The following is a 57,671-nucleotide window of genomic DNA, read 5'->3' on the forward strand; positions in this document are numbered from 1 at the left end:
CTGCCGGGCAGGTCCGTGCCAGCACGCGGGTTCACAACCCCCGCCCCACCGGGCAAGTCAGCACCTGTACCCGAGACTTCAGTCTTCGCCAAGCCGGATGAATCCACACCCGCACGCCGGTCCGCACCCCCCGCCAAGCCAGGCCAGCCAGCGCTCGCGCGCCGGTTCGCAGCCTCGGCCCCACCAGGCAAGTCCGCACCGGTACGCAGGACTTCGGGCGACGCCAAGCCGGGCGCGCCCGCGCTCGTACGTCGATTCGGGCTCTCCGCGCTGCCGGGCAAGTCCGCATCGGCGCGCAAGGCTTCGGTCTCCGACAAGCCGGATGGATTCGTATCCGTACGTTCGTTCGCACTCCCCGCCAAGTCAGGCGAGCCCGCGTCCGTACGTCGGTTCGTGTTCTCCTCCCGGGCCCGTATGTCCGAGTCCGAGTGGAGGACCGTCGTCTCCGTCGCGTCCGCGGTGTCCGCGGTCGTGCGTGGGATTTCCGTTCTCCCGACCTCCGCGAAGACCTGGGTGTTCACCGCGACTTCGCAGGTCGCGGATGCGGTTGAAGGCCACTTAGGTTGAGCGTCTTCACGCCGAATTTTCACGTGCGCACATCCCCCCACGGGACAGTACTGGGTGCGCTGACGACCCCGAGCACCTCGTCGCCGGACCAGGCCCCCACCCGGTCCGAGCGCCCCTTACCACCGTGCTCGGGCCACGAATGTAGCGCATCCGGGTGACCCGTGACCCCGTGTCCCAGATGACGGTCTCCTCACGAAGTCCGCGTCCCGGCCGCCATGACGTCCGCGTCGCTGGCCGGAATCCATCCCCCCTCGGGCCGCCGCAACCAGCCGTTCGCGGAGGCGACTTCGGCCGCCGCCCGGCGAAGGGCCTCGATGGCGGGGTGCGTCAGCCCCTTCCGCCACACCAGGGACACGGGAGACAGCGGAATGGGATCGACCAGCGGACGCACCACCATCCCGGGCAGGGCGGGGAAGTCCACCACCGCGAGGATCGGGTTGCGTGTCCTGGCCATGATTCGCTGGAACTCCTCCTCCCCGACGGCGAGCGGCGCGGGCGGCGCCACCTGGATGCCGCGGCCCTCGAAGAGGCGACGGGCAAGGTCAGTCCACTCCGGGGTCCGCGGATTCCCGGCGCCGGCGTACACGGTCTCCCCCGTGAGCGCGGCCAGCGGTATCGCCGCGAGCGACGCCAGCCCGTGCCCCTCGGGCAGGACGACCGCCATCGGCTCGTAGCGCACGGGCTGGTGGTCGAGGCCCGCCCGCAGCGCCGGGGCGAGGCCCGCGAACCGTCCGAACGACGCGTCGAGGCGGCCCGCGAGCAACTCCCCCGCGGCGCCGGTCAGTCCGCTCTCGTAGCGGGCCATCAGCTCCTGCTCCGGGGCCAGTTCACGGGCCCGCAGCAGGACTCGGCGTCCGGTCGCCAGCCCCGGGGAGTTCAGATCCACCAGCAGCGGACGCCCCTGTCCGAACGCGGCGAGCAGCTCGTCCTGCGCGTCAAGGACCCGGCGCGCGTACGGCAGCAGCCGCTCGCCGTCCGGCGCCAACGTCACCTGCCGGGTGGTGCGTACGAACAGTTCGGCGCCCAACTCCCGCTCCAGCCTGCGGATATCACGACTGAGCGCCTGCTGGGCCACGTAGAGGCGGGCGGCGGCGCGCGTGAAGTGCAGCTCCTCGGCGACGGCGAGGAAGGCGCGCAGCAGACGCGGGTCTACGGTACGGGGCTGGGTGGACATCCGCCCGAACTTACAACCCGGGCGCGTGAATCGCCACGGATCAGGTGTTGGACCGCGGCTCGGCGTGCGGGCGACGGTGGACGCATGCCACAGCCGTCCCCCGACAGGGCCCCCGCGCCCCTGCCCGCGGTCACTCAGGACACCCTGGTCGTCGCCGACCTCGCCCCGCGCCGCCCGCCCGTCGCCAAGTCCCCGAGCCCGTACCGCCGCCTGTTCGCCCTCCCCGGCACGCGCGCCTTCACCATCGGCAACCTCATCGCCCGGCTGCCCATCGGCATGTTCGGCGTGAGCACGATCATCATGATCGCCGCGTCCCGGGGCTCGTACGCGCTCGCCGGTTCCGTCACCGGCACCGGCCTCGTGGCGACGGCCGTGGTCGCCCCCTGGATCGCACGGCTCGTCGACCGCCACGGGCAGGCCAGGATCGCCGTCCCCGCGACGGCGTTCGCGGTGCTCGGCCAGGTGACCCTGCTGCTGTGCCTGCACTACGACGCCCCGGACTGGACCCTGTTCGCCGCCTACGCCGCCACCGCCACGACCCCCAACATCGGCGGTATGTCCCGCGCCCGCTGGGCCCATCTGCTCAAGAAGGACGCGGACGCCCTGCACACCGCCAACGCCTTCGAGCAGGCCGCGGACGAGCTGTGCTACATGGTGGGCCCGGTGCTCGCGGCCTTCCTGTGCGGCTCGCTGTTCCCCGAGGCGGGCATGCTGACCGCCGGGATCCTGCTGATGACGGGCATGCTCGTGTTCACCGCCCAGCGCGCGACGGAGCCGCCGCCGAGCCGGGACACGCGAAGCGCGCCCCCGCTGCGCGCCCGCGGTATGCCTCCGCTGCTGCTCGGCCTCATGGCCACGGGCGCGATCTTCGGCGCGATGGAGGTCATCACCGTGGCGTTCGCGGACGCCCAGGGGAGCCGGTCGGCGGCGGGCCCCGTGCTCGCGCTCCAGGCGGCCGGGTCGTGCGCCGCCGGTCTGGCGTTCGGCGCGCTGAAGCCGTCCGGCCCCGCGGAACGCCGCTATCTGTGGTGCCTCGCGGCCATGGCGGCCCTGATGACCCTGCCCCTGCTCGCGGCCCGGACCACCGGCTCCCTCCTCGCCCTGGCCCCGGCCCTGCTCCTCGCGGGCATGGCCACCGCCCCCACGATGGTCACCGCCATGACCCTGGTCCAGCGCCGCACCCCCGAGGGCCGCCTCAACGAGGGCATGACCCTCGCCGTCACCGCCCTGCTGGGCGGCATCGCCTGCGGCAGCGCCACGGGCGGCTGGACAGCGGAACACCTCTCCCCCACCACCGGCTTCCTCCTCCCCCCGACCGCGGCGACCCTCGCCCTCCTGATCGCCCTGACCCACAGCTTCACCACGCGCCGCGCGCTCCGCCGAGCGTCGGACGGCTGACGCCCTTGCCTCAAGAAGGGCAACGAGAACAGCAACGGCCCCGCTGCTCGAAAGCAGCGGGGCCGTTGCCCACATGGGTTGGGAGGCTCGGGAGCCTCCTGATCGTGGAGATGGCGGGAATCGAACCCGCGTCCAACGGTGCGGAACCAGGGCTTCTCCGTGTGCAGTCCGCTTCGATTTTCTCAGCCCCGGAGATCACGCGGACAAGTCTCCGACGGGCTCAGTCACTGTTAGATGTCCCTCTTCACCCCGTGACCGGGATCAAGGTTTAGTCCCCTAGCTGATGCCAGGATCCGGGTCGGGAACACCCCCGGGCTGACACTCCCTTTAGTAGGAGGCTCGCTCGCGCTGCCTATCAGGCAGCGAGGGCGAAGGCCTGCTGGGAGGAATCGCGCTTGGTGTTGGCGATTATTGGTTTCGGCCTGTGGTTTACGAGATCATGGCCGCTTCCTCGACACGCTTCCCCTGCTTCGACAGCCGCTGTCGAAACCGATCATCCCCATGTTGTGTTGTCAAACAGCCCCTCCGAGGAGGGACCCGCACCCTCACCGAGGTGCGAGGCCATCGTACGTGACCAACGCACGCGGGTGCCAGCGCATTCCCTCCGGTCAGGCGCGCTGCTTGCGGCGGGCCGCCGAGATCGCCCGGTCCGCCTCGCGACGGTCCTGCTTCTCGCGGAGCGTCTGCCGCTTGTCGAACTCCTTCTTGCCCTTCGCCAGCGCGATCTCGACCTTGGCCCGGCCGTCCTTGAAGTACAGGGCGAGGGGCACGATCGTGTGACCCGTCTCCTGCGACTTGGCCTCCAGCTTGTCGATCTCCTCGCGGTGCATCAGCAGCTTCCGCTTGCGGCGGGCGCTGTGGTTGGTCCAGGTGCCCTGGCTGTACTCGGGCACGTGCACGTTGTGCAGCCACGCTTCGTGACCGTCCAGTTGCACGAACCCGTCGACCAGCGAGGCCCGCCCCTGACGCAGCGACTTCACCTCGGTCCCCATGAGGACCAGACCGGCCTCGTAGGTGTCGAGGATGTGGTAGTCGTGCCGCGCCTTCTTGTTCTGCGCGATCAGCTTGCGCCCTTTTTCCTTAGCCATAGTGCCGCCCATTTTCGCACCAGGGAGGGGGTGTGCGGGAAGTCGATTATCGCGCGTCACCCAGGCCGCTGAGCACGGTCCCGGCCCGCCCGAGGACGTCGTGGTCGACCTGGAGGTCCGGGGTGATGCCATGGCCGTCGACGCCGCGGCCGGAGGGGGTGCGGTAGTGCCCGACGGTCAGCTCGGCGACGGAGCCGTCGGGCAGCCGGCTCGGCATCTGGACCGAGCCCTTGCCGAAGGTGCGGGTGCCGAGGACGACGGCCCGGCCCCGGTCCTGGAGGGCGCCGGTGAGCAGCTCGGCCGCGCTCATCGTGCCGCCGTCGACGAGTACGACCAGGGGTCTGCCGGTGTCCCCGCCGGGCGCGGCGTGCAGCGCGCGCTGTCTGCCGTCCACGTCGTACGTCGCCACCAGCCCCCCGTCGAGGAAGGCGGACGCCGCGGTGACTGCTTCGGTGACCAGGCCGCCGGAGTTGCCGCGCAGATCCAGCACGACCCCGGCGCGCCTCGGCACGGTGGCGACCGCCGCGCGCACCCGGTCGCCGGAGCCCTTGGTGAAGGCGGCGACCCTGATCACGGTGACGTCGTCGGTGCGGCGGTGCGCGGTGACCGGGTCGGTGGACAGCCGGGCCCGGCGCAGTACCTCGCTCCAGAGACGGGGGCCGCGTTGCAGCCCGACGCGGACCGGGGTACCGGCGGTGGCGTCCGCGGCGTCGCCGCGCAGCAGGGAGACGACCTCGGGGACGGGTCTGCCGTCCACACTCTCGCCGTCGACACTGCGCAGTCGGTCGCCCTTGCGGATACCGGCGGCGGACGCGGGCGAGCCGGACTGCACCTCGGTCACCTCGATCCGGCCGTCCCGCTCACGCCGGGCCGACAGCCCCACCCCGGTGTACTCGCCGTCGAGGGCCTCCTCGAACTCCCGGTACTCGCCTTGGGAGTAGACCGCTCCCCACCGGTCGCCGCTGCGGCTGACCGCGCGCTCCGCGGCCTCCATGGGGGACATGCCGTCGTCCATCGCCCGCGTCGCCGCGTCGATGACGTCGTGGTCGGCGGGCGCGGCCGACTTGGCGGACGGGTTCTTCCGGCCGGGCGCGTCGAACGAGCCGGTCGCGGCGCCGGTGACGAGAACGCTCGCGAGGACCAGCGTCAGCGCCGCTCCATGACGGGTACGGCGGGGCTGACAGAACAGGTCTTGGCCGGACATGGCGGTGAGTCTAGGACAACGGCAAGGGCGGGACGGGCTGTTGCCCGTCCCGCCCTGTTGGCGTGCGTCACACCATCGGTGTGAGTGCTTCAGACCTTCGATGCCCGCGCGTCAGACCTTCAGGTACTTGCGCAGCGCGAAGAACGCGGCCAGCGCCGGCATCAACAGGCTTGTCGCGAGGATCAGCGGCAGCTTGGTCAGAACGGCGTCCCAGCCAATGAAGTTGATCAAGTTCAGCTTCTGGGACAGGGCCAGGCCGTGGTCGATGATGAAGTACCGCGTGAGCAGCAGGAATCCACAGGCGACGGTGCCGCCGATGAGTCCGGCGACCGCGGCCTCCATGATGAACGGCGCCTGGATGTAGAAGCCGGACGCGCCGACGAGGCGCATGATGCCGGTCTCACGACGACGGCTGAACGCCGAGACACGCACCGTGTTGACGATCAGCATCAGTGCCACGACGAGCATCATCGCCATGACCGCGCGGGCAGCCCAGTTCATGCCGTTGAGGAGCCCGAAGAGGTTGTCGAGGATGCCCTTCTGGTCCTGCACGGACTGCACACCGCCACGGCCGTTGAAGGCGGTCGCGATCACCTGGTACTTCTGCGGGTCCTTCAGCTTGATGCGGTACGACTCCTGCATCTGGTCCGGAGTGAGCGAACTGGCCAGCGGGGAGTCGCCGAACTGCTCCTTGTAGTGCTTGTAGGCCTGGTCCTGGGACTCGTAACTGACCTTCTGGACGACGGACGTCATCTTGTTCAGATCGCCGAGGATCTGCTTCTTCTGCTCCTCGGTGACCGCGCCCTTGGAGCAGTTGGGGTCGGACTCCGCGTCGCTCTTGTTGCAGAGGAAGACCGAGACGTTGACCTTGTCGTACCAGTAGCCCTTCATCTGGTTCACCTGGTCGCTCATGAGAAGCGAACCACCGAACAGGGCCAAGGAGAGGGCCACCGAGACGACGACCGCGAAGGTCATCGTCAGATTGCGGCGGAGACCGACACCGATCTCCGACAGAACGAACTGCGCGCGCATGGCGTCTGTTCAAGCCTTTCCGTGGAATTCAGTGCTGGTAGCCGTAGACGCCGCGCGCCTGGTCGCGGACGAGGCGGCCCTTCTCCAGCTCGATGACGCGCTTGCGCATCTGGTCCACGATGTTCTGGTCGTGGGTCGCCATCACCACAGTCGTACCCGTCCGGTTGATCCGGTCGAGCAACTTCATGATGCCGACCGAGGTCTGCGGGTCGAGGTTGCCGGTGGGCTCGTCGGCGATCAGCAGCTTGGGCCGGTTGACGAAGGCCCGCGCGATGGCGACGCGCTGCTGTTCACCACCGGACAGTTCGCCGGGTCTGCGGTCCTCCTTGCCGCCGAGGCCGACGAGTTCGAGCACCTGGGGCACGGACTTGCGGATCTCTCCGCGTGACTTGCCGATGACCTCCTGAGCGAAGGCCACGTTCTCGGCGACCGTCTTGTTCGGCAGCAGCCGGAAGTCCTGGAACACCGTCCCCAACTGGCGGCGCATGTGCGGCACCTTCCAGTTGGAGATACGGGCGAGGTCCTTGCCCAAGACGTGCACCTGACCGTGGCTGGCGCGCTCTTCGCGAAGGATCAGCCGCAGGAAGGTGGACTTTCCGGAGCCGGAGGACCCCACGAGGAAGACGAACTCGCCCTTCTCCACTTCGAGGGAGACGTCCCTGAGAGCAGGGCGGCTCTGCTTGGGGTAGACCTTGGAGACATTGTCGAATCGGATCACGGATGCACCACGGGCCGTTGGGGGTAGGTGTGCGTGACCATACGCGAAGCGGGCATGCGAGCGCAGTCGACGGTCGGGGTTGCGCATCAGTTGTGGGTTTTTGTACCCGCGAGGGTCGTCCCCCCGACGCGGGTACGCGGCGGTGACGTCACCGCGCCCGCGCAGTGGCTCGCGGAACCTGGCACAGTGGAGGGGGAACGGTGGCGTTCCCGGAAGCGTTCTGTGGATGGAAGCCGCACGAGGAGGGCGAGGCGCATGACGTACGACCGATTGGTGTGCGCGAACTGCGCGGCGCCCGTCAGCGAGGGCCGCTGCCCCGTCTGCCGCGCCAGCCGGGAGCGGCTTCAGCAGGAAAGCCCCTGGTCAGGGCTGAATCCGATGACGTTGATCGTGCTGCTGGCGGTGCTGATCGCGGCGGTGGCGCTGCTGGCGCACCAGACCGCGTAGGAGACAGCGGGAGACATACGGGAAGGGCCCGGGGCTGATGCCCCGGGCCCTTCTCATGCGCTACGGGTCTGTGACCCTGGCCACGCGCCGTGGATCAGGCAGCGGCCCCGCCGCGGCCGTTCACCAGGCGCGGCAGCATCCGGAAGCCGATACCACCGGCGATCATCGTGGCGGCGCCGACCAGCAGGAACGTGGTCTCCGCGGCACCCGTCTCGGCCAGCTCCTTGCCACCGCCCTGGGCGGAGGTGTCGGAGTTGCCCTTGCCCGCGCCGGTGTCGGTCAGGCCGGAGGAACCCTTGCCCTGCTGGACCGGGTTGTTGCCACCGTCCGGGTTGGTGTTGTCGCCGCCACCGTTCCCGTGACCGTTGCCGTTGCCGTTCCCATTGCCGTTGCCGTTGCCGTTGCCGCCACCGTGGGTCGGGTTCTCGGACGGCTGCTCGGTGGCCGGGGGCTCCGTGGTCGGCGGCTGCTCGGTGGTCGGAGGCTGCTCCGTGACCGGGGGCTCCGTGGTCGGAGGCTCCTCCGTGGCCGGGGGCTCCGTGGTCGGAGGCTCCTCCGTCGCGGGAGGCGTGGTCTCCGGGATACCGGTCTCACCGGGGTCGGGGTCCTCGCCCTGACCGTTCTCGTTCTCGTTCACCTGCGCGCCGATACCCGCGTCGTTCCCGTCGGCGGACGTCATACCGAGCGCCGAAGCGGCGCCCGCGGCGGTCAGCGACGCACCGGCGGCGATCACCGCACCGGCAGCGATCCGCGCCACACGGATCCGCATCTTCTTGGTCATCTGCCTGCTACCCCCAGTAGCTGATCGTCAATGGAGCAGCGCCCGGGGCCACGGCGTCGGGGGCGGCTGTGCTCGGACCCCCCGGTTCACATGCACCCCAGAGATACGCATGCCACGCTTCACCCTTCCGAGTTTTGACAGCAACGTCAAGGGCGTTGCGGGCGCGATGTCCCGTACGTGATCATTTACGGCAGAAGCGGTGACACAAGTGTGATGTACACCCCAGACGTTCGCCAACGAGCAAGGCAACTACCCTCGTACGAGAGGCAGTTGCCTTGTCGACAAAGCGCCCGCGGGGTGGCGGTGGTGTCGTCGTCCGCGGTCGGTGTTACTTCTCCTGCTGCTTGCGCCAGCGAATGCCGGCCTCGACGAAGCCGTCGATCTCGCCGTTGAACACGGCCTCGGGGTTGCCGACTTCGTACTCGGTCCGCAGGTCCTTGACCAACTGGTAGGGGTGCAGGACGTACGAACGCATCTGGTTGCCCCAGGAGTTGCCGCCGTCGCCCTTGAGGGCGTTCATCTTGGCCTGCTCCTCCTGGCGGCGCCGCTCCAGGAGCTTGGCCTGGAGGACGTTCATCGCGGAGGCCCGGTTCTGGATCTGGGACCGCTCGTTCTGGCAGGTGACGACGATGCCCGTGGGGAAGTGGGTGATCCGCACCGCGGAGTCGGTCGTGTTGACGCCCTGGCCGCCGGGGCCGGAGGAGCGGAACACGTCGACCCGGATGTCGGACTCGTCGATGTCGACGTGGTCGGACTGCTCGACGACGGGCAGGACCTCGACACCGGCGAAGGACGTCTGGCGGCGCCCCTGGTTGTCGTAGGGGGAGATACGGACCAGTCGGTGCGTCCCCTGCTCGACGGAGAGGGTGCCGTAGGCGTAGGGCGCCTGGACCGCGAAGGTGGTGGACTTGATGCCCGCCTCTTCCGCGTACGACGTCTCGTAGACCTCGGTCTTGTAGCCGTGCTGCTCGGCCCAGCGCAGATACATGCGCTGGAGCTTCTCGGCGAAGTCGGCGGCGTCGACGCCACCGGCCTCGGCACGGATGTTGACGAGCGCCTCACGGGCGTCGTACTCGCCGGACAGGAGCGTGCGGACCTCCATCTCGTCCAGCATCTTGCGCACCTCGACCAGCTCGGCCTCGGCCTCGGCGCGGGTGTCCGGGTCGTCCTCGGCCTCGGCGAGCTCGAAGAGCACCCCGAGGTCGTCGATCCGGCCGCGCAGGGCCTCGGCCTTGCGCACCTCGGCCTGGAGGTGGGAGAGCTTGCTGGTGATCTTCTGCGCCTCGTCCGGGTTATCCCAGAGGGACGGCGCGGCCGCCTGCTCCTCGAGCACGGCGATGTCTGCCCTCATCTTGTCGAGGTCCAGAACGGCCTCGATCGACTCCATGGTCGAGGAGAGGGACTTGAGCTCTTCGGATACATCGACGACTGCCACGCATCCAGCGTAACGGCTCCATCGGGGAGCCCATGCCCGGTCACCGCCGGTTACGGAGCGTGCTCCCGGCGGAGCGCGGCCTCGGTGCGGGCGGGCTCAGGGCGCGGCGGGGGCAGAGTTCCGGGTGGCGGGGGGCTGCGCGTCGTCGTCGCCCGACGCCACCAGCCAGGCGCCGAGGCCGAGCGCCGCCAGCAGCGTCGCCGCCGCGCCGAGCGCGATCCTGCGGCGGCGGGTCTGCATCCGGTGGCGGGCCGAGCCGGGGCGCGGGGCGCCCGCGGCGCGGGGCGCGCGGGCCGTGCCGCGGGCGCCGCCGGCCAGCTCGTCGGGTGCGGGCACCCGCATCGAGGTGTGCGTGTCCCGGCTGGAGTCCGTCTTCGCGCCGGGCACCAGGGGCACCGCGCCCCGGCGCTCCCGCGCCGCCTCCGGCTCGCCCGGCGCGGACGCCTCGTACGGCTCCTCCTCCGGCGCCGTGTCCGGCTCGTCGACCTCCAGCGGCGGCATGCCCGCCAGCAGCGGGAGCTGCTCCCGCAGCCGCGCCGCCAGCTCCGAGGCGCGCAGCCGGGACGCGGGCGCCTTCGCCAGGCACTGCACGAGCAACTGCCACAGCTCGTCCGGGATGCCGGGCAGCGGCACCACGGTCTCGGTGACATGGCGGCGCAGCACCGCGCCCGGATGCCCGCCGCCGAACGGGGTGAAGCCCGCCAGCAGTTCGTACAGGACCGTCGCCAGCGCGTAGATGTCCACCGAGGCTCTCGGCGGCAGGCCCTCCACGATCTCCGGGGCCAGATAGTCCGGGGTGCCGATGATCTTCGTCGCCGTGGTCCGGCGCGGCGAGTCGATCAGCTTCGCCACCCCGAAGTCCGTCAGCAGCGCCGGGTGCGCGCCGCCGGGGCCGAGGGGCCCCTGCATGTCCAGCAGCACGTTCTCCGGCTTCACGTCGCGGTGCACGACCCCGGCCGCGTGCGCCGCGGCCAGTGCGTCGGCGATGTCCGCGACGATCGCCACCGCGGCCTCGGGCGCGAGCCGCCGCTCCCGCTCCAGGCGCGTACGCAGATCCGTGCCCCGGACCAGGTCCATGACCAGGGCCAGATCGTTCCCGTCGACCACGAGGTCCCGGACCGACACCACGTTCGGGTGGTCGAGCCCCAGCAGGGCCGTGCGCTCCTGGACGAAGCGGGCCACCAGCTCCTGGTCGGAGGCGAGGTCCTCGCGCAGCAGCTTGATGGCGACGGGCCCGTCCGGACCCTCGCCCAGCCACACCGTTCCGGCGCTTCCCCGGCCCAGGATCTGGTTCGCTGTGTACCGGCTGCCGATCTTCCGTGCCAAGACTGCTCCTACTGAGGACGCGTGGTGCCGACGCTGCGCCGTGCGGGGCCGTTCGCGGGGCCGTGCCAGGGGCCATGGCAGTGGCGGCCGACGCCGCGGGCCTTGGCCCCCGGTCGACAAAACTACGCGGCCGGAGGGCCAACCTTCACCGCCGAGGCGGAAATCACCCGTCGGATGTCGACAAATCCCCAAGCTCAGCGGGGTCTTGGGGCACGTGCGGGGTACGGCTCAGCCGCCGATCGCGTCGCCGATCTCGCCGAACCAGCCACTGACGGCGGAGAACCAGTCGGAGAGCTGGTCCCAGTACGACTTCGTCGTGCCGATCCAGTCCTGCAGCGGGCTGAACTCCCAGACCAGCCAGCCGGCGACGAACAGGATGACGATCGTGAACAGGCAGCCCTTCAGACAGCCGAGTCCCGGGATCCTCATCGGGTTGGCGCTGCGCTGCCGCGGCGGGCGGGGCTCACGTGGCGGACGGGGCTCACGTGGCGGACGCGGCGCCGGCTGCTGGGGCTGGGGCCGCTGCTGCGGGGCAGGGGCGTACTGCTGCCGCTGGGGCGCGTACTGCTGCTGCCCGTAGCCGGGGGGCGGCTGCTGGCCGTAGCCCTGCGGGGGCTGCTGGCCGTAGCCGGGGGCGGGCTGCTGCCGGGGCTGCGGCCGCTGCTGCGGGTGCTGGGGGCGGGCGACCTGGCGCTGCGGGCGGCGGCGCAGCGGGTCCTCGCCGGGGTCGAGGTACTGGACCTGGGTCTGGTCGTTGCGGTCGCGGGCCGCGCGCAGTTGGTTCTGCCAGGGGTGCGGGTCCTCCGGCCGGGGCTGCCCGTCGGGCTGCTGCGGCGGCACCGGCGGCAGGACGGCCGTGGGGTCGGCCGCGCCGGTGCTGGGCAGGACCGCCGTGGGGTCGGCCGCGCCCGTGCTCGGCAGGACGGCGGTGGGGTCCGCGGCGCCCGCGGGGCCCCCCGAGGTGTGCGGCAGGACGCTGGTCGCGCCGTTCGGGTCGTACGAGGCCGCGCCCTGCGGCAGGACCTGCGTGGGCTCGGCGTCGGCGGAGCCGGGGACGGTGGCCGGGGCGAGGTCCGGCCCGAGCAGCGCGGCCACGTTCTCGGCGGCGGTGATCTGCGCCGGGGTCGCGTGCACGCCGACGCCCTCGGCAACCACCCGCAGCCCGCGCGCGAGGTTCTCGGCGCTGGGCCGTTCGTCGGGGCTCTTGCGCAGACAGCGCTCTATGACCGTCCACAGCGGTTCGGGGACCGTCGACGGGCGGTGCGGCTCGGCGCTCAGATGCTGGTGGAGCACTTCGAGGGCGGACTCGCCGGAGAACGGCGGACGCCCGGTGACCAGCTCGTACAGCAGGATGCCCGCGCCGTAGACGTCGACGGCGGAGGTCTGCGGACGGCCCTCGGCGGACTCCGGGGCGACATACGCGGGCGTGCCCACGAACTCGTGGGTGCGCGTGAGGCCCGGCGAGTCGGCCAGTCGGGCGATGCCGAAGTCGGTCAGCATCGGGTGCATCTCGCCGTCGTTCTGCTTGAGCAGGACGTTGGCGGGCTTCAGGTCGCGGTGGACGACGCCGTCGCTGTGGCTCGCCTGCAGCGCGTCGGCGATCTGCGCGGTGAGCAGGGCCGCCGCGACGGGTGTGAAGGGGCCGTTCTCGCGGAGGTAGCGGTGCAGGTCGGGGCCGTCGACGAGGTCCATGACCAGGGCCAGCAGATCGCCCTCGACCACCAGGTCCCGGACCCGCACGATGTTGGGATGGGTCAGGCGGAGCAGCACGGACCGCTCCCGCAGGAACCGCATCACGACATCGGCGTCGTTGGCCAGCTCCTCCTTGAGGACCTTGATCGCCACGGTCTCGCCGGGCTCACCGGCGACCGCCGCCTCGGCCCCCGCGGTCTCCCGCTGGCGGGCTCGCCAGACGGTGCCCGTGGCGCCGCGTCCGAGCGGCTCCTCGAGCAGGTACTTGCTGCCTACCGGCCGCACGTCATGCGCTCCCTGCTGCTTGCCCGACTGATCCGTCCACCCGGCGTCGGGTGTTCCGGCCCAACTGTAGTGCCGGAGAACCCGGCGCACCGCCTGCGGTTCACGCGTGCATGTTCGAGGGGAAGACGTTCAGGTCCGGGCACTTGGTTGCCCTGGTTCGGGGCGTGAGTGATCTCAAGGAGCCGCCCGCCGGGTATCGGTCACGCACTTTTGCGGGCAGAGCCGACCAATCAAGATCATTTGACGTCGGGCGGCGGGCGCGTTGTCGGCGGCAGGTGCAAGGATGCATCCCGTACTGGCCTATGTGCTCGTGTGCGGTGGGGGGAAGCCCGCGGTGGGGGACCGTGGGCGCGGCCCCGGATTCCCCGCGCGCAGGCGCCCGCGCAGAAGGGACCGCTGACGGCGATGCAGATCCGGCTGACCGTCGTAGACCCGCAGGGCTCGTCCCCGGAGTCTCGAGCGCGCGCCGCAAGCTGCGACGTGCTGGTCACCGCGCCCGCCGGGACCGCGCTGGCCGCGGTGGCCTCGGGCCTGGCCTCGGCGGTCGGCGGGAGCGCGGGTGCCCCGCCCGAGCGCGGCCGGGAGCCGGGCGCGGGCCCGGTGGTGCTGTTCGCGGGCGCGGAGCGGCTGGACACGCAGCGCTGCACGCTGGGCGAGCCGCCGCTGCTGGACGGCGCGGTGCTGACCCTGGGCGCCCCCGCCGAGCCGGGCCCCGAGCCGGACGAGGACACGGCCCAGCTCCATGTGGTCGCGGGCCCGGACGCGGGCGGCGTCCATCTGCTGCACGGCGGCGTGATCCGGATAGGCCGCTCCGCCGACGCGGAGGTCCCGCTCGACGACCCGGACGTCTCCCGGTTGCACTGCGCGGTCACGGTCGGGGGCGACGGCCGCGTCTCCGTCGCCGACCTGGGCTCCACGAACGGTACGGAGCTGGACGGCGTACGGGTGACCGACCGCCCGGTGCGCTTCTCCCCCGGGACGCTGCTGCGCCTCGGCGAGTCCGCCCTGCGACTGGCCCCGCCGGGCGCCGCGCGGGCGGTACGGACGACGCCGGACGGCGAGGGGCATGTACGGGTGCTCGGGGAGGAGACCCCGGCGGCCTCCGGCATGACCGCACCGCCGACGACGGCCCCGGCCGCCCTCCGGACGCGACGGGACGACGCCGCGGACGCCCGGACACGGCGGGACGGCATCCCGGACGCCCGCATGCGGCAGGACGACGCCCCGCACAGTCCCGCGACGGCCGACAGGCCCTCCGGGGACACCCAGCACGGCTTCGGCGTCAGCGCCTGGGGCGCCGGTGACTCCGAGGCGCGGGAGCACGCGTCCGTGGACCTCGGCGAGGGCGCCCGCAAGGGCACCCCGCCGCGCGGGACGGACGTGCCGCCGGGGCTGCGCAGGCGCGGCGGCCTCGCCGCCTGGGCCCGGCGGCTGACCGGGGGCCGCGGCGACCAGGGCCGTCCGGGGCTCGACGGGTACGGCGAGGACGGGGGCGTGTCGCAGCCCGCGTCCGCCGCCGCGCGGACGCCCGAGAAGTGGCCGGATCCCGCCGCGCTGCTGCTGACCGTGCTCGGTCCGGGGCCCCGGCTGTGGGAGCGCGGCCCCGGGCACCCGGAGGCGCTCACGCTGCGGCTGGGCACGGCCGACCGGACGGCGCCGGACGGCGCGGGGCTGCTGCATGCCGTCCCGGTGACCGCCGGGCTGCGCGAGGTGGGCGCGCTCGGCCTGGCCGGGCCCCGCGCGCGGCTGACGGGGCTGGCCCGCGCGGTGGTCGCCCAGCTCGCCGCGCTGCACTCCCCCGACCTGCTGGAACTGGTCCTGATCAGCGCCGATCGCGCGCGCCCGCGCGAGGAGCGCACCGCCGACTGGTCCTGGCTCGGCTGGCTGCCGCATCTGCGCCCGGCCCACGGTCAGGACTGCCGCCTCCTGCTGGCGTACGACCGCGACCAGGCGGCGGCCCGCGCGGACGAGCTGCTGCGCCGCCTGGCGGACTCCCACCCGGAACCGTCCGGCCCGGCCGGGCCGGGTGACGATCCGAAGGCCGCCGCCTTCCCGGGCCCGTACACCGTCGTCGTCGTGGACGGGGACCCCGGCGGGGCCGAGGTGCGCGAGGCCGTGGTGCGGCTGGCCCGCGAGGGCGCGCGGGCCGGGATCCATGTCGTCTGCCTGGCCGAGACGCCGTCCGCCTCGCCCGCGTCCCCGGTGACGGAGACCTACGAGGCGGCGTGCGCGGCCTCGCCCGCGTTCCGCGAGTGCGGCGCCGTCGCGCTGCTGAGCGGTGACGTGGCGACGGCCCTGCGGCTGCTGCGGGTCGCGACCGCGTCCGGCGCGGACGCCGCGCACGGACGGCGCCCCGGTCCCGTGGGGCACGGGGTGCTCGCCGCCGTGGACGCGGTGTCCCCGGCGTGGGCGCAGCGGTTCGCGCGGGCGCTCGCCCCGCTGCGGACCGACGGCAGCGGGGACCGGCAGGCGCGCGTGTCGGCACCGCTGCCGCAAGCGGCCCGGCTGCTGGACGAGTTGGGTCTGGCACGGGCCACCCCGGCGTCCCTGATGGCGCGTTGGGCGGACGCGGCGGACGACACCGAGGCGCTCGGCGGGCGGGCGGTGGCGGTGCTCGGCGCCGGGCCGCGCGGCCCGGTGGGGGTCGATCTGGCCGCCGAGGGACCGCATCTGCTGATACAGGGCCCGCCCGGCAGCGGGCGTACGGAGTTGCTGCGTTCGATCGCCGCGTCCCTCGCGGCGGCCGAGCGCCCGGACCGGCTGGCGCTCGTGCTGGTCGACGGCCTCGACCGCGGGGCGCACGGCAACAGCGGCGGCGACGGGCTGCACGTCGGCACGGACCTGCCGCATGTCACCACGCATCTCGCGGCCAACGACCCGGTCCGCATGCGGGAGTTCGCGCAGTCACTCAGCGCCGAGCTGAAGCGGCGGGCCGAACTGCTGGGACGGGTCGGGTTCGCCGAGTGGCACGCCCAGCGGAAGACGCCGGGCCGGATCGCGCTCCAGCGCCCGGGGAGCGCGGCCTCGGGCGACCTCGACACCCCGCCGAGCACGACCCTGCGGCTGCGCCCCCTGGCGACACGGCGGCCGACCGAGGAGGCGCCGCCGCCGCTGCCCCGACTGATCGTCGTGGTCGACGACCTGGACGCGCTGCTGTCCCCGGCGCTCGGGTCGCCGGGCCGTCCGGCGGCCGGTTCGGTGGTCCGAGCGCTGGAGGCGGTGGCCCGCGACGGGGACCGGCTCGGTGTGCATCTGATCGCCGCCACGGGCCTCGGCGGGCGGTCGGCGGAGTGGGAGCCGGTCCGTGCGACCTCGCTGCGGATCACGCTGGAGGAGGTGTCCTCCGGGGCGGAGGAACCGGCGCCCGGACGCGGGCGGTTGAGGCGTCCGGACGGCCGGACGACGCCGTTCCAGGGTGGCCGGATCACGGGGCGCATCCCCCGTACGGCGACGCTGCGCCCGACGGTCGTCCCGCTGGAGTGGCACCGCATGGGCGACCCCCCGGACCGGCGTCCGGTACGCGAGCTGGGCAACGGGCCGACGGACCTCGCCCTGTTGGCGAGCGCGCTGGAGCGGGCGGCCCGGTCGGTGTCGGCGGCCGAGGTGCCGTCGCTGCTGTAGCGCCCCGCACCCAGCACCTCGGGGCCATATGTGGGGGCCGTATGTCCGGCCTGCGCCGAGCGTCCCTGACAGCACGTCACGACGTGGTCACGATCGGCCGGTTGATGCCGCAGGCGCTCTTGCCGCCCCGTACGGCCACGCGTAGACCAGTGCGCACGGAACAGGGCTCGACGTTCGCCGAGGAACGAAGAACGGGGCAGTCATGCGCAGCACTCTTCGTACACGCAGGTCGCCGAAGCACCCCACGCACCGCCCGCGCCGCACCCGCAGGGCCGCTCAGGCCGCGGCGGCGGCCGTGATCGTCGGCGCGCTCGCGCTCACCGGCTGCGGCGGCGGCAACGACAAGAACGACAGCGACAAGGCAAGCGGCGGTGGCGGCAAGGAGAGCGCCGGCGCGGTCGCGCTGCCGAAGCTGGACGGCCAGAGCCTGGAGATCGCCGCCGTGTGGACCGGCGGCGAGCAGGCCAACTTCAAGAAGGTGCTCGCCGAGTTCGAGAAGCGTACGGGCGCCAAGGTCACGTACGTACCCGCCCAGGACCCGATCATCAACTTCCTCGGTTCGAAGATCGCCGGTGGGCAGCCGCCGGACATCGCGATGCTCCCGCAGCCCGGCGCCATCAAGCAGGCCGTCGAGCGCGGGTGGGCCAAGCCCCTCGGCGCCGAGGCGAAGGCCGAGTTGGCCAAGAACTACTCCCAGGGCTGGCAGGACATCGGCTCGGTCGACGGCAAGCCGTACGGCGTCTACTACAAGGCCGCGAACAAGTCCCTCATCTGGTACAACGCGAAGGTCTTCGAGAACGCGGGCGCCAAGGAGGCCAAGACCTGGCCGGAGTTGATGACGAGCGCCCAGGCCGTCTACGACTCCGGGGTCACCCCGTTCTCGGTCGGCGGCGCCGACGGCTGGACCCTCACCGACTGGTTCGAGAACGTCTATCTCTCCCAGGCGGGCCCGGAGAAGTACGACCAGCTCGCCCAGCACAAGATCAAGTGGACGGACCCCTCGGTGAAGGCGGCGCTCACCACGCTCGCCCAGCTCTGGGGCAAGCAGGACTATCTCGCGGGCGGCGCCAGGGGCGCCCTCCAGACCGAGTTCCCGGTCTCGGTCACCCAGACCTTCACCGGGGGCGAGCAGCCGAAGGCCGGCATGGTCTACGAGGGCGACTTCGCCCAGGTGAACATCGGTGAGACCAAGGCGAAGGTCGGCACGGACGCGAAGGTGTTCCCCTTCCCGGCCGTGGGCGACCGGGCCCCGGTCGTCACCGGCGGCGACGCGGCCGTCGTCCTCAAGGACTCCAAGGCGGCCCAGGCACTGGCCACCTTCCTCGCCTCGCCGGACGCGGCGGCCGTCCAGGCGAAGCTCGGCGGCTATCTCTCGCCCAACAAGTCGGTCCCGCTGTCGGCGTACCCGAACGAGGTCCAGCGGACCATGGCCCAGGCGCTGATCGCGGCCGGTGACGGCTTCCGCTTCGACATGTCCGACCAGGCCCCGCAGGCATTCGGCGGCACCCCCGGCAAGGGCGAGTGGAAGGACCTCCAGGACTTCCTGCGCGACCCGAAGGACGTCGCGGGCACCCAGGCGAAACTGGAGGCCGACGCGGCGAAGGCGTACGGGAACTGAGCGGGGCATGACCGTACGAGAGGTGAGCCGACGATGACGTCGGTCACGGCCTCGGGCTCCGCTTCCGCGCCCGAGGCCCGTACGCGCAAGAGCGTGACCGGCACCCGTAAGGCCGTGGCAGCCCTCTTCCTGCTGCCCGCCCTGGTGCTGCTCGGCGCGCTCGTGGTCTACCCGATCGGGTACTCGCTGGTCCGCAGCTTCCTCGACCGCAGCGGCGACGCCTTCGCCGGATTCGACAACTACCGGGCCCTGTTCACGGACGACAGCGTCCGTACCGCCCTGAAGAACACCGTCATCTGGGTCGTGCTCGCGCCGACCGTCTCGACGGCGCTCGGCCTGATCTTCGCGGTGCTCACCGAACGCGTGCGCTGGGGAACGGCGTTCAAGCTGGTCGTCTTCATGCCGATGGCGATCTCGATGCTCGCCGCGGGGATCATCTTCCGGCTGGTGTACGACGCCGACCCGGACAAGGGGGCCCTCAACGCGGTGTGGGTGGGCGTCCACGACACGTTCGCCGAGTCGTCGGCGTTCCCGAACGCGCACCCCGGCCGCCGCTCTCCCCTCACACCCGAGCAGGGCGGCTTCGTCACCACCTCGCCCGTGCACACCGGCCAGTCGGTCGCGCTGCCGCTCGTGGGGGTCGCGCCCGACACCATGCCCAAGAGCAGCGAGCGGGCCGTGCGGGCGAAGCCCGAGCCCGGGAAGATCACCGGCACGGCCTGGCAGGACTTCACGCGCGGCAAGGGTGTCGGGACGCTGGGCGCGGTGGACGCCTCCGAGCAGGGCTACGCGGGCATGCGGATCGAGGCGGTGAAGGGCGGCGAGGTGGTCGCCTCCACCACGGCCGCGGCCGACGGCACGTTCACGCTCCCGGCCGCCGCGGACGGGGCCCGACTGCGGCTTCCGGCAAGCAACTTCAAGGAGCCGTACAACGGCGTCGAGTGGCTCGGCCCGAGCCTTGTGACCCCGGCCGTCATCGGCGCGTACGTCTGGATGTGGGCCGGGTTCGCGATGGTGCTGATCGGGGCCGGACTCGCCGCCGTGCCACGGGAGTTGCTGGAGGCCGCGCGGGTGGACGGCGCGAACGAGTGGCAGGTGTTCCGCCGGGTCACCGTGCCCCTGCTGGCCCCCGTGCTCGCGGTCGTCACCGTCACGCTGATGATCAACGTGCTCAAGATCTTCGACCTGGTCTTCATCATCCCGCCGGGCTCCTCCGAACACGACGCGAACGTGCTGGCCCTGGAGCTGTACCGCAAGGGCTTCTCGGAGGACCAGCCGGGCGTCGCGAGCGCGATCGCGGTGTTCCTGCTGCTGCTCGTCATCCCCGTGATGCTCTTCAACATGCGCCGGTTGCGGCGGGAGGTGCGGCGATGAGGTCGCGTCCGGGTCTCGGCCGGGGGTCCGGGGGTTGTCCCCCGGGACAATGCAGCAACGTGCGCCGGTTGCGGCGGGAGGTGCGGCGATGACCACGGACACACGCGTTCCTGCGCCCGTCACCGCCGTCAAGGCACGGCGGTCCTACGGCGCGCGGCTCGCGCAAGGTGTCAGCGGCGGGCTGCTGCGCGTCGTCCTCGTCCTGGTCGGTCTGTTCTGGCTGGTGCCGACGATCGGTCTGCTGCTGGGCTCGCTGCGCAAGCCGTCCGACATGAGCGCGTCCGGCTGGTGGACGGTCTTCAGCAAGCCCTCCCAACTCACCTTCCAGAGCTACGAGAAGCTGCTGGAGAACAGCGACATCACCCACTCCCTGGTGAACACGCTCCTGATCACCGTGCCCGCGACCCTCCTGGTGGTGGTCGTCGGCGCGCTCGCGGGCTACGCCTTCGCCTGGATGGAGTTCCCGGGCCGCGACTGGTGGTTCCTCGCGGTGGTCGGCCTGCTGGTCGTCCCCGTCCAGGTCGCGCTCATCCCGATCGCCGAACTGTTCGGCAAGATCGGGCTGTTCGGCTCGGTCTTCGGGGTGATCCTCTTCCACACGGGCTTCGGCCTGCCCTTCGCGGTGTTCCTGCTGCGGAACTTCTTCGCGGAGATCCCCCGGGAGCTGCTGGAGGCGGCCCGGCTCGACGGCGCGGGCGAACTGCGGCTGTTCACCCGGGTCGTGCTGCCGCTCGGCGGTCCCGCGATCGCGAGCCTCGGCATCTTCCAGTTCCTGTGGGTGTGGAACGACATGCTGGTCGCCCTGGTGTTCACCAAGTCCGACAGCCAGCCGATCACGGTGGCGTTGCAGACCCAGGTACGGCAGTTCGGCAACAACATCGACGTCCTGGCGCCGGGCGCGTTCCTGTCGATGGTCATCCCGCTGGCCGTGTTCTTCGCCTTCCAGCGCCAGTTCGTCTCGGGCGTCATGGCGGGTGCCGTCAAGTAGCGGTTCTCGCACGGCAGTTCTGGGGTGGGTCGCGGCGCGGCCCACCCCTCGTCATCCACCTGGGGGTTTGCGGCGGGGTTCCCCCACATGCCGCGTCCGGCGTAACCAAACCACTCCATCGGCCGTTTCCGGGGCAGTATGCCCCGTGCCGATCCCATGGATGCCCCTTGCCCAGGTTCAGTGTCATCGTTCCCGCGTACAAGGTCCAGGCGTACCTCGGGGAATGCCTCACATCCGTGCTGGAGCAGTCGTACGCGGACCTCGAGGTGATCGCGGTCGACGACCACTCCCCCGACGCCTGCGGCGCGATCATCGACGAGCTGGCCGCCCGCGACCCCCGCGTCCGCCCGCTGCATCTGCCGGAGAACGTGGGGCTCGGCCGCGCCCGCAACGCGGGCCTCGAACTGGCGAGCGGGGAGTATCTCCTCTTCCTGGACGGCGACGACACCCTGACGCCGGGCGCGCTCCAGGGCATCGCCGACCGTCTCGCGGCCACCGCCGACCCCGATGTCCTGGTCTTCGACTACGCCCGCACCTACTGGACGGGCCGGACGGCCCGCAATCAACTCGCGGGCCTGCTCACCGAGGACGGCCCCGCGCCCTTCCGCCTGGACGACCGCCCCGCGCTCCTGTCGCTGCTGATGGTGGTCTGGAACAAGGCCTACCGCCGTGACTTCGTCGAGCGCCGGGGCTTCACCTTCCCGCCGGGCTACTACGAGGACACGCCCTGGACGTTCCCGGCGCTGCTGAGCGCCGACACCGTCGCCACCCTGGACCGGGTCTGCGTCCACTACCGCCAGCGCCGCCAGGGCAGCATCCTCGGCTCGACCAGCGTCAAGCACTTCGACGTCTTCGACCAGTACGACCGGGTCTTCGCGTATCTCGACGCGCACCCCGAACTCGCCCACTGGCGACGGGTGTTGTTCGAGCGCATGGTCGACCATCTGGCCACGGTCTTCGTCCGGCGCGGCCGGCTTCCCCGCGGCAGCCACGCCGCGTTCCTGCGCCGGGCCCGCGCGCACTACCGCCGCCACCGGGTGCCGGGCGCCCGTACGCGACCGCGCCATCTGCTGGTCCGTCTCGGCGCCCACCGCGCCTACCGCCTGCTGTCCCTGGCGTCCCGCTGCGCGCGGGGGGCGGTCCGCCGGGGCAGGGCGGCGCGGCGCGCGCTGGCCGCCGCGGCGCTGCGCCTGCACTACCGCGTCCAGCTCCGTCTGCCCCTGCGCGCGGACCGGGCCGTGTTCACGCGGGACGCGGGGGGCGCGTACGGCTGCAACCCGGCCGCTCTGGAGGCCGCGTTCCGCGCCCTGGCCCCGCAGATCCGCACCGTGTGGATCGCGCGCCCCGAGCACCGCGCCACGCTCCCGGCCGCCACCCGCGCTCTGCGGCCCGGTTCGGCGGCGTACTGGACGGCGCTCGCCCGTTCCACGTACCTCGTCCACAACGCCGACCTCGACGAGCGCATGGTCAAGCGCCCCGGCCAGACCGTGATCCAGACCGGGCAGGGCACCCCGCTCAAGCGCATGGGCCTGGACCTCAGGGACCGCCCGGCCGTCTCGCGCGGCACGGACTTCGAGCGGATGCTGCGCGCGGCCGACACCTGGGACTACGTCGTGTCCGCGAACCGCCACTCCACCCTCGTCTGGGAGCGCGCCTTCCCCGCCGGGTACACGACGCTGGAGTACGGGCTCCCCCGCGACGACATCCTGCTCACGGCGACCTCGGCGGACGTGGCCGGGCTGCGCCGGTCGCTCGGCGTCCCGGACGGTGCCGTCGCGATCCTGTACGCGCCGACGTACCGCGACTACTGCCACGGCCAGCGCCGCGCCCTCGACCTGGAGCGGTTCCTCGACCGGCTCGGCCCGCGCTTCGTCCTGCTGACCCGCGCCCACCCCTCGTACGGCGAGCCGCTGATCCGGGCGGCCGGGGAGCGGCTGACGGACGGGGAGCGGCTGATCGACGTCAGCGACCACCCGAGCGCCGAGGAACTCTGCTTGGCCGCGGACGTCCTGATCACCGACTACTCCGCTCTGATGTTCGACTACGCCCACCTCGACCGCCCGATCGTGGTGTACGCCGACGACCAGGATGTGTACGAGGCGACCCGCGGCACCTGCCTCGATCTGCGGGAGACCCCGCCGGGCGCGATCGCGCGGGACGAGGACGAGCTGATCGACATCTTCGAGACGGGGCACTGGTGCGGCTCGCGGTCGGCGCATCTGCGGTCCCGGTTCCGCGAGCGCTTCTGTCCGCATGACGACGGGCGCGCCGCCGAGCGGATCGTGCGCCGGGTCCTGCACGGGCCGAACGCCTGGCAGCCCGCGCTCGTGCCCCTGGCCGACCGCCGCCCGGCCCCCTCCGACCTGGCGGGCCGAACGGACGCCCCGTTCCCGGCCGTTCCGCGGGCGGGCGGCCCCGTACCGCTCGTCGAACGCCTCTGACCCCGCCCGCCTGCCCTGCCCGCCTCTCCTTCCCGAAAGACCAGCATGCCGCGCTTCAGCATCATCGTCCCCGCCTTCGGTGTCGCCGGCCGTCTGTCCCAGGCGCTGGACTCGGTTCTCGCCCAGTCCTGCGGCGACTTCGAGCTGATCCTGGTCTGTGACGCGCTCGACTCCCCGGCGGGCACGGTCGCCGCCGCGTACGCCGAGCGGCACAGCCGGGTCGTCCCGCTCACCTCGCCGCCCTCCGGCGGCACGGGTGTGGCCCGCACCACCGGGACGGGGGCGGCGCGGGGCTCGTATCTGCTGTTCCTCGACGGCGACGACACCCTCGCGCCGGGCGCCCTGGCCGCGATCGACGCGCGCCTGGCGGCGATCGGCGAGGTGGACGTCCTCTACGTCGACCATGAGCGGGTCCACTGGTGGGACGCCGAGACGACCACGCCCCCGCTGGGCAGAGCGCCCGACGGGGCCTTCGCGCCGGGTCTCGCCCCGGACGTGACCGGTGTGTCGGTCCCGGTGTGGAGCGCCGTGTACCGGCGGACGTTCATCGCCGAGCATCAACTGGCCTTCTCCTCGGGCCACTTCACCGACGTCGGCTGGGGCGGTCTGGTCACCCTCGCCGCGGAGAGCGTGGCGCTGCTGCGCTCGGTCTGCGTGCGGCATCTGCTGCGTCGGCAGGGCAGCGAGCTGCACAGCCCCGGTGAGCATCAGCTCGATCTCCTCGACCAGGTGGAGCTGGTCCTCACGCGAGCCGCCGAACTCGCGCTGCCCGCCCACCGGTCGGGCCCGCTCTTCGAGCAGCTCTTCTCCGTCGTCCTGCGCACCGCGACCCGTCCCGAGCGGCTGCCGGTGCGGCTGCGCCGGGCCTTCTTCCGCCGGGCGGGCCTCCTCTACCGCCGCCACCGCCCGGCCGGATACCGGCCGCCCGCGGGCAGCATCGGCGTACAGCACCGGCTGCTCGCGTCCGGCGCCTACACCGCGTTCCACGCGCTGCGCTCCCTCAACCAGGGCGCGGCGAAGGCCGCGAAGCGCGCCCCGGTGCCGCGCATGGTGCGCACCCGCGCCCGGTACGCGGTCCAACTGCGCCGCCCGCTGGACGAGAACCTCGCCGTGTACTGCGCGTACTGGGGCCGCGGCTACACCTGCAACCCCGCCGCGATCCACGCCAAGGCGCGTGAACTGGCCCCGCACATCCGCTCGGTGTTCCTGGTCGAGCGGGACGCGGTGGACAGCGTGCCGAAGGACGTCGAGTACGCGGTGCTCGGCAGCCATGCCGCCTGGGACCTGCTCGCCCGCGCCAAGTACCTGGTCAACAACGCCAACTTCGCGGACACCGTGGTCAAACGGCCCGGCAGCGTCCATCTGCAGACCCAGCACGGCACACCGCTGAAGAAGATGGGCGTCGACCAGTCGACGTATCCGGTGGTCGCGTCCGTGTCCGGCAGCTTCACCAAGTTGCTGGCCCGCGTGGACCGTTGGGACTTCAACCTCTCCTCCAACCGGCACTCCACCCATATGTGGGAGCGGGCCTTCCCGGGCACCTACGAGACCCTCGAGTACGGGTATCCGCGCAACGACGTCCTCTACACGGCGACCGCGGAGGACGTCACCCGGATCCGCCACGACCTGGGCATCCCCGACGACAAGAAGGCGCTCCTGTTCGCGCCCACGCACCGCGACTACAGCACCGGCTTCGACGCGCGCCTGGATCTGGCGGCGTTCTGCGAGGCGATCGGCGACGACTACGTCGTCCTGCTGCGCGCCCACTACTTCTACGACCAGGGCACCGCGCGCGGCAGCGGCCGGATCATCGACGTCACCGGGCATCGCAGCGCCGAGGAGATCTGCCTGGCCGCCGACGCGCTGATCACGGACTACTCGTCGATCATGTTCGACTACGCCAACCTGGACCGGCCGATCGTCGTGTACGCCGACGACTGGGAGGTCTACCGGGAGACCCGGGGCGTCTACTTCGATCTGCCGGCGTCCCCTCCCGGTCATGTCGCCCGCACCTTCGAGGAGTTGGCGTCCGTGTTCCGCGACGGCGGCTGGGCGGACGACTCCGCCGCCGCGCTGCGCGCCGCCTTCCGGGAGCGCTTCTGCTCCTTCGACGACGGCCGCGCCGCCGAACGCGTCGTACGCCGGGTGCTGCTCGGTGAGCCGCCCGAGTCGATCCCGCCCGTGATCCCGCTCGCCGAGCGCATCCCGGCCCCGGCCCACGCCTTCGTGAGGAGCTGACCGCAGTGCCCCGCTTCAGCATCATCGTCCCCGTCTTCAAGGTGCAGGGCTTCCTGGCCGAGTGCCTCGACTCGGTGCTCGGGCAGTCGTACGCCGACTTCGAGGTGATCGCGGTCGACGACTGCTCGCCCGACGGCTGTGGCGCGATCCTCGACGCGTACGCGGAGCGCGACGAGCGGGTGCGGGTGCTGCACCTGCCGGAGAACGTCGGCCTCGGCCGGGCCCGCAACGCCGGAATGCCGTACGCCACCGGGGACTTCCTGTTCTTCCTCGACAGCGACGACACGCTCACCCCGGGCGCGCTCCGCGCGGTCGCGGACCGGCTGGACGAGGCCGGTGACCCCGAGGTGCTCGTCTTCGACTACGCCCGCACCTACTGGTGGGGCGGCACCCGGCGCAATGTCCTGGCCGAGGTGCTCGCCAAGGCGGGCGCGGGGACCTTCACCGCGGACGGGTACCCGGAGATCCTCGAACTGCTGATGGTGGTGTGGAACAAGGTCTACCGCCGCGACTACGTCACCGCGCACGGCTTCCGCTTCCCGCCCGGCTACTACGAGGACACGCCCTGGACGTTCCCCACCCTGCTGAGCGCCCGGCGGATCGCGACGCTCGACCGGATCTGTGTGAACTACCGGCAGCGCCGCCAGGGCAACATCCTGTCCACCACCAGCCGTAAGCACTTCGACGTCCACGACCAGTACGAGCGGGTCTTCGCGTATGTCGACGCGCATCCCGAACTGGCCGACTGGCGCCCGTACTTGCACCGCAAGATGGGCGAGCACTGTCTGGACATCCTGGCCAAGCCGGACCGGCTGCCCGCCCGCGACAAGGAGGAGTTCTTCCGGCGCACGGCCGACCTGTTCCGCAAGCACCGCACCCGGGAGCCGGTGCCCGCCGAACTGCGGGTCCTGGAAGGGAGTTACGTCCGTTACCGGACCCGGCAGCGGGCCGCCGACGTCGGCGGCGCGCTCGGCAAGCGCGCCCGGCAGGCCCGCACGGCGGCGGGCGGGCGGCTCAAGCGGGGCTGGTCCTGGGCGCACGAACACCGGTCCCTGGACCCGAACCTGGCGGTCTACTCGGCGTTCTCGCACCGGGGCGTGCTCGGCGATCCGGCCGCCGTCCACCGCGCGGCACGCGATCTCGCCCCGCACATCCGAGGCGTCTGGGTGGTCCGCGAGGACCACGTGGCCGATCTGCCCTCGGACATCGAGTACGTCACCCCCGACTCCCTGGCCTTCCGCGAGATCACGGCACGGGCCACCTACTTCGTGAACAACGTCAACTGGCCCTGGCACGTGGCCAAACGGCCGGGCAGCGTCCATGTCCACACCCATCAGGGCACCCCGCTGAAGTACATGGGCGCCGACCTGCTGGGCAAGCCGGGCGCCCGGCAGGGGTTCGACGTGCCGCAGATGCTGCGCCGCGCCGACCGCTGGGACCACAGCCTGGTCGCCAACCGCCACTCCGAGCTGGTCTGGAACCGCGCCTACCCCTGCCATTTCGCCTCGGCCCGCACGGGCAGCCCCCGCAACGACGTCCTGGTGAACGCGAAGCCGGGCGACGGGGCGGCCTTCCGGGCGCGGCACGGCATCCCCGAGGACCACACGGTCGTGCTGTACGCGCCGACCCGCCGCGACTACGTCCGGGGCGGCCATGTGGACCGCTTCGACCCGGCCCGGTTCGCCGCGGACCTCGGCGAGGGCCACACCCTCGTCGTACGGCTGCATCCCTCGCTCGCGGACGGCCCGGCCCGCGGGATGGGCCTGGCGGAGCTGCACCGGCGGGGCATCGTGGTCGACGCCACCGACGAGCCGCGGGTGGAGGAGGTGATGCTCGCCTCGGACGCCCTGGTCACGGACTACTCGGCCCTCATGTTCGACTACGCCAACCTGGACCGGCCGATCGTCGTGCACGCGGACGACTGGGGCGCGTTCGCGGCGAGCCGGGGCGCCTACCTCGACATCACCGCGTCGGCGCCGGGCCATGTCTCGCGCTCGTACCGGGAACTGGCGTGGCTGTTCACGTCCGGGAGCTGGCGGGATGAGGAGGCGGCGCGGCTGCGGGCCGGATTCCGGGCGGTGTTCTGCGAGTTCGACGACGGGCGGGCGGCTCAGCGGGTGGTGCGCACGTTGATGCTCGGCGAGCCGGACACCCCGGAAGCGGTCTCGGTACCGGCGCCGGGTGGCCGCGATGTGCTGACCGGCACACGCTGAGCGCGGCGTACATAGAGTCGAAGGGTGACACCGCGGCTCACGTACTCCTCACGGAGGACGAACTCCTCGTTCAGCACCGCGAGTTTGGCACCCTCGGTGCGGCTCCACGGGGTCCAGGAGGGCTGGAGCGCGGACGGTTCGCAGACCACCCACACCGACGCCAACCGGCCGAGCCGCCGCCGCAGTTCACCGGCTCGGACCTCCCGGCCGTACAGGCTTCCGTCGGCGGCGGCCGGTGTCCGGAGCGCCACGTCCCGGGTGCCCCGGAAGTCCGCCGGATAGGCAAGCGCCGCCCGCCGTTCCAGGGAGGGCAGGAAGAGCACGGGGTCCCCGGACCGCACCCTGCGCGCCACGACGGCGGCGTCGGCGGCGAGGTCGTCGGGCCGGTTGGCGGCGCTGCGGTCGGCCTGGAGCAGGGGCAACTGCACGGCGAGGACACCCCCGACGGCGAGCACCCCGAGCAGGACACCCGCGCGACGGGGGACGGCGCGCGGGGCTCGCGCGACGGGTGCCCGCAGACGGCCGAGGGCACCGGAAGCCCGCAGGCCACCGAGCGCTTCAGGCGTCCGCAGGCGACCGAAGGCCCCGTCGTCCCGCAGGCGGCCGAGGGCGCGGGCCAGCCGCTCGGCCCCCGCCGCGGCCAGCAGCGGCGCCCCCGCCAGCGCGTACAGCACATACCGGTCGTCGTAGAGCGGCTGGAGCTGCGATACCCCCATCAGCAGCGCGGGCGGAACCACCAGCAGCGGCAGCGCCACCGCCGCCAGGGACACCTCGCTCTGTGGCCCCGGTGCGCGCAGCCCCAGCACCATCAGCGCCACATACGGGCCCACCACCAGCCGGTCGGGCCCGGTGAACTGCCGCAGCAGGTCTTCCACGCTCCGGCCGTCCGGTGTCGTCAGCCACGCCACCTGGGCCGACTGTCCCCGCGAGACCAGCACCAGCGGCAGCAGTACCACCACCGCGCCGACGGCGGCGCACAGCCATCCCCGCCGCACGCGGCCGGGCACCCGCGCGAGCACCAGCGTGCAGGCGTGGGCCGGCAGGACCAGCACCGCGAACTCGTGCAGCACGCAGGTGAGGGCGAGGACCATGCCGTAGGGCCACCAACTCCCGCCCCGGATCGCCCGTACGAGCAGCAGCGTCGCCCCGGCGACCCCGGCCGCGACCAGCGCGTAGGAGCGGCCCTCCTGCGCGTAGTGCCCGACCATCGGCGTGATCGCGTACAGCAGCCCCGCCCACAGGCCCACGCGCGGGCGGGCGAGCCGGGTGCCCAGCGCGGCGACCAGGCCCGCCGCCACCGCCGCGCCGCAGACCGACGGCAGGCGCAGCACCACCTCGTCGGCGTGGACCGCCAGGACCAGATGCATCAGCAGGTAGTACAGACCGTGCACCGCGTCCACGCTGCCCAGCAGATGCCAGATCTGAGTCATCGAACGGCGCGCGACCTGGAACGTGACCGCCTCGTCGCGCCACATGCCGCCGCGGTCCAGCCCCCACAGCCCGAGCGTGAACATGAGGACCGCGGGCACGAGGACGGCGATGCGCTCGGCGCGCTTCTCCGAATCCCGATTCATACCCTCATTCAACATGCAAAGCTGCATTGCCCGACTCGAACTGGTATTTGACGAGATATCACCAGACATCGGCCGTCCGTCCGGCCTACGATCCGGGGTTGATGAGTGCCTCGAAGACTGCCACGCCACTCCCATCGCTTTCGCCGGTTTCGCTGCTTTCGCCGCTTTCGAAGAGGCTTCGCACGCCTCCTCGGTTGCCTCTCCTCGCCATCGGCTGGCTCGCCACCCGCGCGCTGATGCTGTGGCTGCTCACCCACGACACGTACGCGCTGCTGGGCCGGGGCCGGGTCACCCACGAGGTGTCGTCGCTCTACGCCCACTGGTACGGCGCTCTCGCGCACGGCGCGTTCCCGGCGGACGACCACCTGTGGCAGTACCCGCCGGGCGCGGGCGCGGTGCTGCTCGCGCCGGGGCTGCTGCCGTCGCTGACGTATCTCCAGGCCTTCGTGGTCCTCACGCTGCTCACGGACGCCGTGATCACGCTCGCTCTCGCCCGCGCGGGCACCCGACCGGGCCGTTCGCTGCGCGGGGCCGCGCTGTGGACGGCGGGCCTGCCGCTGCTGCTGCACCTCCCGCTCGCGCGCTACGACGTCGAGGTCACCGCCTTCGCCGTGCTCGCCCTGCTGGTGTGGCCGCGCTCGCCGCGCGCGTACGGCGTGTTCGCGGCGCTGGGCGCCCTGGTGAAGGTCTGGCCCGCGCTGACCCTCATCGGCGCCCCGCGCGGGCGCACCACCCGCGAGGCATGGGCAGCGGCCGTACTCGCCGCCGCCGCGCTCCTGGCCCTGTTCGCCGCCCTGTTCCGTGACCCGTTCGACTTCCTGCGCCAACAGGGCGGCCGGGGCGTGCAGATCGAGTCACTGGGCGGCACGGTGCTGATGTTCGCGCACCGCGCGGGCTGGCCGGGCCGGGCGCGCTACCGGTACGGGGCCGAGGAGTTCGTCGGCCCACACGTACAGACCGTCGCCACCTGCTCGCTGGCGCTGACCGGGGCGGCCTTCGGACTCCTGCTGCTCTGGCGCCTGCGGGCCCGGCGCTGGACCCCGGCGACCTCGTACGACGCGGCGCTCGCGGCCGTCCTGCTGTTCACGGTGACGAGCCGGGTGATCAGCCCCCAGTACATGGTGTGGCTGATCGGCCTGACCGCCGTATGCCTGACCTCCCGCCACACCACACAGCGCCCGGTCGCCCCCCTCGTCCTGACGGCGAGCGCGGTGAGCGCGGTGGTGTACCCCGCGTTCTACGGCCAGGTCGTCCACAGCACGTGGGCGGGGTGCCTGCTCATGCTCGTCCGCAATGGGCTGCTGGCGTCCGCGGCGGTGCTGTCCTTCGTCCGCCTGTGGCGTTCGGGACGGATTCCGGAGCGCGCTGTCACAGCGCCCTGAGCGCCCCCGCCGTGGACCGCGCCAGCCCCTCCAGATAGCCCTTCGGGAGCTTCGGGCCGCGGACCACGACCGCGCGCCAGTACAGCGGGCCCGAGATCAGGTCCAGGGCCAGGTCCTTGTCGATGTCCTCGCGGATCTCGCCGCGCGCGACCGCCGACGCCACGATGCCGTTCGCCACGCTCTGCTGGCCCTCGCGCAGCGCCTTCTGCATGGCCTCGGCGATATCGGGGTTGCGGGCCGCCTCCGCCTGGAGGTCCGGGATGATCTGGCCCGCCACCGGATGGCGCAGTGCGCGGGACGTCACCTCGTACAGCAGGCGCAGGTCGCCCTCCAGCGAGCCGGTGTCGGGGGCCGGCAGGCCCTGTACCGCGACCGCCGAGACCAGGTCGAGGACCAGGTGCAGCTTGGACCGCCACCGGCGGTACACCGCTGTCTTGCCGACGCCCGCCCGGCGCGCGATGCCCTCGATGGACATACGGGCGTAGCCGACGGCCGCCAGTTCCTCGAAGACGGCCGCGCGGATGGCCTCCGTCACTTCCTCGCGGAGCACGGCCGCGCCCGCGGGTGTGCGGCGCCGTCGCACCTGGGGGGTGTCCGCGTTCGTCGTCATGCGGACCAGCATAGGGCGTCACGACGAGACGGTTGCGTTGCGACGTCGGATCGGCTTACGCTCCCGTTGCGACGATACGGTCCCGTCCCGACGTAAGAGCAGGGCAAGACCTTGGCAAGAGATCCGGACCGAGGCCGCCGCGTACCCGACCCCGAGCGAAAGCAGCGGATGTGAGCCAGGTACTCGACACACCGCCCCCCACGGCCAGCGCGGCAACCGAGACCCCGGCGCAGCTCGCCGCCCGGTACGGTCTCTCGGTCAGCGGCGCACGCCCCTCCCTGCCCGCGTACGTCCGCCAGTTGTGGGCCCGCCGCCACTTCATCACGGCCTTCGCCACCGCCAAGCTGACCGCCCAGTACAGCCAGGCGAAGCTCGGCCAGCTCTGGCAGGTCATGACGCCGCTGCTGAACGCGGCGGTCTACTACTTCATCTTCGGCGTGCTGATCGGCACCAAGCACGGCGTGCCCGACTTCGTACCGTTCCTGGTCACGGGCGTGTTCATCTGGACGTTCACGCAGAGCTCGGTCATGGCGGGCACCCGCGCGATCTCCGGCAACCTGGGGCTGGTGCGCGCCCTGCACTTCCCGCGCGCCGCGCTGCCCGTCTCCTTCGCGATCCAGCAGCTCCAGCAGTTGCTGTTCTCGATGGCCGCCCTGTTCGTGATCCTGCTCGGCTTCGGGGTGCCGATCCGCCTCTCCTGGCTGCTCGCGATCCCGGTGCTGGTCCTCCAGTTCACCTTCAACGCGGGCGTCTCGATGATCGTGGCCCGGATGGGCGCGAAGACCCCGGACATCGCGCAGTTGATGCCCTTCATCCTGCGCACCTGGATGTATGTCTCGGGTGTCATGTGGAGCCTCGACAAGACGCTCTCCGGCCGCGATCTGCCGCGCGTCGTCACGGTGTTGCTGGAGTCCAACCCGGCCGCCGTCTACATCGACCTGATGCGCTTCGCGCTGATCGACAGCTTCCACGCCCATCAACTCCCGCACCACGTCTGGGCGTTCGCGGTGGGCTGGGCCCTGCTCGCCGGCGTCGGCGGCTTCATCTACTTCTGGAAGGCTGAGGAGACGTACGGCCGTGGCTGATCTCATGAGCGACCACCCGACCACCGGCGCGCCGGACGAGCGCGTCCCCACCGTCGTCTGCGACAGCGTCGACATCGTCTACCGCGTCAACGGCACGGGCGCGGGCCGCGGTTCGGCCACCGCCGCGCTCAACCGCATCCTGCGCCGCAAGCAGTCGGAGAAGGCCGCGGGCGTACGCCGGGTGCACGCGGTCAAGAGCGTCTCGTTCACCGCGTACAAGGGCGAGGCCATCGGCCTGATCGGGACGAACGGATCGGGCAAGTCGACGCTGCTCAAGGCGGTCGCCGGGCTGCTGCCCGTCGAGCGCGGCAGGATCTACACGAACGGCCAGCCCTCGCTGCTCGGGGTGAACGCGGCGATGATGAACGACCTGACGGGCGAACGCAACGTCCATCTCGGCGGCCTCGCCATGGGGATGTCCCGGGAACAGGTCAAGGAGCGCTACCAGGAGATCGTCGACTTCTCCGGCATCAACGAGAAGGGCGACTTCATCACGCTCCCCATGCGGACGTACTCCTCGGGCATGGCCGCCCGGCTGCGCTTCTCCATCGCCGCCGCCAAGGACCACGACGTCCTGCTCATCGACGAGGCCCTCGCCACCGGCGACCGCTCCTTCCAGCGGCGCTCCGAGGCCCGTATCCGCGAACTGCGCCGCCACGCGGGCACGGTGTTCCTCGTCAGCCACAACAACAAGTCCATCCGCGACACGTGTGACCGCGTGCTGTGGCTGGAGCGCGGCGAGCTGCGCATGGACGGTCCGACCGATGAAGTCCTCGCGGAGTACGAGGCGTTCACCGGCGGGAACGACAAGCCGAAGGCCGCGAAGGCCGCCAAGCCGTCGAAGCCCGCCCCTGCCGGTGCCGCCGTGAGCGCCTGACGCCGACGGCCGGGCGAGCGGACGACACCCGGATACGACGACGGCGGGGCGCCCCAGAAGCTCTGGGGCGCCCCGCCGTCGTATCCGCTCCTAGCCGTGCGACCGCAGCAGCGTCCGCATCGTGCGCATCGCGACCGACAGGTTCGCGAGGTCGAAGGAGTCCGAGCCGGAGATCTCGTCCAGGGTGGCACGCGCCCGGGTCAGGATCGCCGCGTTCTTCTCCTCCCAGCCGTCGAAGCGCTGCTCGGGGCTGGAGGCGCCGTTGCCCACGGACAGGATCTCGGCCGTCAGGCCCGCGTGCGCCGCGTACAGGTCCTCGCGGATGGCCGCGCGGGCCATCGACTGCCAGCGGTCGTTACGCGGCAGCTCGATGATGCGGTCCATGAGCTGGGTGATCCGCAGCCGGTCGCCGAGGTCGTAGTACAGCTCGGCGACGGCCATCGGGTCCTTGCCCATGCGGTCGGCCACCGACACGATGTCGAGCGCGGGGAAGGCGGAGGAGAACCCGGCCACGCGCGTGGCCAGCTCGTCCGGCACACCGGCGCCCGTCATCTCGTCGTAGACCTGCTGCCACCACTCCAGGTCCACACCGCGCACCAGCTTGGGCAGCTCGCTCCAGACCTGCTCGACGCGCTCCTTGAAGAACTCGATCGTCGAGGACAGCTCCAGCGGCTGCGGCCGGTTGTTGAGCAGCCAGCGCGTGCCGCGCTCCACCAGACGGCGGGAGTGCAGCCGGATCCGGGTCTGGACGGCGGCGTCGACCTCGTTGTCGAGGGCCTCGACCGCGTCCCACACCTCGCCCGCGTGGAAGATCGCGCGGGACGCCGTCTGCGCCCTCACGATCTCCTCCAGCGACGCGCCCGTCTCCTCGCGCATCCGGTGCAGGAAGCTCGTACCGCCCGTGTTGACCGTGTCGTTGACCAGGAGGGTCGTCACGATCTCCCGGCGCAGCGCGTGGTGGTCGATCTGCTCGGGGAACCGCTTGCGCAGCGCCGTCGGGAAGTACTCGTGCAGCAGCGTGCGCAGATACGGGTCGTCGGGCAGCCCGGTCTCCAGCAGCTCCCGGGACACCGTGATCTTGGTGTACGCCAGCAGGACGGCCGTCTCCGGGCCGGTCAGGCCCTGCCCGGTGTTCAGCCGCTCACGGATCTGCCGGTCGGTGGGCATGAACTCCAGCGCCCGGTCGAGGTGGCCCTGGCGCACCAGGTGGCGCAGGAAGCGCTGCTGCGCGTGCAGCATGTCCTTGGACTGGGCCAGGGCGTTGGCGATCGCCGTGTTCTGCGCGTAGTTGTTGCGCAGCACCAGCGAGCCGACCTCGTCGGTCATCTCGGCGAGCAGCTTGTTGCGCTGCTTGACGGTGAGATCACCGTTGGCCACGACCGAGTTGAGCAGGATCTTGATGTTCACCTCGTGGTCGGAGGTGTCCACACCGGCGCTGTTGTCGATCGCGTCGGTGTTGATCTTGCCGCCGTGCTGGGCGCACTCGATCCGGCCGAGCTGGGTCAGGCCGAGGTTGCCGCCCTCGCCGACGACCTTGACCCGCAGGTCCTTGCCGTCCACGCGGATGGCGTCGTTGGCCTTGTCGCCGACGTCCGCGTTCGACTCCGCCGAGGACTTGACGTAGGTGCCGATACCGCCGTTCCACAGCAGGTCGACCGGCGCCTTGAGGATCGCCTTCATCAGGTCGGCCGGGGTCATCTTGGTGACGCCCTGGTCGAGGCCGAGGGCGTCCCGGATGTGCGCGTTGACCTGGATCGACTTGGCGCTGCGCGGGAAGACGCCGCCGCCCGCGGAGAGCAGCTCGGCGTTGTAGTCGGCCCACGAGGAGCGCGGCAGTTCGAACAGGCGCCGCCGCTCGGCGTACGCGGTCGCCGCGTCCGGGGTCGGGTCGATGAAGATGTGCCGGTGGTCGAAGGCCGCGACCAGGCGGATGTGCTCGGACAGCAGCATGCCGTTGCCGAACACGTCACCGGACATGTCACCGATGCCGACCACGGTGAAGTCCTCGGTCTGGGTGTCCACGCCCAGCTCCCGGAAGTGCCGCTTGACGGACTCCCAGGCACCGCGGGCGGTGATGCCCATGCCCTTGTGGTCGTAGCCCGCCGAGCCGCCGGAGGCGAACGCGTCGCCCAGCCAGAAGCCGTAGTCCCCGGCGACCTCGTTGGCGATGTCCGAGAACCGCGCGGTGCCCTTGTCGGCCGCGACCACGAGGTAGGTGTCGTCCGAGTCGTGGCGGACCACGTCCGCGGGCGGCACGACCTCGCCGGCCACCAGGTTGTCGGTGATGTCGAGCAGCGCCGAGATGAACGTCCGGTAGCTGCGCACGCCCTCCGCGAGCCAGGCGTCGCGGTCGACGGACGGGTCCGGGAGCTGCTTGGCGACGAAGCCGCCCTTGGCGCCGACCGGCACGATGACGGTGTTCTTCACCATCTGCGCCTTGACCAGGCCGAGGATCTCCGTACGGAAGTCCTCACGCCGGTCGGACCAGCGCAGACCACCGCGCGCGACCTTGCCGAAGCGCAGGTGCACGCCCTCGACGCGCGGCGAGTACACCCAGATCTCGTACGCCGGGCGCGGCGCCGGGAGATCCGGGATGGCCTGCGGGTCGAACTTCATCGACACGTAGTCGTGCGGCTTGCCCTGCTTCTCCTGGAAGAAGTTGGTGCGCAGGGTCGCCTTGATGACGGTGAGGAAGGAGCGCAGGATGCGGTCCTCGTCGAGCGAGGCGACCTGGTCGAGCGCGGCGTCCAGCTCCTCCAGCAGGGCGTCGGTCAGCTCCACCCCGGCCCGCTGCCGCTCCGGCGCCATCCGCGCCTCGAAGAGCGAGACCAGCAGCCGCGTGGTGTGGACGTTCGTACGGAGGGTGGCCTCCATGTAGTCCTGGCTGAACGTCGAACCGGCCTGACGCAGGTACTTGGCGTACGCGCGCAGCACCATCGCCTGCCGCCAGGTGAGCCCGGCGCCCAGCACGAGGGCGTTGAAGCCGTCGTTCTCGGCCTGGCCGGTCCAGGTGGCGGCGAAGGCGTCCTGGAACCGCTCGCGGGCGTCGTCCCCGAGGTCGCCGTTGCCGCTCAGCGACTTGGGCAGGCGCAGACCGAAGTCGTAGATCCACGCGCTCGTCCGGTCCGCGCGGCGCAGCTCGTACGGGCGCTCGTCGACGACCTCGACACCGAGCCGGTTGAGCACGGGCAGGACGGCGGAGAGCGAGACGGCCTCGCCCTTGCGGTAGATCTTGAAGCGGCGCTCGCCGGGGCCCGCGCCCACGGGCTCGTACAGGCTGAGGGCGAAGTCCTTGCCCTCCTCCGCGCCGGTGAGCTGCTCCAGGTGGACGAGGTCGGCGACCGCGGCGCGCGGGCTGTGGTCGGCCTTGTAGCCCTCGGTGAAGGCACCGGCGTAGCGGCGCAGCAGCTCGGCGGCGCGCTCCTCGCCCAGTTCGGCGTTCAGCGCCTCGGAGAAGGAGTCGGCCCAGGAGCGGGCGGCCTCCACGAGACGCGCCTCGATGCGCTCCCGGTCGCCGTCGGAGAGCTGCGGCAGCTCGGTGCCCTGCGGGACACGGACGACGAAGTGCAGCCTGGAGAGGATCGACTCGGTGTTCCAGGCCGTGAAGTCGACGCTGGTGCCGCCGAGCTCCTCCTTGAGGATGTCGATGATCCGCAGCCGGACGCCGGTGGTGTAGCGGTCGCGCGGCAGGTAGACGAGCGCCGAGTAGTAGCGCCCGTACTCGTCCTGGCGCAGGTAGAGCCGCAGGCGGCGGCGCTCCTGGAGGTAGAGCACGGAGGTGGCGATGGTGCGCAGCTCGTCGGCCGGCGTCTGGAACAGCTCGTCGCGCGGGTAGGTCTCCAGGATCTGGAGCAGGTCGCGGCCGTCGTGGCTGTTGGGCGAGAACCCGGCGCCCTTGAGGACCTCGGCGACCTTGCGCCGCACGACCGGCACGCGGCGCACGGACTCGGTGTAGGCCGCGGACGAGAACAGGCCGAGGAAGCGGCGCTCGCCGACGACGTTGCCGTCCTTGTCGAACTTCTTCACGCCGACGTAGTCAAGGTACGACGGACGGTGCACGGTCGCGCGGCTGTTGGCCTTGGTGAGGATCAGCAGCTTGTGCTCGCGCGCCTTGGCGCGGGCGTCGGCCGGCAGCCGCTCGAAGGAGGGGCTCACCGGGTGGTTGTCCTCACCGGCGTGCTGCGGGTCCGCACGCAGTATCCCCAGCCCGGTGCCGGGCACGGCGGCCAGCGAGTCGTCGTCGCGCAGCTCGTACTCGCGGTAGCCGAGGAAGGTGAAGTGGTCGGCGGCCAGCCAGCGCAGCAGCTCGCGGGCCTCCTCGACCTCCGGCCGGGGCAGGTCGCCGGCCACGGGCTCCTCGCGGAGACCCTCGGCCAGGCGCAGCGACGCGTCGCGCATCTTCTCCCAGTCCTCGACGGCCTCACGGACGTCGGACAGGATGCGCAGCAGGTCGGCGGTGATCTGCTTGAGGTCGGCGCGGTCGGTCTCGCGGTCGATCTCGACGTGGATCCACGACTCGATGTGCGCGTCGTGCGGCAGGTCGCCGCCGGGCACGGCGGGCAGCACCTCGAGGAGCTTGCCGGTCAGATCGCGGCGGACCACGAACTGCGGGTGGACGACGACGTGGATGCCGCGGCCCTGCCGGGACAGCTCGTTGGTCACGGAGTCGACCAGGAACGGCATGTCGTCGGTGACGACCTCGACGACGGAGTGGCTGCACGTCCAGCCGTTCTCCTCGACCGTCGGGGTGTGCACCCGCACGTTGGCCGTGCCCTGCGGGCGGGTCTCGGCCAGCCGGTAGTGCGACAGCGCGGCGCCGAGCACGTCCACGGGGTCGCGGTCGGCGAGGTCTTCGGGGGCGGTGTGCAGGTAGTAGCGCTGGAGGAACGCGAGCACAGCGTCCCGGTCCGAGGCGCCCTCGCTCATCGTCCCGGTCGGTAGGTGCCCCCCGACCGGGCTGTTCTCAGCTACCCGGGCAGCCCTTTCGAGCAGCTCGGCCTTGGCTTCGTCCAGCTTGGTCTGCATTGTCCTCTGGCTCCTGTCGCGCGCCGTTGCGTGACGTAGAACGAAATACGGGTTCTTCTCCGACGTGACGCCGCGACGCGAGGTGTCCGGTGTGTCCGGTCTGATGCGACGCTATGCCGCGCGGAGAGGTGGATGAGGGGTTATCGGCCATCTGCGGCGTCCTCGGCGACTGTGACGCTGTCCACGGCGCGTGCTGCGCCTCTCGCGTCCTCGGCGCCCCGGCTGCCGCACAGGGCGCTTGCGGCGCCCTTCCCGACCGGCCCCGTCTGCGAAGACCAGCGACCGCCGCCCGGTCACGGTTGTCATCCGTGCTCGCCGGGCGCAGGGCAGGGACGGCAGCGTCCCTGCGACGTATCGCGCTGATCACGCCACAAGGCTATCGCTCTCCACGGGGTGAACGTCATGAGCCGTATGTGTACAAAACAGGGGGTCGAAATTTGACGTTCTGCACAGGGGTGCGGGAGGCGAAGCCGTGCAGTGCCGTGTGTACGCGTCCGCGGGGCGGCAGGATGGCCATCGGAAGGTGTCCGCACGACCGAGGGAGCCCAGGCGCATGACGCAGAAGATCCTGATCGTCACCGGCGACGCGGCGGAGTCACTGGAGGTGCTCTACCCCTACCAGCGCCTGCGCGAGGAGGGCTACGAGGTCCATATCGCGGCCCCCACGCGCAAGACGCTCCGCTTCGTCGTCCACGACTTCGAACCCGGCTTCGACACCTACACCGAGAAGCCCGGCTACACCTGGCCCGCCGACCTCGCCTTCTCGGAGGTCGACCCCGGCGACTACGTGGCCCTCGTGATCCCGGGCGGGCGCGCCCCGGAGTATCTGCGCAACGATCCCGAGCTGCGCAAGATCCTCAAGTCGTTCTTCGACACGGACAAGCCCGTCGCCCAGATCTGCCACGGCCCCCTGCTCACCGCCGCGGTCGACGCCCTGCGCGGGCGCCATGTGACCGCCTATCCGGCCCTGGAGCTGGACATGCAGGCGGCCGGGGCCACCTTCCAGGACGCCGAGGCCGTGGTCGACGGCACGCTCGTCTCGTCCCGCGCCTGGCCGGACCACTCCCGCTGGATGCGGGAGTTCCTGACGGTCCTGCGGACGAAGGCGCCCGTGACCTGAGCCACGCGTCCGCGCGGTGCCGCGCCGTGCACGCCAGCGGTGCCGCGCCGTGCGCGCCAGCAGTGTGGCGCTTCGCACAGCGACGGTGTTGCGCCGTGCGCGGTCAGCCCGCCGCCAGTCGCTCGGCTTCCTCGACCGCTTCCTCCAGCGAGTCGACCACCGGGACGCCGACCTCCTCGAGGCTGGCGCGGCTGTGGGAGCCGCCGGTGTAAAGAACGGCGCGCGCTCCGACATGCCGGGCGGCGACCGCGTCGTCGGCGGCGTCCCCGATCACCACCGTGCGCGTCGGGTCGACGCCGCCCAGCTCCCGTATGTGCCGGACCATGTGCTCGGCCTTGCTGCCGCCGGAGGGGCCCATCCGGCCCTCCACCCGCAGGAAGTGCGCCTCGATCCCGAAGCCCCGCACCAGCGGGACGAGTTCGTCGTGCCCGTACATGCTCAGCAGGGACTGGCTGCGGCCCGCCGACCGCCACCCCGCGAGCAGCTCGGCCGCGCCCTGGGTGAGCCCGCAGCCGAGCCGGTGCTGGTCGTAGTACCGGTGGAAGGTCTCGTCCATGACCAGCCACTCGGCGTTCGTGGGCATCCGCCCCAGCAGCCGCTCGTAGAACTTCGGCACCGGGACGCAGTACAGCGCCCGATAACGCTCCAGCGTGATCGGTTCCATGCCCAGCTCGGCGAACGCCGCGTTCGTCGCCCCGATGATCGCGTCGACGTCGTGGAACAGGGTGCCGTTCCAGTCCCAGACGATGTGCGCGCTTCCGTACGTCCCCATGCGCACAACGTACCCGGCCCCACTGACACCGCGGAATGCCAGGTCAGCCGCCGAGGCCGAGCAGGTTCGGGATCTCCTGCGTGGCGAACCACAGCAACTCGTGGTCCTCGGCACCGTCCACGACGAACTGCGCGTCGTCGTCCCCGCCGTCCGCGGCCGCAAGCGCCTGGACCGCCGCGGCCACATCGGCCTCCGCGTCATCAGCGTCGACATGCACCGCCGCCGCCTTGGCCAAGGACACCACCCCGGCGACGCGCACCTCGCCGAGGGCCGCCGGGTCGAGGCCCCGGTCGGGATCGAAGGCCGCCGCTCCGTCCGGTACGTCGACCGCGACGACGACCCGGCGTCGCGGCGCGCCCTCGTCCTCCGCCAGCAGCCGCAGGGAGGCCTGCGCGGCCCGGCTCAGCGCCGCGTACTCCAACTCCTCGATGTCGTCGGAGAGGTACCACTCGCGCAGTGCGGGGGTGACGGCGTACGCGGTGAACGGGCCCGCCCCCAGCTCTCCCGTCTTGTGCGCCTCGGCGAGACCGGAGAGGGTCAGAGGGACGTAGACGCGCATCACGAGCCGCTTTCGTTGTGGATGAGGGCGGCCGGACCGCCCGTGACAGACCCCGCGGAGATCGTTCTCGCGCCTCCGGCGAGTCACCCCAGGATACGTGGGGGTGTCCCCTTTCGAGTCCCGATGACCCCCGCCTCCGGCGTCAACCGGGGCGCTCCCGAATCACCCGGCCCAGCCCGGCTCGCCCTGCCGCCGCAGGGGTCCCCGGCGGGCCCATCACCCTGACAGGTGAAATCTCGCGCCCCTCCGCCACGCACCAGGGTTGCTTGCGAGCCGGGTCCCCGCCCCGTACAAGGTCCCCAGCAGAAGTTACCGACCGGTATCACCCGGAATCAGCCGGTGGAGCCCGGTATCGCGAACGGGGATTCCCATGCACAAGGTGATGACGAGGAACGAGGCCACGGCGAGGAGCGCGGCCCTGCCGAGGAGCACACGTCCGGCCGGGCGCCCTCCGGTCCGCCAGGACACCCGCCGCCCCGGCGGCGGCACCCCCCGCCGGACGGCACCGGGCCAGGGCGCCTCGCGGGCTACGGCGGGCCCTCGGAGCGCGCCCCGGGTGCCGCCCGGCCGGCATCCCTCCGCGACGGCGGTGGTGGCCGTCAGCGCGCCGCTCAGGCCCGCTCCGCCCGTCCGCCCCACCGATCTCTTCGCCGACCGTCTGCTGTCCGTCCTGAGCGGGCAGCGGCCGGTGCACAGCATGCTCCGCCACACGGTCGGCCGGGCCTACGACGAACTGGCCTGGCTCGCGCGGCGCGGCGCGCTGCGCACCCGCGGCACCCGTCCGGTCGTCCGCGACATCGGCTACTACGTCCCGCGCCCCGGCGCCATCGAGGCCTTCGCCCGCATCGGCGCGGGCGACCAGGTACGCGCGATGGCGTTCCGCCTGGAGTGCGGTCCGGATCACCGCTGGCGCTGCGCGGCGGTGGAACTCGGCGGCCCCCGCATGCCCCACACGGACGACGACTGACCGGCACAACTACCGCGCAGACAACGACACTCGCGCAGGCCACAAGCCGCGAACACACGAGGGGCCGGGCACCCTGGGGATGCCCGGCTCCCATAGCTGACAGGCCGTCACCCTCGCGTCAACGGCTGCCCTCCGCCCGCTTGCGACGCCAAGGCGCGAGGCGCGAGGCGCGAACACGCGAGGGGCCGGGCACCCTGGGATGCCCAGCCCCTCAGACCTGTCGCGTCGTCACTTCTTGCGGCGACGGCCGCCCTTCGCCTGCTTGCGGCGCTCCGCGCGCGTGAGGCCGTCCGCCTCCGAGCGCACCGGCTCGTCGCCGGGGAGGTCGCCCTCGACGACGCCGCCCTCGCCGTCCACCGTCGGCGCGGAGAAGTGCAGCCGCTCGCGCCGCTGCGGGGCGTCGAGCCCCTTGGCACGGATCTCCGGGCGGGCCGCCTGCGCGGCCACCGCCTCCTCCTTCTCCAGGCTCGGCGTCGCGTCCTCGACGGGGACCTCCTCGACCTGCTGCTCGACCTGGACCTCCAGGTTGAACAGGTAGCCGACGGACTCCTCCTTGATGCCCTCCATCATGGCGGTGAACATGTCGAAGCCCTCGCGCTGGTACTCGACCAGCGGGTCCTTCTGCGCCATCGCGCGCAGGCCGATGCCCTCCTGGAGGTAGTCCATCTCGTAGAGGTGCTCACGCCACTTGCGGTCCAGGACCGACAGCACGACCCGGCGCTCCAGCTCGCGCATGATCTCGGAGCCGAGCTGCGTCTCACGCTGCTCGTACTGCTCGCGGATGTCGTCCTTGATGGACTCGGCGATGAACTCGGCCGTCAGCCCGGCCCGGTCGCCCGCGGCCTCCTCCAGCTCCTCGATGGTGACCTTCACCGGGTAGAGCTGCTTGAAGGCGCCCCACAGCCGGTCCAGGTCCCACTCCTCGGCGAAGCCCTCGGCGGTCTCGGCGGCGACGTACGCGTCGATCGTGTCGTCCATGAAGTGCTGGATCTGCTCCTGCAGATCCTCGCCCTCCAGGACGCGGCGCCGCTCGCCGTAGATGACCTCGCGCTGCCGGTTGAGGACCTCGTCGTACTTGAGGACGTTCTTACGGGTCTCGAAGTTCTGCGTCTCGACCTGGGACTGTGCGGAGGCGATCGCGCGCGTGACCATCTTGTTCTCGATCGGCACGTCGTCGGGGACGTTGGCCATCGACATCACGCGCTCGACCATCTGCGCCTTGAACAGACGCATCAGGTCGTCGCCCAGCGACAGGTAGAAGCGGGACTCACCGGGGTCGCCCTGACGGCCGGAACGACCGCGGAGCTGGTTGTCGATACGGCGCGACTCGTGCCGCTCGGTGCCGAGGACGTAGAGGCCGCCCAGCTCCTCGACCTCCTCCTTCTCGGCCTTCACCGCGTGCTCGGCCTTCTCCAGAGCGGCGGGCAGGGCCGCGGCCCACTCCTCGATGTGCTCCTCGGGGTCGAGCCCGTGCTGGCGCAGCTCGGCCTCGGCGAGGTCCTCGGGGTTGCCGCCGAGCTTGATGTCCGTACCACGGCCGGCCATGTTCGTGGCCACCGTCACGGCGCCCTTGCGGCCGGCCTGGGCGACGATCACGGCCTCGCGGTCGTGCTGCTTCGCGTTCAGCACCTCGTGCTGGATGCCACGCTTGCTGAGCTGCTGGGAGAGGTACTCGGACTTCTCGACCGAGGTGGTGCCGACGAGGATCGGCTGGCCCTTCTCGTGCTTCTCGGCGATGTCGTCGACGACCGCCTCGAACTTCGCGACCTCGGTGCGGTAGATCAGGTCCGACTGGTCCTTGCGGACCATCGGCTTGTTCGTCGGGATCGGGACCACGCCGAGCTTGTAGATCTGGTGGAACTCGGCGGCCTCGGTCATCGCCGTACCGGTCATGCCGGAGAGCTTGTTGTAGAGGCGGAAGAAGTTCTGCAGGGTGATCGTCGCGAGCGTCTGGTTCTCGTCCTTGATGTCCACCCCTTCCTTCGCCTCGATCGCCTGGTGCATGCCCTCGTTGTAGCGGCGGCCCGCGAGGATACGGCCGGTGTGCTCGTCGACGATCATGACCTCGCCGTCGATGACGACGTAGTCCTTGTCCTTCTTGAAGAGTTCCTTGGCCTTGATGGCGTTGTTCAGGTAGCCGACCAGCGGGGTGTTCACCGACTCGTAGAGGTTGTCGATGCCCAGCCAGTCCTCGACCTTGGAGACGCCGGACTCGTGGATCGCGACCGTGCGCTTCTTCTCGTCGACCTCGTAGTCGCCGGTCTCCTCGATGCCCTTGAGGGGGTTGCCCGCCTCGCCCTTCTTCAGCCGCGTGACCAGCTTGGAGAAGTCGCCGTACCACTTCGTGGCCTGGTCGGCCGGGCCGGAGATGATCAGCGGCGTACGGGCCTCGTCCACGAGGATGGAGTCGACCTCGTCGACGATCGCGAAGTTGTGGCCACGCTGGACCAGTTCGTCCTGCGACCAGGCCATGTTGTCGCGGAGGTAGTCGAACCCGAACTCGTTGTTCGTGCCGTACGTGATGTCGCAGCCGTACTGCTCACGGCGCTGGGCCGGGGTCATGTTGGCGAGGATGCAGCCGACGGACAGGCCCAGGAACTTGTGGACGCGGCCCATCATCTCGGAGTCGCGCTCGGCCAGGTAGTCGTTGACCGTGACGATATGGACGCCGTCGCCGGACAGGGCGTTGAGATACGCGGGCAGGGTGCCGACGAGCGTCTTGCCCTCACCGGTCTTCATCTCGGCGACATAGCCGAGATGCAGCGCGGCCCCGCCCATCATCTGCACGTCGTAGTGCCGCTGGCCGAGGACACGCTTCGCGGCCTCGCGCACGGTGGCGAAGGCCTCGGGCAGCAGGTCGTCGAGGCTCTCGCCGTCGGCGTACCGCTGCTTGTACTCGTCGGTGAGGGCCCGCAGCTCGGCGTCGGAGAGGCCGATGAAGTCCTCTTCGATGGAGTTGACCTGGTCCGCGATGCGGTGCAGCTTGCGCAGGATCTTGCCTTCGCCTGCACGCATGATCTTCGAGAGGACGGACACGGGGGTTTGTCTCCTTGCCGGTCGGGCCTGGGACGGTCGGTTGCATATGAGAGATCGAGCAACGGCCATCGTAAGCGAGGACCCCGCCACGTCGGGAGGTCTGCCGAGGGACAGCCACTAGGACAACGGACGGGGACGGCGGAAGGTGCCGCGTTCGCGCCACCAAAAGTGACGGCGCGCTCACGCAGAGGTGTGTGATGCCGTCGTCGGCGTGGCGGGCACGGGCTCGGGACGGCGGGGATGTGCTCGATGTGCATCGGTGAAGGCGGGGCCGCACGTCGGCGAGAAGCACGGGTAAAGACATGGCGGCGGGGTGCGGCCCGGAGCAGAATCGGGCGATGGAACCCGTGACCCTGAGCACCACGCGCCTGCTCCTCCGCACCCCGGTCCCCCAGGACATCGACGCGGTGTACGAGGCCGCCCAGGACCCCGACATCCAGCGCTGGACCACGCTCCCGTCGCCGTATCTGCGTGAGCACGCGGCGGATTTCGTCGGGCGGATGGTGCCGGACGGCTGGGCGGACGCCTCGATGTTCACCTTCGGTGCCTTCCTCCCGGCCGGGGACCTCGTGGGCATGCTCGGCCTGACGATGCGCTCACCCGGCGTCGCCGAGGTGGGCTTCTGGACGGCGAAGGAGCACCGCGGCTGCGGCTACATCACGGAGGCGACACTGGCCGCGGCGCGCTGGGCCTTCACCGAGCGGTCGATCGACCGGGTGGAGTGGCGCGCGGAAGTGGGCAACGAGGGCTCCCGCGCGGTCGCGCGACGCGCGGGCTTCGCCCTGGAGGGCACCCTGCGCGCGGCGTGCAACAACAAGGGCGTGCTGCGGGACTGCTGGGTGGGCTCGCTCCTTCCGTCGGACCTGGGCCTGCCGTCGTCGGTGCCGTATACGGCGTGCCCGTAGCGCGGGCCCGCACCGGGCGCGGAGGCGGCCCCACTGTCAGTGCCGCCCTCTACGGTGTGCCCATGCCGAGTCTTCCGCGCCCCGTCATCGATCTGACCGCCGACGAAGCCCGCCGCATCGCCCTGCGCGCCCAGGGCTTCCTCGGCGCCCCCGACCGCAAGGCCGGTGTCCGCGGGGTCCTCCGTCATCTGGGAGCGGTCCAGCTCGACACCATCTCGGTCCTCGCCCGCTCCCATGAACTCATCCCGTACGCCCGCCTCGGCGCCATAGGGCGCAAGGCGGTCGACACGGCGTACTGGACCCCGCCGACGGACGGTACGAGCGCGGCCCGGCCCCACGCGTTCGAGTACTGGTCGCATGCCGCGTGCATCCTCCCCCTCGAGGAATGGCCCCACTTCGCGTTCCGCCGCCGGGCCTACCGCGCGCGCCCGCACTGGAACCACACGCTGCCGGACGGGGCGTACGACCAGGTCGTCAAGCAGTTGCGCGCGGAAGGCCCCCTCACGGCCACGGACCTCGGCGGCGCGAAGAAGACCAGCGAGTGGTGGGACTGGTCCGGCACCAAGGTCGCGGTGGAGCGTGCGCTGATGTACGGCGAGGTGGTGTGCGTCGAGCGCCGCGGCTGGAAGCGCGTGTACGACCTCGCCGAGCGCGCCGTTCCCGAGCATCTCCTCCATGACCGGCTGGACGACGCCGAGTGCCTGCGCCGTCTCGTACACCTCGCCGGCCAGTCCCTCGGGGTCGGCACGCGCGCGGACCTCGCGGACTACCACCGCCTCAAGGGCGATCAGGTCGACGCGGTGATCGCGGACTCGGGTCTGGTCCCGGTGACGGTCCAGGGCTGGTCCAAGCCCGCCTGGGCGGACCCGGAGGCCCTGCGCACCCCGCCGCGCGGCCGTCACCGTACGACGCTGCTGTCCCCGTTCGACTCACTGATCTGGGAACGCGCGCGCACGGAGCGGATCTTCGGCTTCACCCACCGTCTGGAGGCGTACGTCCCCAAGCCGAAGCGGGTGTACGGCTACTTCGCGATGCCGGTCCTCGCCGGTGGACGGCTGGTGGGCCGGGTGGACCCCGCGCGCGAGGGCCGCACGCTGGTCGCCAAGCAGGTCACGCTGGACGGCCCCCGGGCCGTCCCGGCGGTGGCGCAGGCCCTGTCGGAGGCGGCGAGTTGGGTGGACTGCTCCGACGTCCGCGTGGAACGCGTGGACGACGCGGCCCTGCGCGAGCCCCTCGTACGGGAGTTGACCCGGGCGCTGGGCTGACGCCGACCCCGGTCACCTGCCACCGACGGGCCCCACTGGCGAATCCCGCTAGCGGATCTCGAGGATCTTCTCCCGCATCGCGTAGACCACGGCCTCCATCCTGGAGTGCAGTTGGAGCTTCTCCAGGATGTTGCGCACATGGTTCTTCACGGTGTTCTCGGAGATGAACAACTCCTTGGCGATGTCCCGGTTGTTCATTCCCGTGGCGACGAGCTTGAGGACCTCCAGCTCCCGGTCCGTGAGCCGGGGCGCCGGGACCAGCCGGCGCTCGTCGGTGCGCTGGATCATCGACTTGAACTCGGTGAGGAGTTTCGACGCCATGGACGGGCTGATCTGTGACTGCCCGTCGGCGACCGCGCGAATGGCCGTGGACACCTCGTCCGTGGAGATCTCCTTGAGGAGGTAGCCCGTCGCACCCGCCTTGATCGCGTCGTAGAGATCGGCCTCTTCGTCACTGATCGTCAGCATGATGATCTTCGCGCTGGGCGCCACCTCCTTGATGGAGGTACATGCCTCGATCCCGCCCCGCCGGGGCATCCGCACATCCATCAGCACGATGTCGGGCAGCAGATCGGCCGCCTTGTCGACCGCCTCCGCGCCGTCCCCGGCCTCGCCGACGACCTGGATGTCCTCCTCGGCCTCGAGCACGATCTCCAGACCGCGACGGAAGAGGGCGTGGTCGTCCACGACGAGAACCCTGATGGGTTCCTTGGGTTCCTTGCCCGGAGAGTCCGCGTCCGGGCCCCTGCCGACGCCGTCGTGGGCATCCCCGCCCCGCATCGGTCCGAAGCTGTCCGCCATCGTTCCTCCCCCTGAAGGCTGTGGCCTGTGGTCCTGTGCCATCGCCAACCCACGGCAACGGGCCACCGGTTGGGCCATTGCGGCCATGATTCCATGCCTGGGCGACCGTCATGTGACGGAGCACGGCGCAAGCGGTCGCACGCCGGTGCCCCTGGGGGCGCACAGGGCTCACCAGGGGCACCGGTTCAGTCATCGCGCGACGGGGTCAGCCGCCGAGCGTCCCGCCTACCTCGGCCGACTGCGTCTGGGTCACCATCTGATCCGTACTCAGATGGATGACGCCGTAGTCGTACGCGCGCCGCCGGTAGACGACGCTGGGTTGCTTGGTCTCGGAGTCGACGAACAGATAGAAGTCGTGCCCGACCAGCTCCATTTCGTAGAGCGCCTGGTCGAGCGACATCGGGGAAGCGACGTGGGTCTTCTCGCGGACGACGAGGGGGCCTTCGCCCTGCACCTCGAGCGATCCGATCTTCCTGGTGGGCACGCCCTCCGGCTCCTCCGCCGAGACGACGCTGCCGTTGACGTCGAGCGTCGCGGCGCCCGGGACGTGGTCGGGCACCTCGGCTGCCGTGAGCCTGCGAACCCCCCGGCGGGTGTGGCGCTTGTCGTGCTGCTTGCGCAGCCGGGCCTCTAGCTTCTCCGCCGCCAGGTCGAGTGCCGCGTACGGATCGTTGGCGGCTGCCTCCGCCCTGATCACCGGCCCGCGGGTGCGGAGCGTGATCTCCACACGGTCGGAACGGTCGGCTTGTCGGGGGTTGGGCTCCTTGGACACCTCGACGTCGAGGCTGATCACCTTGCCATCGAGCTTCTGGATCTTGTCCAGCTTCAGCTTGTCGGCCACGTGCTTCCGGAACCGCTCGGGCACCTCGGTCTTGCGGCCCTTGACGACGATGTCCACGCAGAACTCCGTTCCCGGATCGCTCCGCACCCCTGGCGGAGCATCTCCCTTGTGCACCAGGTTCCGGCGATCTCCGGAACCTCGGACTCGGTGACGTCCACCTCCTGCCCCCATAGGCGAGATCTCTCGACCCCATTGCCGCGGGTTATGAAAAACGCGCAGCACGGCATTCGTATGCGAGGGGGCGGCTTCTGCGTTTCCCTCACAACCGAACATATCTCGCCCGGACGGATGTCGTCACCCTCTACTGCCGCGTACCTCCGTTCAGGCGAAATGACCTGCTCACTACCTGCAACGATGCAAGTTCGCCGTCAGTTCCGGATGATTTCGAAAGAATCCCGCGACGCGGCGATCACGGCCGCGCGGATACCGTCTCCGACACTGTGTCCAGCGGTCATTCCGTACGGCGCCCGGAACCCACGATCCAGTTCCGTCGACCGCGTCGCGTTCCATGGCCCCTTTGCTTCCCCGGCGCCGCGCGAATACACCTGCGCGCGCTGTCTCTCCGGCGCCTCCGTCACGTCGAGCGCCTCCCGCACGGCACGCGCCGCCTCCGCCAGCGAGGCGCCCGTCGTCATCAGGTCGTCGACGAGGACGACCCGGCCACCCGCCAGCAGCCCGGCGCCCCCTCGGGCCACCTCCAGGGCGCCCGCGAGATTGGCCAGCCGCTCCCGGGAGCCGAGGCCCGACTGGTCGGCCACGGCCCGCCGTTGCCGCAGCACGGCCGCCACCCGCGCCGCCGTACCGGCCCGGCGCAGCTCGCCCGCCGCCGCGAGCGCGATCCGCCGCGCGGGATCGTGCCCTCGCGCCCGCACGGACCGACGCGCCGACGGCACGGGGACGAGCAGTACGGGCACCCGAGCGCTGTCCAGACCGGCCCGGCCGCCGTCAAGACCTGCCCGATCACCGTCAAGACCAGCGCGTACCGCCCCGGCCAGAGCCGTCCCCAGCGGCCGGGCGAGGGCGAGGACGCCCCGTTCCTTGTGCGCGAGGATCAGGGCACGCACGGCACCCCCGTACGGCGCCGCCGCGTGCACCACCGGCAGCCCGGCCGGTGCCGGCACCGGCCGCACCCGGCGCGGCGCCCTTCCGTGGAGCGCCGCACGGCACTCCGGGCAGAGCACCGCGCGTGGCCTCCCGCAGCCTTCGCACTCGGCCGGCAGCACCAGGTCGGTGAGGTCGCCGGTGAGCCGCTGCCACCACCCCCGCATGCCCACCACTGTGCCCGCGCCCGCGGCGGCCCGCCAGCCCTGTGGACAACGGCCTGTGGACAACCGGGACCTTCAACGGTGACTTCGGCGGCGGCCGAGGCCGCGGAGACACAGGACGAGAGGCGCACCACCGCGGACGCGACGGGCCTCGTGGTGCTCGGTGCCTCCCGCGTCGACTCAGCCCGGGTAGACGGGAGCCGTCCCCTCCTTGACTACCTTCTGCCACTGCGCCCCGGCGGACAGCCGTACGATCCCGTCCTCCGAGTAGGCCACCAGCGGCAGCCGCTCGTCCTCGGACGCCGCGATCTGCTTCACCCCCGTGAGTGAAGCCGGTGAATTGCCCGTCGGGGTGGAGCCGTCGACCTGCACGTAGCGCATCTGCAGCACTCCGCCGGACTCCTGCCCGACCACCACGAGCCGGCTGGTCCCGGCCCATGACATGGCCGTGACCTTCTCCCACTGCGGCGTCACCGAGCGCAGCCCGAGGACCGACACGTCGGACTCGCCGCCGTTGCCGCTCTCCCGTTGCACCCGCCCGATCTGCAGGGACGTCTTGCCCTTCTTCTCCACGATCAGCGCGATCCGCACGCCGTCGGCGGCCACCCGCACCGCGTCGATGCGCCCGTCGAGACCCGGCGTACGCACCTCCACCGGCTTGCCCGCCCCGTTGCGCAGCATCAGCAGCCTCGGCTGCTTCTGATCGCGGTCGGCCACCCACAGATTGCCGCCGCCGTCCCAGCTCGGCGTCGTCAGCCGGTCGTCCGGCGAGGCGCCCTGGCTGACCACCGCGGCCCCGAGCGAGGCGCCCGAGGCCATCGACGCCACGTACAGGTTCTGCCCGTCGGCCGAGACCCCGGCCGCCGTGTCCTCGTTGCGCGAGACGGCCGCCGCGCGCAGGTTCGCCTCCGTCTCACCCAGCGCGCCCAGCACCGGCTCGGGGTCCCTCGAACCGGAGGCGGACAGCCGCACCAGCCGGTGCTTGCCGTCGATGAAGTACTCGTACTCGGGCTGCTTGGCCATGCTGTGCGCGGCGATGATCTCGGCCCGTTCCTCGTTCAGCTCGCACAGCTTCCTGCCGCCGGAGCCCTGCAGCTCGACGCGGTTCACGCCGGTCGGCGTCAGGTCCTGGAGCGTGAACAGCAACTGCGCGGCCATCTTGGTGCACTGCGACCGCCCGACCCGGTCGGCCCTCTGGTCGAGCGGCACCGTCAGCTTGTTCTGGTCGTCGGGCGACAGCGTGGTGACGTCCTTGCGCAGCGCGGTCCCCCGCGGGAACCCGGACGTCGCCACGGGGGCGAGCCAGCGCGTGGGCCCCTTCAGCAGCGTGCGGACCATCGACGTCACGGGGTCCACCTTGCTGCGTACGTACACCGGGTCGGCGACAGTGCTCAGCCGCCCGCCTGTCGCGGTGGGCACGTTCGAGGCGTAGTAGTACTTGTTGACCGACATGTAGTTGCGCTGGAAGTCGGACTTGCCCATGACCACACCCTGCGGCAGCGCGTCGATCCGCCACTGGTGGGTCTTCTTCACCATCGTGAGGTGCACCGTCCCGCTGTAGTCCCCCAGCGCCGGTGTGTACGCGTGCTGCGCGTCCACGACAGCGACCTTGCTGCCGGTCAGCGTGAACGCGTACTCGTCGCCCGCCTCCCGGCTGCCGGTGGGCTCGGGGACGGCGTTCGGCCCGTCGGTGAGCACGGTGGTGGACCCGTCCGGGTCCCAGCGGCGCGAGGCGCTCTCCGTCAGGTACTTGCGCGCCGTCTCGTACTGCGGATCGTCCCCGGTCAGCGCCTCCAGGAAGCCCTGCACGATCTCCGCGGGCCGCGCGTTCTCGTGCGGCGGCATCGCGAAGACACGGACCTGCGCGTTCTGCCGCGGCGTGGACTCCACGCCGCGCACATCCCCGCTGTCCGGCATCGAGGCACACCCCGCCAGCAGCAGGACGCCGCACCCGGCGTACGCGGCCGTGCGCAGCGCACGCCGTCGGCCGCCCCCCTCAGCGCCCACGAAATGCCTCCCCTTGATCGCGTTCGCCGGGCCGGTCGCCGCTCTCCGCCGGGCCCTGTGTGCCGTCGTCCCGGCGCTGTTCGCCCCCGCCGGGCCGCGACACCACCCGCGCGCCGTTGCCCGGCAGCGCGGTCGGGTCGGCCGTGGGCGTCACCGTGACCGTCCTCGGCCCTATCGGGTCGCGCGGCGCCGGCACCTTGTCGTACGAAGGCGCTACGGGCACCGTGGCGGCCTTCTCGGCGCCGCCCCGCGACCCACCGGCGTCGTTGAGCCCGCGGTTGCGCCGCGAGTCCTTGGGCTCCAGGGGTATCGGCGACCCCCGCAGCGGCTCGTCCGCGGTCCGGGGCAGCGTCAACCGGAACTGCGAACCCCCGCCGGGCTCACCCCACGCCTGCAGCCAGCCGCCGTGCAGCCGCGCGTCCTCCAGGGCGATGGACAGACCCAGTCCCGTACCGCCGGTGGTCCGCGCGCGTGCCGGGTCCGCCCGCCAGAAGCGGCTGAACACCCGGGTCGCCTCGCCGGGCTTGAGCCCCACCCCGTAGTCGCGCACCGCCACCGCGACCGCACCGCCCGCCGCGGCGAGCTTGACGACGACGTCCTCGCCCTCACCGTGCTCGACCGCGTTGACGACGAGATTGCGCAGCACCCGCTCGACCCGCCGGGCGTCGGCCTCGGCCACGACCGGCTGCTGGTCACCGACCACGCGTATCCGCGTGCCCTTGCGCTCGGCGAGCGGCTCGGCCCCGCTGACGACCCGCCGCACCACGTCGCGCAGATCGATCGGCTCGGCCTCCAGCGCCGCCGCGCCCGCGTCGAAGCGGCTGATCTCCAGCAGATCCGCGAGCAGCGACTCGAACCGGTCCAGTTGGTCGGCGAGCAGCTCGGCGGACCGCGCGGTCACCGGATCGAAGTCCACCCGCGCCTCATGGATGACATCGGCCGCCATCCGCACGGTCGTCAGCGGAGTACGCAGTTCGTGCGACACGTCCGACACGAAGCGCCGCTGCATCCGCGACAGCTCCTCCAACTGCTGGATCTTCAGTTGAAGGTTCTGCGCCATCTTGTTGAAGGCCTCGCCCAGCCGCGCGATGTCGTCCTCGCCGGTGACCTTCATCCGTTCCTGAAGCCGCCCGGCGGACAGCCGTTCGGCGATGCCCGCCGCCATCCGTACGGGGGCGACGACCTGACGCACCACGAGCCAGGCGATGGCCCCGAGAAGCACCACGACGAAGAGCCCGGCGGTCGCCAGCGTCGTCTTGACCAGGCTGAGCGACTTCTCCTCCTGGGTCAGCGGGAAGAGGTAGTAGAGCTGGTACGGGTCCCCGTTCGGATCGTTGACCTGCTTGCCGATGATGAGCGCGGGCTGCGGGCCACGACCGTCGGTGTAGACGATGCGGGTGTAGCTCTGGGCCACGCCCGTGCCGGACTCGACGCGCTTGCGCAGAGCCGCCGGCACGCTCTGACTCGGATCCACCCCGCCCGAGGCACGCGGCCCCAGGCCGCGGTTGTCGTTGTCCACGGCCGTGGTGCCGAGCGTGACCACGTCGAAGGCACCCTGCCCACCGCTGGACAGCGACTCGACGAGGTCGCTCATCCATCCGCTGACGTTCTGCACAGGACTGTTGCCCGTACCGGAGTTGTCGTCCCCGCCACCGGCGCTCGCCGCGCTGTCGGCCCGCTGCCCGGCGACCGTGAAGCCGCCGACGGCCTGACTCTGCGAGGCCCTCACCTTGGCGTCCAGCAGGCCGTTGCGCACCTGCCCGATGACGACGAAACCGAGCAGCAGCACCACACCGAGCGACATCAGCAGGGTCGTGACCACGATCCTGAGCTGGATGTTGCGCCGCCACAGCCGTATCACCGGCAGCAGCGGACGACGCACCCAGCGCAGGAGAAGCCTGAGGACCGGGCTGCCCTGCACTCCACCGTGCAGCAGCCCGCCCTCGACGAACCGCCTCCACCCCGAACCCGTCCGCCGTCCGACAGGCCGCCCCGGACGGGCCCCCGGCCGACCGGACTGCGAAGCGGCACTGTCCTGGGACATCTCAGCTCGGTCCGGCCTTGTAACCGACGCCGCGCACGGTCACCACGATCTCCGGCCGCTCCGGGTCCTTCTCGACCTTGGAGCGCAGCCGCTGCACATGCACATTGACCAGGCGGGTGTCCGCCGCGTGCCGATAGCCCCAGACCTGCTCCAGCAGCACCTCGCGCGTGAACACCTGCCACGGCTTGCGGGCCAGCGCCACCAGCAGGTCGAACTCCAGCGGCGTCAGCGCGATCGACTGCCCGTCCCGCTTCACGGAGTGACCGGCCACATCGATCACGAGGTCACCGATGGCGAGCTGCTCCGGCGCCGGCTCCTCCGACCTGCGCAGCCGCGCCCGGATACGGGCGACCAACTCCTTCGGCTTGAACGGCTTGACGATGTAGTCATCCGCCCCCGACTCAAGGCCGACCACGACATCCACGGTGTCGCTCTTGGCCGTGAGCATCACGATGGGCACGCCCGACTCCGCCCTGATCAGGCGGCACACCTCGATGCCGTCCCGTCCGGGCAGCATCAGGTCGAGCAGCACCAGGTCGGGTTTGGCCTCGCGAAAGGCGGCCAGCGCCTTGTCGCCGTCGGCTACGAAAGACGGCTCAAAACCTTCACCACGCAGCACGATGCCGAGCATCTCGGCAAGTGCGGTGTCGTCGTCGACGACAAGGACTCGTCCCTTCATAAACGACATCATCCCATTAACTAAATCGTTACCTGGCGTGACCTGTCACACAGCACGGCGAGAGCCCCCGTGGTCACGGGCGACACGACACCCTCCTCGGTGACGATCGCCGTCACCAGTTCCGGCGGCGTCACATCGAACGCCGGGTTGTACGCCCGGGTCCCGAGGGGTGTCACCGGTATCCCGCCTCCCCCTTCCGCTCCCGCCGTCCACGGCACGGCGACCTCGGTCACCTCGTGTCCGGCCCGCTGCTCGACCTCGATCGACGCTCCGTCCGGCGTCGTCGCGTCCACCGTCGTCACCGGCGCCACGACGATGAACGGCACCCGGTGGTACCTGGCCAGCACAGCGAGGGGATAGCTCCCCACCTTGTTCGCCACCGAACCGTCGGCCGCGATCCGGTCCGCCCCGATCAGCACCGCGTCCACCTCCCCGGCCGCGAACAGCGAACCCGCCGCGTTGTCCGTGAGCACCGTGTACGGCATCCCGTTGCGGGCCGCCTCGTACGCCGTCAGACGCGCGCCCTGGAGCAACGGACGCGTCTCGTCCACCCACAGCCTGCTCAACCGCCCCGCCCGGTGCGCCTCCAGAGCCACCGCGAACGCCGTGCCCTCCCCACCGGACACCAGCGCCCCGGTGTTGCAGTGCGTCAGCACCCGGTGAACACCGCCGGGCAGCAGGTCGTCCAGCAGGGCGAGACCGTGCCGTGCCATCCGCGCGCTGGCCTCCGCGTCCTCCCGGTGCAACGCCCGAGCGGCACCGAGCGCCGCCTCGGCGGCCTGCCGCTGGTCACCACCACCGGCGAGCGCGGCCCGGTACGGAGCCAGAGCCCTGCGCACGCCTACCGCGAGGTTCACCGCGGTGGGCCGGGCACCCGCCAACTCGGCGGCGGCAGCGTCCACATCGACGCCCCGCGCGGCGGCCAGCGCGACCCCGTACGCCCCGGCGATCCCGAGCAACGGCGCCCCCCGCACGGCGAGCGTCCGGATCGCGTCCACCAGCGCGGACACGTCCCCACACACCAGCTCGGCCTCCTCGGCCGGCAGCCTCCGCTGGTCCAGAAGAACCAGTACGGGTCCTTCGGGCGGCTCCTCCCAGCGGATGACGGGAATCGGCGACCGGTTGTCCTTGCCGGATTGCGCGCACTGATCAGCCATGCCGTCAGTCTGCCCCCTACCCGGCGGACCATGGCAGGCCCTGCGGGCCGCACCACCCCCAGTCCCCCTGCGGGCCCCGCGTGGCACGATGGCTGCCAACTCGCCGCCGCACCCGCGGACGGGCACCGTGAAGGAGCGACAATGAACGACACTCCGGGCTGGGCCTCGCCCGGATCTGCCCCCTCGGACGGCCCGCAGCCGGACAACTCCGGCACGCAGCCTCCGGAGCAGCCCTCGGACCGAAGCGGTGCGGATCAGCCGCAGCAGCCTTCGACCTGGTCCCAGGAGCAGCCGCCGCCAGGGCAGTGGAGCGCTCCCCGTCCTCAGGGTCCCGGCCAGGTCCCGCCACCGCCCGGCTCCAACTGGGGCCGTCCTCCCGGTGGCCCCGGCGGCTGGGGTGGCCCGCCTCCCGGTCCCCGCGGCTACGGCGGCTGGGGCTGGGGACCGCCGCCCGCGGCCAAGCCCGGCGTGATCCCGCTGCGCCCGCTCGGCGTCGGCGAGATACTCGACGGCGCCGTCTCCACCATGCGTACCTACTGGCGCACGGTCCTCGGCATCTCGCTGGCCGTCGCGGTCGTCACGGAACTCTTCGTCATCCTGCTGCAGCGGTTCGTCCTCGACGACAGCTCCGCCACCGACACCCTCCGCGACCCCCATGCCTCCCCGTCCGAGCTGAGCCACGCCATGGGCGTCAGTCTGCTCAGCTCCGGCGCCCTCCTCCTGGTCACGCTGCTCGGCACCATCATCGCGACGGCCCTGCTCACGACCGTCACCAGCCGGGCCGTACTCGGCAAGCCCGCGACCATCGCGGATGCCTGGCGCGATGCCCGCCCACAGCTCGCACGGCTGCTCGGGCTGACGCTTCTGCTGCCGCTCATAGCCTTCGCGATCGTCTTCGCGGGAGCCGTCCCCGGCATCGTCATCAGCCTCACGGGCGCGAGCGCCGCAGGGGACGCACTGAGGAGCCTCGGCATCCTTGCCGGTGCGATCGTCTCCCTCTGGATCACGATCCGCTTCTCGCTCGCCTCGTCCGCGCTGATGCTGGAGAAGCAGAGCATCCGCAAGTCGCTGGGCCGCTCCGTGAAGCTGGTGCACGGTTCGTGGTGGCGGATCTTCGGCATCCAACTGCTGACTCAGTTGATCGCGTTCATCCTCGTGATGATCATCATGATCCCCTTCACCCTTCTCGCCGGATCGCTCAGCCAGCACGGCATGAGCGGCCTCCTCACGGGCGACACCAGCCGCCTCGGCTGGACGTTCCTCCTCGTCACCGGGGTCGGCTCGGTGATCAGCCGCATGCTCACCTTCCCGATCACCGCGGGAGTGATCGTGCTGCTCTACATCGACCAGCGCATCCGACGAGAGGGCCTCGACCTCGACCTGGCCCGCGCCGCCGGGGTCGAAAGCCACGGCTCGCAGGCCCCCACCCCGGGGAGCTGATGCGGTGAGCCCGGCGGGGGGAGCGCTGAGCGTCGCACTGGTGCTGTCGCACTCGGGGGACACACCACCGGTGACCGTCCCGCGCGACCCGGCGCGGGAGGCGGCCCGGGACGAACTGTCCAAGGGGATGTACCACGAGCACGACCCCAGCCTGCTGGAACGTGCCCTGGACGCCCTCTGGGACCGGGTCGCCCGGCTCTTCGGCTCGGCTTCGACCGTGACACCCGGCGGCTCGGTCGGCCTCCTGGTCATCGCGCTGGTGATCCTGGCGATCGCCGCGGCCCTGTGGTGGCGGCTGGGCACCCCGCGTCGCGCGCCCGCCTCGTCCACGTCCGTGCCGCTCTTCGGCAATCGCCCCCGCAGCGCGGCCGAACACCGGGCCGCCGCCGAGGCGCACGCCGCCCAGGGCCACTGGAACCAGGCCGTCCAGGAACGCATGCGCGCCGTCGTCCGCTCCCTGGAGGAACGCGCCCTCCTCGACCTGCGCCCCGGCCGCACCGCCGACGAGGCGGCGGCCGAGGCGGGCCGCTCCCTCCCGGCCCACACGGACCGGCTGCGCGCCGCCGCCCGCGACTTCGACGCCGTCGCATACGGCGGCCGATCCGCCGACGAAGAGACGT

40 protein-coding genes and 1 other RNA gene (1 of these 41 running past the window's edge) are annotated in these 57,671 nt (G+C 71.6%); 18 read left to right on the forward strand and 23 right to left on the reverse strand.

What is annotated here, in order from left to right; all coding sequences use genetic code 11:
- Positions 1-757: 757 nt before the first annotated feature.
- On the reverse strand, positions 758-1,741 hold the full coding sequence (locus ACZ60T_RS23665; protein ID WP_469667658.1) for a LysR family transcriptional regulator: 984 nt from the start codon (positions 1,739-1,741) through the stop codon (positions 758-760).
- An 84-nt stretch (positions 1,742-1,825) separates the two neighbouring features.
- On the opposite strand from ACZ60T_RS23665, the gene ACZ60T_RS23670 reads away from it, so the two are divergent.
- Positions 1,826-3,139, forward strand: coding sequence for an MFS transporter (locus ACZ60T_RS23670; RefSeq protein WP_469667659.1), 1,314 nt, complete (start codon positions 1,826-1,828; stop codon positions 3,137-3,139).
- 102 nt (positions 3,140-3,241) lie between these two features.
- Here the strand turns inward: ACZ60T_RS23670 and ssrA are convergent.
- The 5 genes from ssrA to ftsE all read right to left on the reverse strand — a co-directional run bounded on the left by ssrA (position 3,242) and on the right by ftsE (position 7,181).
- Positions 3,242-3,640: a transfer-messenger RNA gene (gene ssrA, locus ACZ60T_RS23675) on the reverse strand.
- Between the two features lie 107 nt (positions 3,641-3,747).
- Positions 3,748-4,227, reverse strand: coding sequence for an SsrA-binding protein SmpB (gene smpB / locus ACZ60T_RS23680; RefSeq protein ID WP_365634082.1), 480 nt, complete (start codon positions 4,225-4,227; stop codon positions 3,748-3,750).
- Between the two features lie 46 nt (positions 4,228-4,273).
- Positions 4,274-5,431, reverse strand: coding sequence for a S41 family peptidase (locus ACZ60T_RS23685; RefSeq protein WP_469667660.1), 1,158 nt, complete (start codon positions 5,429-5,431; stop codon positions 4,274-4,276).
- 111 nt (positions 5,432-5,542) lie between these two features.
- Positions 5,543-6,463 carry a permease-like cell division protein FtsX gene (ftsX, locus tag ACZ60T_RS23690; RefSeq protein ID WP_365634075.1) on the reverse strand — a complete coding sequence of 307 codons (921 nt, stop codon included), beginning with the start codon at positions 6,461-6,463 and terminating at the stop codon, positions 5,543-5,545.
- 28 nt (positions 6,464-6,491) lie between these two features.
- Entirely contained in the window at positions 6,492-7,181 is a 690-nt protein-coding gene (ftsE, locus tag ACZ60T_RS23695; protein WP_252421248.1) for a cell division ATP-binding protein FtsE, read from the reverse strand.
- 255 nt (positions 7,182-7,436) lie between these two features.
- On the opposite strand from ftsE, the gene ACZ60T_RS23700 reads away from it, so the two are divergent.
- On the forward strand, positions 7,437-7,628 hold the full coding sequence (locus ACZ60T_RS23700) for a hypothetical protein (protein WP_252421247.1): 192 nt from the start codon (positions 7,437-7,439) through the stop codon (positions 7,626-7,628).
- Positions 7,629-7,722: 94 nt separating this feature from the next.
- Here the strand turns inward: ACZ60T_RS23700 and ACZ60T_RS23705 are convergent, their stop codons facing one another.
- From ACZ60T_RS23705 to ACZ60T_RS23720, 4 genes are all read right to left on the reverse strand, one after another.
- Positions 7,723-8,409 carry a hypothetical protein gene (locus tag ACZ60T_RS23705; RefSeq protein ID WP_469667661.1) on the reverse strand — a complete coding sequence of 229 codons (687 nt, stop codon included), beginning with the start codon at positions 8,407-8,409 and terminating at the stop codon, positions 7,723-7,725.
- A gap of 328 nt (positions 8,410-8,737) precedes the next feature.
- On the reverse strand, positions 8,738-9,844 hold the full coding sequence (prfB, locus tag ACZ60T_RS23710; RefSeq protein ID WP_365634067.1) for a peptide chain release factor 2: 1,107 nt from the start codon (positions 9,842-9,844) through the stop codon (positions 8,738-8,740).
- A gap of 96 nt (positions 9,845-9,940) precedes the next feature.
- A complete protein-coding gene (locus ACZ60T_RS23715) occupies positions 9,941-11,170 on the reverse strand; it encodes a serine/threonine-protein kinase (RefSeq protein WP_469667662.1) in 1,230 nt (409 codons plus the stop codon).
- Between the two features lie 228 nt (positions 11,171-11,398).
- Positions 11,399-13,147: a serine/threonine-protein kinase gene (locus ACZ60T_RS23720; RefSeq protein WP_469667663.1), complete on the reverse strand. Its 1,749-nt coding sequence runs from the start codon at positions 13,145-13,147 to the stop codon at positions 11,399-11,401.
- Between the two features lie 405 nt (positions 13,148-13,552).
- On the opposite strand from ACZ60T_RS23720, the gene ACZ60T_RS23725 reads away from it, so the two are divergent.
- From ACZ60T_RS23725 to ACZ60T_RS23755, 7 genes are all read left to right on the forward strand, one after another.
- A complete protein-coding gene (locus tag ACZ60T_RS23725) occupies positions 13,553-16,768 on the forward strand; it encodes an FtsK/SpoIIIE domain-containing protein (protein ID WP_469667664.1) in 3,216 nt (1,071 codons plus the stop codon).
- 202 nt (positions 16,769-16,970) lie between these two features.
- Positions 16,971-18,386, forward strand: a complete 1,416-nt coding sequence (locus ACZ60T_RS23730; protein ID WP_469667665.1) for an ABC transporter substrate-binding protein — start codon at positions 16,971-16,973, stop codon at positions 18,384-18,386.
- 33 nt (positions 18,387-18,419) lie between these two features.
- Entirely contained in the window at positions 18,420-19,760 is a 1,341-nt protein-coding gene (locus ACZ60T_RS23735; protein ID WP_469667666.1) for a carbohydrate ABC transporter permease, read from the forward strand.
- A gap of 88 nt (positions 19,761-19,848) precedes the next feature.
- Positions 19,849-20,748, forward strand: coding sequence for a carbohydrate ABC transporter permease (locus ACZ60T_RS23740; protein WP_365634049.1), 900 nt, complete (start codon positions 19,849-19,851; stop codon positions 20,746-20,748).
- A 167-nt stretch (positions 20,749-20,915) separates the two neighbouring features.
- Positions 20,916-23,189 carry a bifunctional glycosyltransferase/CDP-glycerol:glycerophosphate glycerophosphotransferase gene (locus tag ACZ60T_RS23745; RefSeq protein WP_469667668.1) on the forward strand — a complete coding sequence of 758 codons (2,274 nt, stop codon included), beginning with the start codon at positions 20,916-20,918 and terminating at the stop codon, positions 23,187-23,189.
- A gap of 45 nt (positions 23,190-23,234) precedes the next feature.
- Complete coding sequence (locus ACZ60T_RS23750; RefSeq protein ID WP_469667669.1) at positions 23,235-25,427, forward strand: bifunctional glycosyltransferase/CDP-glycerol:glycerophosphate glycerophosphotransferase; 2,193 nt, start codon at positions 23,235-23,237, stop codon at positions 25,425-25,427.
- Between the two features lie 5 nt (positions 25,428-25,432).
- On the forward strand, positions 25,433-27,640 hold the full coding sequence (locus ACZ60T_RS23755) for a bifunctional glycosyltransferase/CDP-glycerol:glycerophosphate glycerophosphotransferase (RefSeq protein ID WP_469667670.1): 2,208 nt from the start codon (positions 25,433-25,435) through the stop codon (positions 27,638-27,640).
- On the opposite strand, the gene ACZ60T_RS23760 is transcribed toward ACZ60T_RS23755, so the two are convergent.
- A complete protein-coding gene (locus ACZ60T_RS23760; RefSeq protein ID WP_469667671.1) occupies positions 27,538-29,214 on the reverse strand; it encodes a glycosyltransferase family 39 protein in 1,677 nt (558 codons plus the stop codon). The genes ACZ60T_RS23755 and ACZ60T_RS23760 overlap by 103 nt on opposite strands.
- Positions 29,215-29,450: 236 nt before the next feature.
- Here ACZ60T_RS23760 and ACZ60T_RS23765 point away from each other — a divergent pair, with 236 nt between their 5' ends.
- The gene (locus ACZ60T_RS23765; protein ID WP_469667706.1) at positions 29,451-30,596 is read left to right on the forward strand and encodes a glycosyltransferase 87 family protein; all 1,146 of its coding nucleotides are present in this window, start codon (positions 29,451-29,453) and stop codon (positions 30,594-30,596) included.
- On the opposite strand, the gene ACZ60T_RS23770 is transcribed toward ACZ60T_RS23765, so the two are convergent.
- Positions 30,583-31,206, reverse strand: coding sequence for a TetR/AcrR family transcriptional regulator (locus ACZ60T_RS23770; RefSeq protein ID WP_469667673.1), 624 nt, complete (start codon positions 31,204-31,206; stop codon positions 30,583-30,585). The genes ACZ60T_RS23765 and ACZ60T_RS23770 overlap by 14 nt on opposite strands.
- Before the next feature lie 170 nt (positions 31,207-31,376).
- On the opposite strand from ACZ60T_RS23770, the gene ACZ60T_RS23775 reads away from it, so the two are divergent.
- Both ACZ60T_RS23775 and ACZ60T_RS23780 read left to right on the forward strand, forming a co-directional pair.
- Positions 31,377-32,291: an ABC transporter permease gene (locus ACZ60T_RS23775; RefSeq protein ID WP_365634031.1), complete on the forward strand. Its 915-nt coding sequence runs from the start codon at positions 31,377-31,379 to the stop codon at positions 32,289-32,291.
- A 4-nt stretch (positions 32,292-32,295) separates the two neighbouring features.
- Positions 32,296-33,168 (forward strand): ABC transporter ATP-binding protein, encoded by an 873-nt coding sequence (locus tag ACZ60T_RS23780; protein WP_469667708.1) that lies wholly within the window; start codon positions 32,296-32,298, stop codon positions 33,166-33,168.
- 90 nt (positions 33,169-33,258) lie between these two features.
- On the opposite strand, the gene ACZ60T_RS23785 is transcribed toward ACZ60T_RS23780, so the two are convergent.
- A complete protein-coding gene (locus ACZ60T_RS23785) occupies positions 33,259-38,193 on the reverse strand; it encodes an NAD-glutamate dehydrogenase (RefSeq protein WP_365634029.1) in 4,935 nt (1,644 codons plus the stop codon).
- Between the two features lie 553 nt (positions 38,194-38,746).
- Between ACZ60T_RS23785 and ACZ60T_RS23790 the strand changes: the two genes are divergently transcribed.
- Positions 38,747-39,313 (forward strand): DJ-1/PfpI family protein, encoded by a 567-nt coding sequence (locus ACZ60T_RS23790; protein WP_365634026.1) that lies wholly within the window; start codon positions 38,747-38,749, stop codon positions 39,311-39,313.
- Positions 39,314-39,416: 103 nt separating this feature from the next.
- Here ACZ60T_RS23790 and ACZ60T_RS23795 read toward each other — a convergent pair whose 3' ends face one another.
- Together ACZ60T_RS23795 and ACZ60T_RS23800 are read right to left on the reverse strand one after the other, a co-directional pair.
- Positions 39,417-40,085: an HAD family hydrolase gene (locus ACZ60T_RS23795; protein WP_365634023.1), complete on the reverse strand. Its 669-nt coding sequence runs from the start codon at positions 40,083-40,085 to the stop codon at positions 39,417-39,419.
- 43 nt (positions 40,086-40,128) lie between these two features.
- Entirely contained in the window at positions 40,129-40,644 is a 516-nt protein-coding gene (locus ACZ60T_RS23800; RefSeq protein WP_469667674.1) for a DUF6912 family protein, read from the reverse strand.
- A 370-nt stretch (positions 40,645-41,014) separates the two neighbouring features.
- On the opposite strand from ACZ60T_RS23800, the gene ACZ60T_RS23805 reads away from it, so the two are divergent.
- Positions 41,015-41,611 (forward strand): Rv3235 family protein, encoded by a 597-nt coding sequence (locus tag ACZ60T_RS23805; RefSeq protein ID WP_469667675.1) that lies wholly within the window; start codon positions 41,015-41,017, stop codon positions 41,609-41,611.
- A gap of 228 nt (positions 41,612-41,839) precedes the next feature.
- Here the strand turns inward: ACZ60T_RS23805 and secA are convergent, their stop codons facing one another.
- Positions 41,840-44,647, reverse strand: a complete 2,808-nt coding sequence (gene secA, locus ACZ60T_RS23810; protein ID WP_365634014.1) for a preprotein translocase subunit SecA — start codon at positions 44,645-44,647, stop codon at positions 41,840-41,842.
- A gap of 338 nt (positions 44,648-44,985) precedes the next feature.
- Between secA and ACZ60T_RS23815 the strand changes: the two genes are divergently transcribed.
- Together ACZ60T_RS23815 and ACZ60T_RS23820 are read left to right on the forward strand one after the other, a co-directional pair.
- Positions 44,986-45,552, forward strand: a complete 567-nt coding sequence (locus ACZ60T_RS23815; RefSeq protein ID WP_469667677.1) for a GNAT family N-acetyltransferase — start codon at positions 44,986-44,988, stop codon at positions 45,550-45,552.
- A gap of 62 nt (positions 45,553-45,614) precedes the next feature.
- Positions 45,615-46,817 carry a winged helix-turn-helix domain-containing protein gene (locus tag ACZ60T_RS23820; RefSeq protein ID WP_469667678.1) on the forward strand — a complete coding sequence of 401 codons (1,203 nt, stop codon included), beginning with the start codon at positions 45,615-45,617 and terminating at the stop codon, positions 46,815-46,817.
- Positions 46,818-46,865: 48 nt separating this feature from the next.
- Here the strand turns inward: ACZ60T_RS23820 and ACZ60T_RS23825 are convergent, their stop codons facing one another.
- The 7 genes from ACZ60T_RS23825 to mtnA form a co-directional block, all read right to left on the reverse strand.
- Positions 46,866-47,618, reverse strand: coding sequence for a response regulator (locus ACZ60T_RS23825; protein ID WP_469667679.1), 753 nt, complete (start codon positions 47,616-47,618; stop codon positions 46,866-46,868).
- A gap of 205 nt (positions 47,619-47,823) precedes the next feature.
- On the reverse strand, positions 47,824-48,516 hold the full coding sequence (gene hpf / locus ACZ60T_RS23830) for a ribosome hibernation-promoting factor, HPF/YfiA family (RefSeq protein WP_372505991.1): 693 nt from the start codon (positions 48,514-48,516) through the stop codon (positions 47,824-47,826).
- 311 nt (positions 48,517-48,827) lie between these two features.
- Complete coding sequence (locus tag ACZ60T_RS23835) at positions 48,828-49,727, reverse strand: ComF family protein (protein ID WP_469667680.1); 900 nt, start codon at positions 49,725-49,727, stop codon at positions 48,828-48,830.
- A gap of 177 nt (positions 49,728-49,904) precedes the next feature.
- On the reverse strand, positions 49,905-51,731 hold the full coding sequence (locus ACZ60T_RS23840) for an LpqB family beta-propeller domain-containing protein (RefSeq protein WP_469667681.1): 1,827 nt from the start codon (positions 51,729-51,731) through the stop codon (positions 49,905-49,907).
- Complete coding sequence (gene mtrB, locus ACZ60T_RS23845) at positions 51,721-53,775, reverse strand: MtrAB system histidine kinase MtrB (RefSeq protein WP_469667682.1); 2,055 nt, start codon at positions 53,773-53,775, stop codon at positions 51,721-51,723. Before mtrB ends, ACZ60T_RS23840 begins: the two co-directional genes overlap by 11 nt.
- A gap of 1 nt (position 53,776) precedes the next feature.
- Positions 53,777-54,466, reverse strand: coding sequence for a two-component system response regulator MtrA (gene mtrA, locus ACZ60T_RS23850; RefSeq protein WP_187283109.1), 690 nt, complete (start codon positions 54,464-54,466; stop codon positions 53,777-53,779).
- Between the two features lie 8 nt (positions 54,467-54,474).
- Positions 54,475-55,611: an S-methyl-5-thioribose-1-phosphate isomerase gene (gene mtnA / locus ACZ60T_RS23855; RefSeq protein WP_469667683.1), complete on the reverse strand. Its 1,137-nt coding sequence runs from the start codon at positions 55,609-55,611 to the stop codon at positions 54,475-54,477.
- A 141-nt stretch (positions 55,612-55,752) separates the two neighbouring features.
- On the opposite strand from mtnA, the gene ACZ60T_RS23860 reads away from it, so the two are divergent.
- Both ACZ60T_RS23860 and ACZ60T_RS23865 read left to right on the forward strand, forming a co-directional pair.
- Complete coding sequence (locus ACZ60T_RS23860; protein WP_469667684.1) at positions 55,753-57,051, forward strand: DUF7847 domain-containing protein; 1,299 nt, start codon at positions 55,753-55,755, stop codon at positions 57,049-57,051.
- Positions 57,052-57,055: 4 nt separating this feature from the next.
- On the forward strand, positions 57,056-57,671 hold the 5' portion of the coding sequence (locus ACZ60T_RS23865; RefSeq protein WP_469667685.1) for a DUF4129 domain-containing protein. 107 nt of this gene lie beyond the right edge of the window; 616 of the gene's 723 nt are visible here — the first part of the coding sequence; it begins with the start codon at positions 57,056-57,058; the stop codon falls past the right edge of the window.

It is taken from the genome of Streptomyces sp. NPDC104371 (assembly GCF_055583785.1).

Coding starts and splice junctions, on each gene's coding strand:
- ACZ60T_RS23805 (WP_469667675.1), top strand. CDS start 41,015: ATGCACAAGGTGATGACGAGGAACGAGGCCACGGCGAGGAGCGCGGCC.
- ACZ60T_RS23835 (WP_469667680.1), bottom strand. CDS start 49,727: ATGCGGGGGTGGTGGCAGCGGCTCACCGGCGACCTCACCGACCTGGTG.
- ACZ60T_RS23825 (WP_469667679.1), bottom strand. CDS start 47,618: ATGGCGGACAGCTTCGGACCGATGCGGGGCGGGGATGCCCACGACGGC.
- ACZ60T_RS23795 (WP_365634023.1), bottom strand. CDS start 40,085: ATGGGGACGTACGGAAGCGCGCACATCGTCTGGGACTGGAACGGCACC.
- ACZ60T_RS23665 (WP_469667658.1), bottom strand. CDS start 1,741: ATGTCCACCCAGCCCCGTACCGTAGACCCGCGTCTGCTGCGCGCCTTC.
- ACZ60T_RS23760 (WP_469667671.1), bottom strand. CDS start 29,214: ATGAATCGGGATTCGGAGAAGCGCGCCGAGCGCATCGCCGTCCTCGTG.
- ACZ60T_RS23670 (WP_469667659.1), top strand. CDS start 1,826: ATGCCACAGCCGTCCCCCGACAGGGCCCCCGCGCCCCTGCCCGCGGTC.
- ACZ60T_RS23815 (WP_469667677.1), top strand. CDS start 44,986: ATGGAACCCGTGACCCTGAGCACCACGCGCCTGCTCCTCCGCACCCCG.
- ACZ60T_RS23750 (WP_469667669.1), top strand. CDS start 23,235: ATGCCGCGCTTCAGCATCATCGTCCCCGCCTTCGGTGTCGCCGGCCGT.
- ACZ60T_RS23780 (WP_469667708.1), top strand. CDS start 32,296: ATGAGCGACCACCCGACCACCGGCGCGCCGGACGAGCGCGTCCCCACC.
- ACZ60T_RS23740 (WP_365634049.1), top strand. CDS start 19,849: ATGACCACGGACACACGCGTTCCTGCGCCCGTCACCGCCGTCAAGGCA.
- ACZ60T_RS23800 (WP_469667674.1), bottom strand. CDS start 40,644: ATGCGCGTCTACGTCCCTCTGACCCTCTCCGGTCTCGCCGAGGCGCAC.
- ACZ60T_RS23725 (WP_469667664.1), top strand. CDS start 13,553: ATGCAGATCCGGCTGACCGTCGTAGACCCGCAGGGCTCGTCCCCGGAG.
- ACZ60T_RS23785 (WP_365634029.1), bottom strand. CDS start 38,193: ATGCAGACCAAGCTGGACGAAGCCAAGGCCGAGCTGCTCGAAAGGGCT.
- ACZ60T_RS23790 (WP_365634026.1), top strand. CDS start 38,747: ATGACGCAGAAGATCCTGATCGTCACCGGCGACGCGGCGGAGTCACTG.
- mtrB (WP_469667682.1), bottom strand. CDS start 53,775: ATGTCCCAGGACAGTGCCGCTTCGCAGTCCGGTCGGCCGGGGGCCCGT.
- mtrA (WP_187283109.1), bottom strand. CDS start 54,466: ATGATGTCGTTTATGAAGGGACGAGTCCTTGTCGTCGACGACGACACC.
- ACZ60T_RS23770 (WP_469667673.1), bottom strand. CDS start 31,206: ATGACGACGAACGCGGACACCCCCCAGGTGCGACGGCGCCGCACACCC.
- ACZ60T_RS23730 (WP_469667665.1), top strand. CDS start 16,971: ATGCGCAGCACTCTTCGTACACGCAGGTCGCCGAAGCACCCCACGCAC.
- ACZ60T_RS23735 (WP_469667666.1), top strand. CDS start 18,420: ATGACGTCGGTCACGGCCTCGGGCTCCGCTTCCGCGCCCGAGGCCCGT.
- mtnA (WP_469667683.1), bottom strand. CDS start 55,611: ATGGCTGATCAGTGCGCGCAATCCGGCAAGGACAACCGGTCGCCGATT.
- smpB (WP_365634082.1), bottom strand. CDS start 4,227: ATGGCTAAGGAAAAAGGGCGCAAGCTGATCGCGCAGAACAAGAAGGCG.
- ftsX (WP_365634075.1), bottom strand. CDS start 6,463: ATGCGCGCGCAGTTCGTTCTGTCGGAGATCGGTGTCGGTCTCCGCCGC.
- ACZ60T_RS23820 (WP_469667678.1), top strand. CDS start 45,615: ATGCCGAGTCTTCCGCGCCCCGTCATCGATCTGACCGCCGACGAAGCC.
- ACZ60T_RS23685 (WP_469667660.1), bottom strand. CDS start 5,431: ATGTCCGGCCAAGACCTGTTCTGTCAGCCCCGCCGTACCCGTCATGGA.
- ACZ60T_RS23700 (WP_252421247.1), top strand. CDS start 7,437: ATGACGTACGACCGATTGGTGTGCGCGAACTGCGCGGCGCCCGTCAGC.
- ACZ60T_RS23860 (WP_469667684.1), top strand. CDS start 55,753: ATGAACGACACTCCGGGCTGGGCCTCGCCCGGATCTGCCCCCTCGGAC.
- ACZ60T_RS23765 (WP_469667706.1), top strand. CDS start 29,451: ATGCTGTGGCTGCTCACCCACGACACGTACGCGCTGCTGGGCCGGGGC.
- ACZ60T_RS23705 (WP_469667661.1), bottom strand. CDS start 8,409: ATGACCAAGAAGATGCGGATCCGTGTGGCGCGGATCGCTGCCGGTGCG.